The organism is Chryseobacterium sp. PvR013 (genome assembly GCF_017833095.1).
Classification (GTDB): domain Bacteria; phylum Bacteroidota; class Bacteroidia; order Flavobacteriales; family Weeksellaceae; genus Chryseobacterium; species Chryseobacterium culicis_A.
This window is the reverse complement of record NZ_JAFIBT010000001.1, coordinates 4,431,023-4,488,693: the sequence shown is the minus strand read 5'-3', so window position 1 is coordinate 4,488,693 and position 57,671 is coordinate 4,431,023. Positions and strand designations below refer to the sequence as shown.

Annotated in this window: 66 protein-coding genes and 1 riboswitch (2 of these 67 running past the window's edge); of the genes, 53 read left to right on the top strand and 13 right to left on the bottom strand. The window is 34.9% G+C overall.

Features of this window, described 5'->3' with window-relative positions; translation table 11 throughout:
• Positions 1–2,288: the 5' portion of a S8/S53 family peptidase gene (locus JOE44_RS20540; RefSeq protein ID WP_209787074.1), read on the bottom strand. It extends 931 nt beyond the left edge of the window; the window shows 2,288 of its 3,219 coding nt (coding positions 1–2,288); it begins with the start codon at positions 2,286–2,288; its stop codon lies beyond the left edge, outside the window.
• Between the two features lie 151 nt (positions 2,289–2,439).
• Between JOE44_RS20540 and JOE44_RS20535 the strand changes: the two genes are divergently transcribed.
• The 5 genes from JOE44_RS20535 to JOE44_RS25285 all read left to right on the top strand — a co-directional run bounded on the left by JOE44_RS20535 (position 2,440) and on the right by JOE44_RS25285 (position 6,942).
• Positions 2,440–3,018, top strand: coding sequence for a HupE/UreJ family protein (locus JOE44_RS20535; protein ID WP_209787072.1), 579 nt, complete (start codon positions 2,440–2,442; stop codon positions 3,016–3,018).
• Positions 3,019–3,085: 67 nt separating this feature from the next.
• On the top strand, positions 3,086–5,473 hold the full coding sequence (locus JOE44_RS20530) for a M1 family metallopeptidase (protein WP_209787070.1): 2,388 nt from the start codon (positions 3,086–3,088) through the stop codon (positions 5,471–5,473).
• Positions 5,474–5,529: 56 nt separating this feature from the next.
• Positions 5,530–6,252, top strand: coding sequence for a hypothetical protein (locus tag JOE44_RS20525; protein ID WP_209787069.1), 723 nt, complete (start codon positions 5,530–5,532; stop codon positions 6,250–6,252).
• 155 nt (positions 6,253–6,407) lie between these two features.
• Entirely contained in the window at positions 6,408–6,545 is a 138-nt protein-coding gene (locus JOE44_RS20520) for a hypothetical protein (protein ID WP_209787066.1), read from the top strand.
• A gap of 262 nt (positions 6,546–6,807) precedes the next feature.
• Positions 6,808–6,942: a hypothetical protein gene (locus JOE44_RS25285; RefSeq protein ID WP_262497574.1), complete on the top strand. Its 135-nt coding sequence runs from the start codon at positions 6,808–6,810 to the stop codon at positions 6,940–6,942.
• Between the two features lie 72 nt (positions 6,943–7,014).
• Here the strand turns inward: JOE44_RS25285 and JOE44_RS20515 are convergent, their stop codons facing one another.
• Positions 7,015–7,713, bottom strand: coding sequence for a LytTR family DNA-binding domain-containing protein (locus tag JOE44_RS20515; protein WP_209787064.1), 699 nt, complete (start codon positions 7,711–7,713; stop codon positions 7,015–7,017).
• A complete protein-coding gene (locus JOE44_RS20510) occupies positions 7,706–8,674 on the bottom strand; it encodes a histidine kinase (protein ID WP_245169829.1) in 969 nt (322 codons plus the stop codon). The genes JOE44_RS20515 and JOE44_RS20510 overlap by 8 nt, the downstream gene beginning before the upstream one ends.
• Positions 8,675–8,969: 295 nt before the next feature.
• Between JOE44_RS20510 and JOE44_RS20505 the strand changes: the two genes are divergently transcribed.
• The 8 genes from JOE44_RS20505 to JOE44_RS20470 all read left to right on the top strand — a co-directional run bounded on the left by JOE44_RS20505 (position 8,970) and on the right by JOE44_RS20470 (position 17,274).
• On the top strand, positions 8,970–9,665 hold the full coding sequence (locus JOE44_RS20505; RefSeq protein WP_209787060.1) for a DUF2490 domain-containing protein: 696 nt from the start codon (positions 8,970–8,972) through the stop codon (positions 9,663–9,665).
• 23 nt (positions 9,666–9,688) lie between these two features.
• Positions 9,689–10,975: a citrate:proton symporter gene (locus tag JOE44_RS20500; protein WP_209787058.1), complete on the top strand. Its 1,287-nt coding sequence runs from the start codon at positions 9,689–9,691 to the stop codon at positions 10,973–10,975.
• Between the two features lie 41 nt (positions 10,976–11,016).
• Positions 11,017–12,228: a cation:dicarboxylase symporter family transporter gene (locus tag JOE44_RS20495; RefSeq protein WP_245169828.1), complete on the top strand. Its 1,212-nt coding sequence runs from the start codon at positions 11,017–11,019 to the stop codon at positions 12,226–12,228.
• Complete coding sequence (locus JOE44_RS20490; RefSeq protein WP_209787056.1) at positions 12,215–13,006, top strand: TerC family protein; 792 nt, start codon at positions 12,215–12,217, stop codon at positions 13,004–13,006. The genes JOE44_RS20495 and JOE44_RS20490 overlap by 14 nt, the downstream gene beginning before the upstream one ends.
• Positions 13,007–13,121: 115 nt before the next feature.
• The gene (locus JOE44_RS20485) at positions 13,122–13,400 is read left to right on the top strand and encodes a co-chaperone GroES (RefSeq protein ID WP_034696138.1); all 279 of its coding nucleotides are present in this window, start codon (positions 13,122–13,124) and stop codon (positions 13,398–13,400) included.
• Positions 13,401–13,518: 118 nt separating this feature from the next.
• Positions 13,519–15,144 carry a chaperonin GroEL gene (groL, locus tag JOE44_RS20480; RefSeq protein ID WP_142719596.1) on the top strand — a complete coding sequence of 542 codons (1,626 nt, stop codon included), beginning with the start codon at positions 13,519–13,521 and terminating at the stop codon, positions 15,142–15,144.
• Between the two features lie 190 nt (positions 15,145–15,334).
• Complete coding sequence (locus JOE44_RS20475; RefSeq protein WP_209787054.1) at positions 15,335–16,096, top strand: Abi-alpha family protein; 762 nt, start codon at positions 15,335–15,337, stop codon at positions 16,094–16,096.
• A gap of 206 nt (positions 16,097–16,302) precedes the next feature.
• Positions 16,303–17,274: a hypothetical protein gene (locus JOE44_RS20470; RefSeq protein WP_209787052.1), complete on the top strand. Its 972-nt coding sequence runs from the start codon at positions 16,303–16,305 to the stop codon at positions 17,272–17,274.
• A gap of 366 nt (positions 17,275–17,640) precedes the next feature.
• On the opposite strand, the gene JOE44_RS20465 is transcribed toward JOE44_RS20470, so the two are convergent.
• From JOE44_RS20465 to JOE44_RS20455, 3 genes are all read right to left on the bottom strand, one after another.
• A complete protein-coding gene (locus JOE44_RS20465) occupies positions 17,641–18,495 on the bottom strand; it encodes a reverse transcriptase family protein (RefSeq protein ID WP_209787050.1) in 855 nt (284 codons plus the stop codon).
• The gene (locus JOE44_RS20460) at positions 18,476–18,766 is read right to left on the bottom strand and encodes a helix-turn-helix transcriptional regulator (RefSeq protein ID WP_209787048.1); all 291 of its coding nucleotides are present in this window, start codon (positions 18,764–18,766) and stop codon (positions 18,476–18,478) included. Before JOE44_RS20460 ends, JOE44_RS20465 begins: the two co-directional genes overlap by 20 nt.
• A 73-nt stretch (positions 18,767–18,839) precedes the next feature.
• Complete coding sequence (locus JOE44_RS20455; protein WP_209787046.1) at positions 18,840–19,064, bottom strand: hypothetical protein; 225 nt, start codon at positions 19,062–19,064, stop codon at positions 18,840–18,842.
• A 732-nt stretch (positions 19,065–19,796) separates the two neighbouring features.
• Between JOE44_RS20455 and JOE44_RS20450 the strand changes: the two genes are divergently transcribed.
• From JOE44_RS20450 to JOE44_RS20315, 28 genes are all read left to right on the top strand, one after another.
• Positions 19,797–20,204 carry a helix-turn-helix transcriptional regulator gene (locus tag JOE44_RS20450; RefSeq protein ID WP_209787044.1) on the top strand — a complete coding sequence of 136 codons (408 nt, stop codon included), beginning with the start codon at positions 19,797–19,799 and terminating at the stop codon, positions 20,202–20,204.
• Positions 20,205–20,248: 44 nt separating this feature from the next.
• Positions 20,249–20,791, top strand: a complete 543-nt coding sequence (locus JOE44_RS20445) for a hypothetical protein (RefSeq protein ID WP_209787042.1) — start codon at positions 20,249–20,251, stop codon at positions 20,789–20,791.
• 25 nt (positions 20,792–20,816) lie between these two features.
• Complete coding sequence (locus JOE44_RS20440) at positions 20,817–21,266, top strand: hypothetical protein (RefSeq protein WP_209787040.1); 450 nt, start codon at positions 20,817–20,819, stop codon at positions 21,264–21,266.
• Positions 21,267–21,324: 58 nt separating this feature from the next.
• Positions 21,325–21,894 (top strand): hypothetical protein, encoded by a 570-nt coding sequence (locus tag JOE44_RS20435; protein WP_209787038.1) that lies wholly within the window; start codon positions 21,325–21,327, stop codon positions 21,892–21,894.
• 335 nt (positions 21,895–22,229) lie between these two features.
• Positions 22,230–22,856 (top strand): hypothetical protein, encoded by a 627-nt coding sequence (locus tag JOE44_RS20430; RefSeq protein ID WP_209787036.1) that lies wholly within the window; start codon positions 22,230–22,232, stop codon positions 22,854–22,856.
• Positions 22,857–22,944: 88 nt separating this feature from the next.
• The gene (locus JOE44_RS20425; protein WP_209787034.1) at positions 22,945–23,586 is read left to right on the top strand and encodes a hypothetical protein; all 642 of its coding nucleotides are present in this window, start codon (positions 22,945–22,947) and stop codon (positions 23,584–23,586) included.
• Positions 23,587–23,769: 183 nt separating this feature from the next.
• Positions 23,770–24,315: a hypothetical protein gene (locus tag JOE44_RS20420; protein WP_209787032.1), complete on the top strand. Its 546-nt coding sequence runs from the start codon at positions 23,770–23,772 to the stop codon at positions 24,313–24,315.
• A gap of 59 nt (positions 24,316–24,374) precedes the next feature.
• Positions 24,375–25,550 (top strand): kelch repeat-containing protein, encoded by a 1,176-nt coding sequence (locus tag JOE44_RS20415; RefSeq protein WP_209787023.1) that lies wholly within the window; start codon positions 24,375–24,377, stop codon positions 25,548–25,550.
• 41 nt (positions 25,551–25,591) lie between these two features.
• Positions 25,592–26,035: a hypothetical protein gene (locus JOE44_RS20410; RefSeq protein ID WP_209787021.1), complete on the top strand. Its 444-nt coding sequence runs from the start codon at positions 25,592–25,594 to the stop codon at positions 26,033–26,035.
• A 95-nt stretch (positions 26,036–26,130) separates the two neighbouring features.
• Positions 26,131–26,373 carry an ecotin family protein gene (locus JOE44_RS20405; protein ID WP_209787019.1) on the top strand — a complete coding sequence of 81 codons (243 nt, stop codon included), beginning with the start codon at positions 26,131–26,133 and terminating at the stop codon, positions 26,371–26,373.
• Positions 26,374–26,580: 207 nt separating this feature from the next.
• A complete protein-coding gene (locus tag JOE44_RS20400; RefSeq protein WP_209787017.1) occupies positions 26,581–27,675 on the top strand; it encodes a hypothetical protein in 1,095 nt (364 codons plus the stop codon).
• Between the two features lie 71 nt (positions 27,676–27,746).
• Positions 27,747–28,406: a DUF2461 domain-containing protein gene (locus tag JOE44_RS20395; protein WP_209787015.1), complete on the top strand. Its 660-nt coding sequence runs from the start codon at positions 27,747–27,749 to the stop codon at positions 28,404–28,406.
• Between the two features lie 400 nt (positions 28,407–28,806).
• Positions 28,807–29,775 (top strand): hypothetical protein, encoded by a 969-nt coding sequence (locus tag JOE44_RS20390; RefSeq protein ID WP_209787013.1) that lies wholly within the window; start codon positions 28,807–28,809, stop codon positions 29,773–29,775.
• A gap of 65 nt (positions 29,776–29,840) precedes the next feature.
• Positions 29,841–30,482, top strand: a complete 642-nt coding sequence (locus JOE44_RS20385; RefSeq protein ID WP_209787011.1) for a hypothetical protein — start codon at positions 29,841–29,843, stop codon at positions 30,480–30,482.
• 73 nt (positions 30,483–30,555) lie between these two features.
• Complete coding sequence (locus tag JOE44_RS20380) at positions 30,556–31,314, top strand: hypothetical protein (RefSeq protein ID WP_209787009.1); 759 nt, start codon at positions 30,556–30,558, stop codon at positions 31,312–31,314.
• Positions 31,315–31,343: 29 nt separating this feature from the next.
• Positions 31,344–32,000, top strand: a complete 657-nt coding sequence (locus JOE44_RS20375) for a hypothetical protein (RefSeq protein ID WP_209787007.1) — start codon at positions 31,344–31,346, stop codon at positions 31,998–32,000.
• 93 nt (positions 32,001–32,093) lie between these two features.
• On the top strand, positions 32,094–32,558 hold the full coding sequence (locus JOE44_RS20370; RefSeq protein WP_209787005.1) for a DUF2628 domain-containing protein: 465 nt from the start codon (positions 32,094–32,096) through the stop codon (positions 32,556–32,558).
• Between the two features lie 112 nt (positions 32,559–32,670).
• Positions 32,671–33,222: a dihydrofolate reductase family protein gene (locus tag JOE44_RS20365; RefSeq protein ID WP_209787004.1), complete on the top strand. Its 552-nt coding sequence runs from the start codon at positions 32,671–32,673 to the stop codon at positions 33,220–33,222.
• 6 nt (positions 33,223–33,228) lie between these two features.
• Entirely contained in the window at positions 33,229–33,603 is a 375-nt protein-coding gene (locus tag JOE44_RS20360) for a hypothetical protein (RefSeq protein WP_209787002.1), read from the top strand.
• A 122-nt stretch (positions 33,604–33,725) separates the two neighbouring features.
• The gene (locus tag JOE44_RS20355; RefSeq protein ID WP_209787000.1) at positions 33,726–34,244 is read left to right on the top strand and encodes a hypothetical protein; all 519 of its coding nucleotides are present in this window, start codon (positions 33,726–33,728) and stop codon (positions 34,242–34,244) included.
• A 48-nt stretch (positions 34,245–34,292) separates the two neighbouring features.
• Complete coding sequence (locus JOE44_RS20350; protein ID WP_209786998.1) at positions 34,293–34,730, top strand: hypothetical protein; 438 nt, start codon at positions 34,293–34,295, stop codon at positions 34,728–34,730.
• A gap of 87 nt (positions 34,731–34,817) precedes the next feature.
• Positions 34,818–36,428, top strand: a complete 1,611-nt coding sequence (locus JOE44_RS20345; protein WP_209786996.1) for a serine hydrolase — start codon at positions 34,818–34,820, stop codon at positions 36,426–36,428.
• Positions 36,429–36,560: 132 nt separating this feature from the next.
• Positions 36,561–36,944 carry a 5-carboxymethyl-2-hydroxymuconate Delta-isomerase gene (locus JOE44_RS20340; protein WP_209786995.1) on the top strand — a complete coding sequence of 128 codons (384 nt, stop codon included), beginning with the start codon at positions 36,561–36,563 and terminating at the stop codon, positions 36,942–36,944.
• A gap of 33 nt (positions 36,945–36,977) precedes the next feature.
• Entirely contained in the window at positions 36,978–37,478 is a 501-nt protein-coding gene (locus tag JOE44_RS20335) for a DinB family protein (protein WP_209786993.1), read from the top strand.
• Positions 37,479–37,884: 406 nt separating this feature from the next.
• Positions 37,885–38,661: an alpha/beta hydrolase gene (locus tag JOE44_RS20330; RefSeq protein WP_209786991.1), complete on the top strand. Its 777-nt coding sequence runs from the start codon at positions 37,885–37,887 to the stop codon at positions 38,659–38,661.
• 8 nt (positions 38,662–38,669) lie between these two features.
• Positions 38,670–39,023 carry a DUF2200 domain-containing protein gene (locus JOE44_RS20325; protein WP_209786989.1) on the top strand — a complete coding sequence of 118 codons (354 nt, stop codon included), beginning with the start codon at positions 38,670–38,672 and terminating at the stop codon, positions 39,021–39,023.
• A gap of 142 nt (positions 39,024–39,165) precedes the next feature.
• Positions 39,166–39,291: riboswitch (FMN riboswitch) on the top strand.
• A gap of 92 nt (positions 39,292–39,383) precedes the next feature.
• Positions 39,384–40,031, top strand: a complete 648-nt coding sequence (ribB, locus tag JOE44_RS20320; protein WP_209786987.1) for a 3,4-dihydroxy-2-butanone-4-phosphate synthase — start codon at positions 39,384–39,386, stop codon at positions 40,029–40,031.
• A gap of 133 nt (positions 40,032–40,164) precedes the next feature.
• Entirely contained in the window at positions 40,165–41,163 is a 999-nt protein-coding gene (locus JOE44_RS20315; protein WP_209786985.1) for a T9SS type A sorting domain-containing protein, read from the top strand.
• Positions 41,164–41,225: 62 nt separating this feature from the next.
• Here JOE44_RS20315 and JOE44_RS20310 read toward each other — a convergent pair whose 3' ends face one another.
• Positions 41,226–43,310 carry a TonB-dependent receptor gene (locus JOE44_RS20310; RefSeq protein WP_209786983.1) on the bottom strand — a complete coding sequence of 695 codons (2,085 nt, stop codon included), beginning with the start codon at positions 43,308–43,310 and terminating at the stop codon, positions 41,226–41,228.
• Positions 43,311–43,479: 169 nt separating this feature from the next.
• Here JOE44_RS20310 and JOE44_RS20305 point away from each other — a divergent pair, with 169 nt between their 5' ends.
• Positions 43,480–44,232 carry a DUF3575 domain-containing protein gene (locus JOE44_RS20305; protein WP_245169827.1) on the top strand — a complete coding sequence of 251 codons (753 nt, stop codon included), beginning with the start codon at positions 43,480–43,482 and terminating at the stop codon, positions 44,230–44,232.
• 108 nt (positions 44,233–44,340) lie between these two features.
• The gene (locus JOE44_RS20300; RefSeq protein ID WP_245169826.1) at positions 44,341–45,636 is read left to right on the top strand and encodes an MFS transporter; all 1,296 of its coding nucleotides are present in this window, start codon (positions 44,341–44,343) and stop codon (positions 45,634–45,636) included.
• A 60-nt stretch (positions 45,637–45,696) separates the two neighbouring features.
• On the opposite strand, the gene JOE44_RS20295 is transcribed toward JOE44_RS20300, so the two are convergent.
• The gene (locus tag JOE44_RS20295; protein WP_034696179.1) at positions 45,697–45,912 is read right to left on the bottom strand and encodes a hypothetical protein; all 216 of its coding nucleotides are present in this window, start codon (positions 45,910–45,912) and stop codon (positions 45,697–45,699) included.
• A gap of 218 nt (positions 45,913–46,130) precedes the next feature.
• On the opposite strand from JOE44_RS20295, the gene JOE44_RS20290 reads away from it, so the two are divergent.
• The 5 genes from JOE44_RS20290 to JOE44_RS20270 all read left to right on the top strand — a co-directional run bounded on the left by JOE44_RS20290 (position 46,131) and on the right by JOE44_RS20270 (position 49,512).
• The gene (locus tag JOE44_RS20290) at positions 46,131–46,805 is read left to right on the top strand and encodes a DUF4919 domain-containing protein (RefSeq protein WP_209786979.1); all 675 of its coding nucleotides are present in this window, start codon (positions 46,131–46,133) and stop codon (positions 46,803–46,805) included.
• 221 nt (positions 46,806–47,026) lie between these two features.
• On the top strand, positions 47,027–47,848 hold the full coding sequence (locus tag JOE44_RS20285; RefSeq protein WP_245169825.1) for an alpha/beta hydrolase: 822 nt from the start codon (positions 47,027–47,029) through the stop codon (positions 47,846–47,848).
• Entirely contained in the window at positions 47,848–48,318 is a 471-nt protein-coding gene (locus JOE44_RS20280) for a sigma-70 family RNA polymerase sigma factor (protein ID WP_209786975.1), read from the top strand. Before JOE44_RS20285 ends, JOE44_RS20280 begins: the two co-directional genes overlap by 1 nt.
• Complete coding sequence (locus JOE44_RS20275) at positions 48,308–48,901, top strand: hypothetical protein (RefSeq protein ID WP_209786974.1); 594 nt, start codon at positions 48,308–48,310, stop codon at positions 48,899–48,901. Before JOE44_RS20280 ends, JOE44_RS20275 begins: the two co-directional genes overlap by 11 nt.
• A complete protein-coding gene (locus JOE44_RS20270) occupies positions 48,898–49,512 on the top strand; it encodes a class I SAM-dependent methyltransferase (protein ID WP_209786973.1) in 615 nt (204 codons plus the stop codon). Before JOE44_RS20275 ends, JOE44_RS20270 begins: the two co-directional genes overlap by 4 nt.
• A gap of 61 nt (positions 49,513–49,573) precedes the next feature.
• Here the strand turns inward: JOE44_RS20270 and JOE44_RS20265 are convergent, their stop codons facing one another.
• From JOE44_RS20265 to truA, 5 genes are all read right to left on the bottom strand, one after another.
• On the bottom strand, positions 49,574–51,331 hold the full coding sequence (locus JOE44_RS20265; RefSeq protein WP_209786972.1) for an ABC transporter ATP-binding protein: 1,758 nt from the start codon (positions 51,329–51,331) through the stop codon (positions 49,574–49,576).
• 131 nt (positions 51,332–51,462) lie between these two features.
• Complete coding sequence (locus tag JOE44_RS20260) at positions 51,463–52,233, bottom strand: alpha/beta hydrolase (protein ID WP_209786971.1); 771 nt, start codon at positions 52,231–52,233, stop codon at positions 51,463–51,465.
• An 86-nt stretch (positions 52,234–52,319) separates the two neighbouring features.
• Positions 52,320–52,907 (bottom strand): Crp/Fnr family transcriptional regulator, encoded by a 588-nt coding sequence (locus JOE44_RS20255; protein ID WP_209786970.1) that lies wholly within the window; start codon positions 52,905–52,907, stop codon positions 52,320–52,322.
• A 69-nt stretch (positions 52,908–52,976) separates the two neighbouring features.
• Positions 52,977–53,318 (bottom strand): hypothetical protein, encoded by a 342-nt coding sequence (locus tag JOE44_RS20250; RefSeq protein ID WP_209786969.1) that lies wholly within the window; start codon positions 53,316–53,318, stop codon positions 52,977–52,979.
• A gap of 23 nt (positions 53,319–53,341) precedes the next feature.
• Positions 53,342–54,076 carry a tRNA pseudouridine(38-40) synthase TruA gene (gene truA, locus JOE44_RS20245; RefSeq protein WP_105681583.1) on the bottom strand — a complete coding sequence of 245 codons (735 nt, stop codon included), beginning with the start codon at positions 54,074–54,076 and terminating at the stop codon, positions 53,342–53,344.
• Positions 54,077–54,185: 109 nt separating this feature from the next.
• Between truA and lpxK the strand changes: the two genes are divergently transcribed.
• From lpxK to dinB, 5 genes are all read left to right on the top strand, one after another.
• A complete protein-coding gene (gene lpxK, locus JOE44_RS20240) occupies positions 54,186–55,211 on the top strand; it encodes a tetraacyldisaccharide 4'-kinase (RefSeq protein ID WP_079243242.1) in 1,026 nt (341 codons plus the stop codon).
• Positions 55,195–56,010, top strand: coding sequence for a purine-nucleoside phosphorylase (locus tag JOE44_RS20235; protein ID WP_209786968.1), 816 nt, complete (start codon positions 55,195–55,197; stop codon positions 56,008–56,010). Before lpxK ends, JOE44_RS20235 begins: the two co-directional genes overlap by 17 nt.
• Before the next feature lie 195 nt (positions 56,011–56,205).
• The gene (locus tag JOE44_RS20230; RefSeq protein WP_209786967.1) at positions 56,206–56,721 is read left to right on the top strand and encodes a thioredoxin-like domain-containing protein; all 516 of its coding nucleotides are present in this window, start codon (positions 56,206–56,208) and stop codon (positions 56,719–56,721) included.
• Positions 56,722–56,809: 88 nt separating this feature from the next.
• Complete coding sequence (locus JOE44_RS20225) at positions 56,810–57,265, top strand: GNAT family N-acetyltransferase (protein WP_209786966.1); 456 nt, start codon at positions 56,810–56,812, stop codon at positions 57,263–57,265.
• Between the two features lie 168 nt (positions 57,266–57,433).
• A protein-coding gene (gene dinB, locus JOE44_RS20220) for a DNA polymerase IV (protein ID WP_209786965.1) crosses the window boundary here: on the top strand, positions 57,434–57,671 show its 5' portion. The gene runs 860 nt beyond the window's last position; only the first 238 of its 1,098 coding nucleotides appear in the window; its start codon is at positions 57,434–57,436; its stop codon lies beyond the right edge, outside the window.

The following is a 57,671-nucleotide window of genomic DNA, read 5'->3' as shown; positions in this document are numbered from 1 at the left end:
TTTCCGGTAACCATCTGTATATTCAGATCGGAAAGACTCACATAGTTCCAGGTAAACCTCTGTGTATTATTAAGCCACGAAGTAATCGTTTTAGTAGCTATAATATCCCCGGGATTTCCATTGGCATCCACTTTTCTGATTTGAATATCCACCGGAATATCAGAAGGAAGTGAAGTTCCCGTTAAAAACGAAAATCCTCCCAGTTTCCCTGTTAATGTTGGGGTATATCTGACAGCAAGAGCTATATTATCAAAATAATAATTTGATTCTGTATTGGCAATGATATAAGGTTCATCATACCCTACTGTTTCAAAATTAGATTTCACACATCCCAGTTCATCGGTAACGGCTTTATAAATATCTAATTTACCATATCCCCATCTCATATTCGGAACAGTACCGGTTGCCCCATCCATTCTTGCGTTAGCTGTAAGACGGGCTTTCACCTGTGCTGCTGTTAATGTGGGATTGGCCTGAAGCAATAATCCTACTGCGCCCGCTACTCCTGGCGAAGACATACTTGTTCCCTGGTTTTTCACATAATAGTTGGTTCCTGCAATAATATCTGTAGCTCCGGGAGAAGAATCAGCTGATCTGGTTGAAATCACATTCTGGCCGGAAGCCGCAATCTCCGGCTTTTGAACCCCATCTACTCTTGGCCCTTGCGCACTGAATGATGATATGGATTCCTGTGGAGTAAGGGTATAATAACCGCTCGTTCCGCTGTACCAGCTTGTTCTTCCTAAATATGAAGCCACGGTAATGGCATTAGAAGCATTCCCGGGAGACCCTACAATATATTCATTATCGCCATTTTGCAAAGTTGTACTCACTCCCTGACTGTACAACCAGCCATGTGTAGTAATCTGCTGGGTTCCGTTATTGGTAATTTCTAAGGTATAATTTCCCTGAACGTTTGTAGTTCCGGAAGTTCTGGTTATCACCATCTGAACATACCGCTTGTTGTTATCATTCCCCCAGTAGTTATACATTGTTGCTGTAAGCCCTCCTCCCAATATACTGTGAGCAGTAGTTGTGCTTATATTCTGTGTATACTGTTGTCCGTCCGGAGTAGTTAGTTTTGCTGTAACAGGAGTATTATCATTGGCATACATAATAAATGAAAATACTGAAGTTGCAGAAGTATTGCTTGAAACAGTAAAGGTATACGTCTGTGCCGCACCAGCCGCAATATCAAATTTTCTATGAAGATTGGCTCCATAATCATTACCTGCAGAAATAACCACTACTCTACCAGGTCCTGAAGTGGTAAAATTGTTCACCGCTACCTCATGGCTGGAAGTTCCGTCATGAGCAGTTCCCTGTCCGCCAATACTCATATTGACAACAATAGGTTTATTAAGCGCTGTTGCTACGTTTTTAAAATAGGTTAAAGCATTAATGGTATTTGTTGTAGGAAAGGATCCGTTACCACCTTTTACAAAAACAATATCTGCATCAGATGAAAATCCTTTATGTCTTTTATCCGTAAATGCAGAGCCATTGCCGGCTGCCGTCCCGGAAACGTGGGTTCCGTGTCCGTTTGTATCATTTTCACGCACAAATCCTGTTGGTGTTCCATCCAACTCATCTTCAATCTGTGCTCTTGTATACTCTACACCTGTTGAAAATCCTGTAGGGGTTGTCTCTCCTGCTTGTGCTGTGAGTGTCTGATCCCAGATGGAAACAATTCTGCTTTTGGTCTGATCATTGGCTTTTCTGAAGTCCGGATGTTTCCAGTCTATTCCACTGTCATAAATTCCGACTAAAACACCTGTTCCGTTATAAGCTGTGTTATTGAAAACTCCATCCTGCAAAAGGCTTGCTCCGGACTGAGCTCTGCTCACATCATTATGAAGTTCGTCAAACTCAGGAGCCATTACTGAAGTTACATAAGGAAGTTTCTTAAGCCGTTCAAGATCATCCATGGAGACCAGAGCAGTAGAAAATGTTGGCAGCTGACTTTGGATCAGGAAACCATCAGCCTTCAGTTTTTCAGGCTCTTTCGTATAGATAATACATGAATACATAGTCTGAGCTCCCTTTGAAGTCACTACCAGATGCTGGTCAAGTTTCATATCGGGACGTTCCAACTCTTTTACTGCTCTACCATTGGTAATATTTTCTTTATTTTTCAATAAAATATCAAACCGGGAGTCCAATTTCTGTACCTGACCGTAAAAAGCGTAGGAATATAATCCCAAAAAGGCTGCTGTAGCATTTCTAAGAAGCTTCGCTCCTCCAGGTGAAATGTTTACATTTGTAGAAAATAATTTTTTAATATCCATATTTCATTTTTATGCAATACAATTATACAATTTTTATTCAATACATAAATAATATAAGACATTAATAAAAATCAAGCATAAAAATTAAACCAAACAATAAAACCAACCCCACTTTAACAATATATTCAAAACATAAAATTTTTTAATCAAAATGCAGGATTTCCTTTTTTATTTAAACCTTGGATGGGAACATATTATTTCTCTGGATGCTCTGGATCATCAGCTTTTTGTACTGGCATTGATCGCTGTTTATTCCTACAGTGACTGGAAAAAAATCCTAATTCTGGTGACTGCATTTACAATAGGACATTCCATTACATTAGCTTTGAGTATTCTGGATGTCTTCAGAGTTCCTTCTGACTGGGTTGAGTTTTTAATTCCTTTAACCATTGTTCTGACTTCTTTGGATAATATTATCATGAAAAATCAGAAACAGACCTTGATGCGGGCCAATTACTACCTCGCATTAATCTTTGGACTTGTTCACGGAATGGGATTCGCCAATACGGCAAGAGTAATGATTGCAAAAAGTCAAGGTATTGCTTTACCGCTATTGGGTTTCAATATAGGTCTTGAGCTTGGCCAGATTGTAATTGTTGCTGCGATTTTAATCATCCTGTTTATTTCACTCAATCTTTTTAAAGTGAATAAAAAAGACTGGATTCTGTTTGTTTCTTCCGGGGTATTTGCTTTATCCCTGAAAATGACTCTGGAAAGAATTCCGTTTTAAAAGTTAAATATTTTTATTATTTCAGCAGCTAATTCCTATCTTTGATCATTAATAAATCATTTCGGTTATGAAACTAAAAGTTGTTATACTTTCACTTTCTGTATTTGCATATACAGGTTTCACCGCACAAAATATTCAGAATAACCCAGGCAGCAACCATGGCAACAAGTTTGAGCAGCTGGGAACGATTCTACCAACACCCAATATTTACAGAACAGCTTCAGGAGCTCCCGGACACGGATACTGGCAAAACAGAGCCGACTATAACATTTCTGCTTATCTGGATGAGGATAAAAGAAATCTGAAAGGTTCGGAAACAGTTACGTACTACAACAATTCTCCGGATGAGCTGGATTATATATGGTTGCAGCTTGATGAAAACGAACACTCAAATATCAGAAATGCCGGATATGACGCTTCATCTGTTCTTCGTCCTTCCACTACAGACCAGCAGCTTAAAATTTCTGAGCTTCCTGTGAAAGATAATGGCTATGGAGTAAATCTTGAAAAAGTGACTGATGCTTCAGGGAATCCTTTGAAGTATACCGTTAACAAAACCATGATGCGGATTGACCTTCCCAAAGTTTTGAAAAAGGGAGAAAAATTCGTTTTCAAAGTAGACTGGAATTACAATATCTCTAACAGAATAAAGATGGGAGGCCGAGGCGGTTACGAAAACTTCCCCGAGGATGGTAATGATCTGTATACGATAACACAATGGTATCCAAGAATGTGCGTGTATAGCGACTTTCAGGGATGGCAGAACCACCAGTTTACCGGAAGAGGTGAATTTGCATTGGTTTTCGGAGATTTTAAAGTTTCTATGAATGTTCCTGCCGATCATATTGTAGGAGGAACCGGAGAATGTAAAAACTACGATCAGGTATTAACAGCTGATCAGTTATCAAGATACAGAAAATCTGAAAATGCAGCGGAACCCATCGAAATTGTAACATTGGATGAAGCTAAAAAAGCAGAGAAAAATCATTCAAAACAAAGAAAAACATGGGTTTTTGAAGCAAAGGATGTTCGTGATTTTGCATGGACTTCTTCCAGAAAATTTGTCTGGGACGGAATGCGTGTAACGATCCCTGAAAACAATAACAAGGTAATGGCAATGAGTTTTTATCCAAAAGAATCTTATGGCCTTTACAGAAAGTTTTCAACAAAAGCTGTAGCGCACACCATTAAAACCTATTCAGAATTTACCATTCCTTATCCATATCCTGTAGCACAGTCTGTAGAAGCTTCTAATGGAATGGAATATCCGATGATCTGTTTCAATTTCGGGAGAACTGAGAAAGACGGAACGTATTCTGAAGGAACAAAAAATGGGATGATTGGAGTAATTATCCATGAGGTTGGTCACAACTTTTTCCCGATGATCATCAATTCTGATGAAAGACAGTGGGCATGGATGGACGAAGGTTTGAATACATTTACTGAATATCTTACAGAAGAGAAGTGGGATAACAAATTCCCATCTAAAAGAGGGCCGGCATGGACGATTGTAGATTACATGAAACTCCCGAAAGATCAGCTGGAGCCTATCATGAGTAATTCAGAAAATATTGTTCAGTATGGACCGAATGCCTATTCAAAACCTGCTACAGGACTGAATATTCTTCGTGAAACAATCATGGGAAGAGAGCTTTTCGACAAAGCATTTAAAACGTATGCTAAAAGATGGGCATTCAAACATCCTGAACCTGCAGATTTATTCCGCACCATGGAAGATGCCAGCGGTGAAGACCTTGACTGGTTCTGGAGAGGCTGGTTCTACGGTACAGATCCTGTAGATATCGCTATTGATAAGGTAACGGTAGCTGTTCCTAATCTTGAATCTGATCCAAAAGCAGCTGCAGAAGTAAAATATCAGGTTGAAAAACCTTTGGTTAACAGTTTCGAAGACCTTTCAAAAATCAGAAACAGAGAGGATAAGAATATCAAATTCTATGTAGACGGAGATAAAGATCTTCAGGACTTCTATTACAGATACGACAGAGGCCAGGAAAAGGTAGATAATAATAAGGAATACACTGTAAAACCAGCAGCCAATCTTCCTTTAGATGCTAAGGACAAAGAGAAATTCAAAAATATTACAGGCTATCAGATAGACTTTGTGAATAAAGGCGGACTGGTAATGCCGATCATCCTTGAATTCACTTTTGAAGACGGATCAAAATTATATGATAAATCTTCGGCTCAGATCTGGAGATTGAATGAGCAAAAGATTTCCAAGACGTATTATTTCGACAAAAAATTAAAATCTATTCAGCTTGATCCAATGAGAGAAACGGCTGATATTGATACCACTAATAATGTTTGGAGCAGTACCGGATCTGGCAGTGAAACTTCAAAATTCCAACTCTTTAAACAAAAACAGGAAGGAGGAACTGTAAGAGGAGGCTCAACCGGAAAGGTTAATCCAATGCAGGCTTCAGGAAAGAGTTAAAAAACAAAACGTTGTAACTTTTAACAAATACAGCACTACTTATTATTAAAAAGATCATGAGAACTATTCTTTTCCTTTTAATACTAAGTAGTGCTAATTTTTTTTCTCAAAAACTGCTTACGCCTGAAAATGCTGGAATCAATCCAAAATTAATACAAGATGAAACTTCCGAAGCTCTATGGTTTGCAGAAAATGCAGGAACAAAAATAGAAATAGGACGCATTACCACCGAGACAAAAAAACTGAACAAAACAGATCTTCTGATCAGAACAACTGTACAAATGAAACAGGCTCCTGATGCAAAATGGACAGATTCTACCCTTGTGAAAATATCGAACTTCGGTCCTATTTATCATTCTTCTTACAATATAAACAGAGATACGGTTCTCAAGTCTGGGAAACATAAAGTCACCGGATATTATCTGGATAAAAAATCTCAGAAAAAAGATATCATTGAAATCCCTGCTGTACATTATTTTGATAGCAGCAGCTATGCAATGCTGATACGCTATCTTCCTTTGAAAGAAAATTACACTGCTGAGATTTCTATTTTCGATTACAATCCAAAATCTGAGAAAAAAGGATTAATGAAAGCCTATATTCTGGATACTCAAAAAGCAGAATATAAAGGAAAACCAGTTTGGGTAGTCAAAACAAATGATGATATCAGCAACAAAACAGCTACCACAACCTATTATATTGATCCTGCAACAAGAAAAATTGTAAAACAGGATATGGATATGGCAGGAAGAAAAATGTCTTTGGAAATAACTCAGTAAATTATTGAAAACCAAACACCAACACCTTTTTTTCGTCTATAAAAAATATAACAATCCGGCTTAAAAAGTTTTATATTTGAATCACCATAAACACCAGATGTCAAAAGCCTGATTGACTTTAAATGCTCAGGAACGTACAAATCAAAATATTACTTATGAAAAATGCCAGATTACTAAGCAGAGATGCTCAAAAAAAAATCCATGGCGGAATTGCTGCCAGATTGGTATGTTGCGAACGCGACGATAATGGAAAATGTACTTTATGGATCGGGCCTGGACAAAACTGTCCTTAGTTCTATCATCTCATAACAATTTTGAAGAAAGCCGGAAGTTTCCGGCTTTCTCTGTTTACATTCTCAACCTGAAGTATATCTATTACCATTGAAGAAAAACCATTAACAACTGATAATCAAAATTTTATTAAAAAAAATATCAATAAAATATATCACATCATAAGGAAAAGTACTATCTTTGATTCTCTTATTTTACACCAAGTGTCAAAATCCTGATTGACTTTAAATGTTCAGGAACGTACAAATCAAAATATTAATAACTATGAAAAATGCTAAATTATTGAGCAGAGACGCTCAGAAATCGATCAATGGTGGAGCAGCAGGACGCGTTTGCTGTGAGTACAATTACAAAGGACAGTGTATTCTTTGGATTGGACCTGGACAATATTGCCCATAGTTCTATCATCAGATAACAGTTTAAAAAAAGATTGTTTCAAAAGTCAATAACTTGACTTTTGAAACAATCTTTTTAGTTTAAATGCGCTTTCACATTCTTTTTATAGGTTCTTCCCAACGGAAGCTCTTCTCCGTTTTTCAGAAAAACATGACTGGAATTATACGAATTAATATGTTCTAACAATACAATATAAGACTTGTGAATTCTGATGAAACCGAAATGCTGAAATTTCTCTTCAAAATTTGACATTCTCTCCAGAATCATATACTTTTTCAACGGCGTCATCAGCACAATATACTCTCCGAATCCCTGTATCCAGAGAATATCTTTGAGAAAAACCTTATTCATCACATAATTGGATTTGAACATAATATAGTCTTCCTGATGGTGATTATTTGCCGAGTTTTTAAACTGAACAAAATCTCTTGCTTTATTGACCGCTTTTCTAAAAGTATCAAAATCCACAGGCTTTATAAGATAATGAACAACATCCAGTTCAAATGCTTTCACTGCATATTTTGTTTCCAGCGTCAGAAAAATACACAGCGGAGGATCGGGAAGCTGCTGTAAAAGCTCTACCCCATTGATTCCAGGCATATTGATATCGAAAACCACCAGATCCACTTTGTTGGTTTTCAGAAAAGCCAGCGCTTCTTCCGGTTTTTGAAAGGAAGCCAGCAATTCAACATCTTCAAGCTGATCACAATATTGTTTTACAAGCTGCAATGCAGGATATTCATCATCTACATTAACGATAGTCAGGTTAGCCATTGATAGTAATTGTTAAAGCAATTTTATATTGATCATGTTCTTTCGGTCCGGAATAAAATTCATACTGATCAGGATAAAATTTTTCCAAGATATGAATAATTGCCTCATTACCCAATCCGTGATAATTAGATTCAGCTGCATGAATTCTATCTTTCCCTACAGAATTTATAATTTCAAAATACAATTCAGAGCGCTCAATATTACAGAATAATTTTATAAAACCATGAGCATCCTCTCCTATTGCTGAGTGTTTTAAAGCATTTTCAAATAAAGTAAGAAGTATAGCAGACGGGATTTCAGCAACGTCAAATTCTTCCTGCTCTTCAATATCCATGACAATATCAAGCTGGTTATTATATTTAAGCTGGTACAACGCAGCAAGAGCTTTCAGGGAAGAAAATTCCTGGGAAACCGTTACTTTTTCTTTTCCGCTGTCATAAATAATATACTTCAGAAGTTTACTCAACTGCAAAATAGAATCTGAGGTCTTCTCGGAATGGGTAAAACTGTTTGCGTATATATTATTAAGGGTATTCAGCAAAAAATGAGGATTCAGTTTAGACTTCAGCAAATCAAGATACAGCTGATCTTTCTCCTCTCCAAGGCTGATCACATCCTGTTCTATTAAAAATTTGTCTTTGGTAATTCCCAAAAAAGATCCCACCAGAATGATGATTCCCTGTGAAATGTACACATTGTACAGAAACCCAACGTGAAAGCCCTTTCCACTGAAATCCATCTGAAAAACAGCAGGCTCCCACAGAATCCTGAAAAGGCTGGAAACCAAAAAGCAGATTAAAGCATAGAGAATAAACTCCGGATACTTATTGGATAAATAAAACCGGGGAACCAGATAATAGTACACCAGATAATAAATTCCCACATTGAAAATTGTATTCAAAATAATGCTTATCACCAACTGAGTTGAATCCAGGAAGTAGTTTTCGGTGAAATAAGTCATCAAAATGAAGATAAAAAGGAAAAAAATATGCTGAAACCTCAACAAAAATTTCCAACGGTACTTCATAAGGCTTTCCAGAATCTTACCACTAAATAAAATTCTGATAATCAATAATATAATAATAAAATTAATGATTAAAAACATAGTCCATACCTTATTTTGAAACGCATCAAATATAATATCTTTTTGTCTCAAAATGCAGTTCGTTGAGAAAAACTGTCATTGATTGAAAAAATCCGGGTCCGCTCTTCCGAATAAATATATTTGAGAAACCGCAATATTAATCAAATATTTCATGAAACTTAATATAAAATTAACGCTTATATTATCATTTTGTCTGACAAATGGTCTTTTATACAGTCAGAGCAAAGACAATTATAATATGTGGTTTCAGTACCTGATGTCTGCAAAGATTACTGATAAAAGTACTTTAACTGCCCTTACCCAATACCGTTCCTTTGACCTGGCTTACGACACAAGACTTTTCCTTGTGAATGCTTATGTAGACTATGAAGTGGCAGAAAATATAAGACCTGCCGCAGGAGCGATGTTTTTGATTCTTGAATCTTATAATGCTGACGATTCTAAAAAGATTCGCTACGAAAAAAGGCCATTTCAACAGGTAACCGCTGATTACTACATTGGCAGAACCTCAATATCCAACCGCCTTAGAGTGGAAGAACGCTTTATCAGTAACCCTGATGAATTCGAGGTAAGAATCCGATACCTCATCTCTGTCAGAATTCCTTTCAATAAAAAAGGAGAAAAAGAAAAACTCTATGGTATTCTTAAAAATGAAATAAGAATGAATATTGATAAAACAGAGCCTTTCGACAGCAATCGTATTACTGCAGGCCTGGGAATAAAAGTAGGGAAAAATTCTGCGCTGGAGCTTGCCTTTATTAATCAGATGGAAACCGGAAAAACAAGCAATTACGGGTTCATAGGCTTCAGAAACAGCTTTGACTGGAGAAAAAAGAAACAACAATAACCTCATTAACATTATACTACATTATGCTTACATTTCTTGGTTTTTTAATGATTTTCATCTTCATGATCCTCATCATGAACAAAAAGATGACCCCGCTTACGGCTTTAGTCCTTGTACCTGTACTTATAGCTGTGGTGGCAGGATTCGGGCCTGACCTGGGGAAAATGATGAAAGATGGAGTAAAAGAAATAGCACTTACGGGGGTTATGCTGATTTTTGCCATCCTGTATTTCAGTCTGATGATTGATACCGGGCTTTTTGAACCTCTTGTGAATGCCATACTAAAGGCTGTAGGAGATAATCCGGTAAAAACAACCATCGGGACTGCCCTTCTCACCACACTTGTTTCTTTAGACGGAGATGGCTCTTCCACTTACATTATTGTGGTGGCAGCATTACTCCCGCTTTATAAAAAACAGGGCATGAACCCTTTAGTTCTGACCTGTATCATCATGCTAGCCGGTGGAATTATGAATATTTTACCATGGGGAGGACCAACTGCCAGAGTAATGAGTTCTCTAAAACTGGGACATACTGAAATTTTTGTTCCTATGATTCCGGTAATGCTGATCGGGCTGGTATGGGTATTCTTTGTTGCCTATATTTTAGGAGTCAGAGAGAAAAAAAGAATCAGCAAACATGGTAAATACACCAAATACAGCGGACAGGATATTGCTGGCGAAAATGATCCCGCATTAAGACGTCCAAAACTTATCATTGTCAATTTAATCCTGACCATTATTTTGCTTTGTGTGATGATTCTTGACATTATTCCTTTGGGAGTTGCTTTTATGATTGCTTTCTGTATTGCTTCCGTGATCAATTATCCTAAACTGAAAGACCAGCAGAAGATTATTTCAAAACATGCCGGAAATGCTTTATCTGTGGCGGGAATGATCTTCGGTGCAGGTATTTTCACCGGTATTCTGAATGGTACCGGAATTATGAGTTCTATGGGAAATAGTATCATCAGTATCGTTCCAAAAACCTGGGGTGGCTATCTGAACATTATCACCGCCATATTCAGTGTACCGCTTACCTTTTTCCTTACCAATGATGCTTATTATTTTGGAATCCTTCCAGTTATTACAGCTACAGGCAGCCAGCTGAATATTCCACCTGATATTTTGGGACGTGCCAGCCTTGTAGGACAGGCTTCTCATTTATTAAGTCCTCTGGTTCCTTCCACTTATCTGCTGGTTTCACTGGCAGGTGTTGAATTCTCCGACCACTTGAAATTTACCTTAAAGTGGGCTATAGGATCATCAATCGTAATGTTGCTGGGTGCTTTGGTTCTTGGTATTATATAAGGTTATATCTTTGAATTCTGTAATCTTATCCTAAAACGAGAATGATGAAAACTGCCAAGCAAAAAACATTTACAGACTCTTATTTAAGAAATCTTACGCTTTATGTGTTCACAGCGATCATCTGTGGAGCATTAACCGGTTATTATTTTCCGGAAATCAGTAAGCATCTGGAAACGGTAAGCAGTTACTTTTTCATGCTTCTTGAGGTTTTGATTATTCCGGTAATTTTTATTGCTGTAACGTATGGAGTAAGCTATATTTTCAGCACCAAAAATGCTTTTAAAATTGTAAGTCAGATGGTTCTGTATTTTATAATCATCACTTCCATCAGTATTGTATTGGGGATCGGATCAGGTCTTCTTTTAAAACCGGGAGCGAATACGGGGATTATTCTTTCTTCACACAAGGCGTTACCCGAAAGGTTTCTAACCAGGACTACGAATCCTTTACATATCAGCAACTATGTATTTTTTCTTTTACTCTCCATATCTGCGGGAGTTGTAATTGGTCTTTCAAAGAAAAAAAATAACATTCTTAAAGCTATAGATGTAGGAAGGAACTTGTTTTTCAAACTCATCAAGTATGTGTACCTGTTTCTCCCGATAGTCATTTTCTCTAATATCGCTTACGGAATTTCTGTATACGGAATTAATACTTTGCTCCCATTAAGTAAGATTGTTGCCACAGTATATCTTACCTGTGTATTTTTCATCTTCGGGATATTAGGGGTTGTAACAGCTTATTTTAAAATTAACCTTTGGGATTTTTTAATCAGCATCAAAGAAGAAATCATTCTTGTTATAGCAACGTCTTCATCAAAGACCGCCTTCCCAATGATCTTTGATAAAATGGAATCACAGGGTTATGACCGGAAGATTCTCCGCCTTATTATTCCTCTAGGATACAATTTTAATCTGGCCGGAGCTTGTATCTACCTTTCAATTTCATGTATTTTCCTTATCCAGTTTTATAATATTCCTCTTACCATAAAAGATTATTTCTGGCTTTTTATCACCATTTCCATTGCTTCAAAAACTGCTTCAGGGGTACCGGGATCCGGTTTTCTTGCCCTGATGTTTACCTTAAGCCGTTTTGGAAAAATCCCCACCACAGATCTTGCCCTTTTATACAGCGTAGACCGCTTTATGAATGAAGCCAGATCAGTTACCAATTTCATAGGCATTTCAGTTTCTGCAGCCATTATTTCAAAACTTAATCAACATTCTATTCCCTTAAAAAATGATATTTCCTGATTTTACCCTCCTTTTCAATGACATCTTACAAAACCCTGCAAAATCTTTAGCCATTATCGGCAATCTCATCCTGATTGAAAGTCTCCTTTCTGTGGACAACGCCGCAGTATTGGCCACCATCGTAATGGATCTGCCCGAACATCAAAGAAAAAGAGCTTTGAAATATGGAATCCTGGGTGCTTATCTATTTCGGGGACTTGCTCTTATTTTTGCTTCTGTTCTGATTTCCGTTTGGTGGCTGAAACCACTGGGAGGATTATACCTGATCTATATTTCTCTGGACTGGCTGATCAAAAAGATGAAAAATAAAAACGATGAAGAAAGTGCAGACGAAAGTCCTGACAAGGAATCCAGCTGGCTGTATAAAAATTCCATCGGGCTGCTGGGACAATTCTGGGCAACCGTTGCTATTGTGGAAGTAATGGACCTTGCTTTTTCTATAGATAATGTTTTTGCGGCAGTTGCTTTCTCTGATAATTTACTTCTGATTACCCTCGGCGTATTTATAGGGATTTTAGCGATGAGATTTATAGCGCAGTGGTTTGTCCGCCTTATGCAGATATTTCCTTTCCTGGAAACTGCCGCGTTTATTGTGATTGCTATTTTAGGAATTAAACTAAGTTTATCTTTATTTGAGCACTTCTACCCTGCCACCGCATTCGCTCAATTTCTAGGCAGCCATACCATGGAAATTTTAGTTTCCGCCATTACCGTTCTTTTATTTGTAATTCCTGTAGTGACCAGTTATCTTGTTGGATTTCCAACCCGTAAAAAATAATTTTTCTGCCAAATTTTCACATTCGGAAACAAAAGTCTGCCATTTCAGCCACCATGGTCTCATGGCATACATTTAGAGAATTACAACACAGAAATAATTAAAAAATAAACATATTATGTCAGTAAACTTTAAACCATTGGCAGACAGAGTTCTGGTAGAGCCAATCGCAGCAGAAACTAAAACAGCTTCAGGTATTATCATCCCGGACACTGCAAAGGAAAAGCCGCAAGAAGGTACTGTAGTGGCAGTAGGCCCTGGTAAGAAAGATGAGCCTACAACAGTTCAGGTAGGTGACAAAGTTCTTTATGGAAAATATTCAGGAGCTGAATTGAAGCTGGAAGGTAAAGATTATTTAATCGTAAGAGAAGCTGATTTATTAGGAATCATCGGGTAAATCTGTGCGTTGTACAATGTAAAACGTACAATGTATTCATGACTGATAAAAAATCAAACATTAAAAAGTAAATCTCGTACAATGGTACATTATACATTGTACTTTAATACAACTAAACATGGCAAAAGAAATAAAATTCGATATTGAATCAAGAGACGCTCTAAAGAGAGGGGTAGATGCATTGGCTAATGCAGTAAAGGTAACTTTAGGTCCTAAAGGGAGAAACGTAGTGATCGAAAAATCTTTCGGTGCTCCACACGTAACTAAGGATGGTGTGTCTGTTGCAAAAGAAATCGAACTTGAAGACAGAGTAGAAAATATGGGAGCTCAAATGGTAAAAGAAGTAGCTTCCAAAACTAATGATATCGCAGGAGACGGTACTACTACCGCTACTGTATTGGCACAGGCTATCGTAAGAGAAGGTCTTAAGAACGTAGCTGCAGGTGCTAATCCAATGGATCTTAAAAGAGGGATCGACAAAGCTGTAACTGCAGTTGTTGAAAACCTTAAAGCGCAGTCTCAGGCTGTTGGAGATTCTACAGATAAAGTAAAGCAAGTTGCTTCTGTATCAGCTAACAATGATGAGACTATCGGTGCATTAATCGCTGAAGCTTTCGGAAAAGTTGGAAAAGAAGGTGTAATCACTGTAGAAGAAGCTAAAGGTATCGATACAACAGTTGACGTTGTAGAAGGTATGCAGTTTGACAGAGGATACCAGTCACCATACTTCGTGACTAACCCTGAGAAAATGTTAGCTGAACTAGAAAACCCATATATCCTTTTAGTAGAGAAGAAAATCTCTTCAATGAAAGAATTGTTACCGGTTCTTGAGCCAATTGCACAAGGTGGTAAGTCTCTATTGATCATCTCTGAAGAAGTTGAAGGTGAAGCTTTAGCTACTTTGGTAGTAAACAAACTAAGAGGTTCTCTTAAAATTGCTGCTGTAAAAGCTCCAGGATTCGGAGACAGAAGAAAAGCAATGTTAGAAGATATTGCAATCCTTACAGGTGGACAGGTGATCTCTGAAGAGCAAGGTTTCACAATGGAAAACATCTCTTTGGATATGCTTGGAACTGCTGAGAAAGTAACGATCGACAAAGACAACACTACTGTTGTAAACGGTGGTGGTGACGAAGCGAAAATCAAAGGAAGAGTAGCTCAGATCAAAGCTCAGATGGAAACTACAACTTCTGACTACGACAGAGAAAAACTTCAGGAAAGATTAGCTAAGTTAGCTGGTGGTGTTGCTGTTCTTTATGTAGGTGCTGCTTCTGAAGTAGAAATGAAAGAGAAAAAAGACAGAGTAGATGATGCATTACACGCTACAAGAGCGGCTGTAGAAGAAGGTATCGTTGCAGGTGGTGGTGTTGCTTTAGTAAGAGCAATCTCTGCTTTAGAAAACCTTACAGGAATCAATTCTGATGAAACTACAGGGATCAAAATCGTGAAAAGAGCAATCGAAGAGCCATTAAGACAAATCGTTGCTAACGCAGGTGGTGAAGGTTCTGTAATTGTTGCTAAAGTAGCAGAAGGAACAGGTGACTTCGGATACAACGCGAAAACTGACGAGTATGTTCACATGCTTGAAGCAGGAATCATTGACCCAACTAAAGTAACAAGAGTTGCCCTTGAAAATGCAGCTTCTGTATCTGGAATGCTTCTTACTACTGAATGTGTAATCACTGAAGTAAAGAGCGCTGAACCAGCTATGCCAATGGGTGGTGGAATGCCAGGAATGATGTAACAACGTGTCGTTGAGACAAATTTAATATACTAACCGCTCTGCTTTGTAGAGCGGTTTTTTGTTTTATGGTTTCCCATAAGGAAATATTATATTTATATTTTAAATTTAATGATTAACAAATAGGTAACTAAAGCCAAAACAATTGGCACAATAATGTATGTATGATATTTTACGAAACACATTACAATAAATGAAAGAAATTATTGAAGGGTTAAATTTACCCAAACAGATATTAGATAAAACCAGTGCATTTTTAAACAAATTATTTGGTCCATCAATTGATGAATTTGGAGAATTGTTTGCTGATAAAGTAAAATTTACACGATTAAAAAACCAAATAAAAATTTTTAATAAATCAAGAGAATTACTTGAAAAAAATGGATTGGAGCCTAGAGAATTAAATCTTAAAACATTAGTTCCATTAATTGAGAAATCGTCAGTAGAAGATGATGAACAACTGCAAGATAAATGGGCAAATTTAATTTCAAATATTTCTACTTCACCTGAAACGGGATTAGAACCTAGATTAATTAATACTCTATCATCTCTTTCATCTTTAGAAGCAAAAATTTTAGATTTTATATTTGAAGAATTCTGCATAAAAAGAGACCTTCGACTTGCATACTTAATGAAAAGTTCTTTGATAGAAAAGAATTATACAGAAAAGGACATTAATTTAGATGATATAATTATTACATTTAAATCAATCAAAAAAAATTTTAATTTGAATAATGAGTTCACAAAAATTTATATAGACAATTTAGAATCATTAGGTTTATTAAGATACGAGGAACCTGAAATAGAAATAGATAGCGGTTCAACTTCGGCAAACTTGAATGAAGATGACATTGATCTTGATTGGGACATTTCGGCAAACTATAATAGTTCAGATGATTTTCATATTACTACTTTCGGGAATTATTTCATCAATCAATGTAAAACTCAGAAATAAAAACTTCACCTAAAAAGATATTGACAAAATGCGGGATTAAGTACAAGGTTGACTAATCGTTTTCTTTAGCCGTCAATCTTTTCCAATTCTACATTCTTTCTTAATTTAGTTACATTAAAAAAGTGCCGCATTAAACTTTCAGTCAATTTCACACCGCATTTTCATAAATCCGTTTTCCATTAGTTACAATTTTAAAACAATAAGAAATGAATTATAAAAAGTATGGACTTTTCACCCCTTCAAGTATAAATTTATATACTGAAACAAATATTGACAATCCAGATAATTTTTTAAAAAGAAATGCCATTTTATTCGAAAACTTAGTAATTATTCCAATTGGCATTGGAAAACTTGACGGATCAATGTTTTTTACTAAAGAATCATATTTAAATGCATTTTCGAGAGAAAAAATTAGTAATAAAAAAGATTTTTCTGATATATTAATAAGTATTGAAGAATTTGTTGATGATGAAAAAATTCAAGAGCACTTATATATGCCTAGAAATACTAATAATTCAATGTGGCAAGGAGAAAATTCATCTTTATATGTTAACTTCGTCATGGAATATGTTCAAAAGAAGAATGGATATAATAAGCCTGATATTCAAAGTCGAGAACATAAACAAGAGTTGGAATATTATGTAGGAACAATTTCAGGTGATTTTCAAACATTAACAGAAACATCATTAATGTTTCCAGAACTAACTGGGCTATATTCGGAATTGCATGAGCAAGCTTTTAAAGCAACATACAGTACAGAAATAAATGCTACCAAAGAAAAAAAAATAATTAGTAATATTGAATCAATTAACCATTTTGATTTTGGAGCTTTATCTTGGAACGAAATAATAGAATTAAGAAATTCTCATTTTGCAAAGGATTTTAGGAAAAAAATCTTTGAATGGACTAGTGAATTTAGTAATGGGGTTAATAGTAGTGAAGTCGAGAGAAAAATTGAAAAGTTTATTGATGATGCAAAATTTGATTTTATAGATAAAAGAAAGCCAAATTTATTAAAGTCAACAATAACAGGAATTTTAGGAAATATACCTTCTAGTTTTTTGTTTAACCCTGTGAGTGTAATTTCATCTATCGAACAAATATTCAAGGATAAAAAAACTAATGATGAATTTGGTTGGTTAATGTTTATTCAAAAAGCAAGAAAAAGCTGCAGTTAACATTGTAATGGCAAAACGTGGGACTAAACTTTGAATTGAAAGGCCCTTAGCTGTGCAAAGTCTCCCCACCTGGTGCAAAAAAAACATCTGAAGCCAAGAGGCTTCAGATAGCGAAGCTGCCCTTGAAAATGCAGCTTCTGTATCTGGAATCCTTCTTACAACTAAATGTGTATCACTGAGGTAAAAAGCGCCGAACCAGCTATGCCAATGGGTGGTGGAATGCCAAGAATGATGTAGTAGCGTAAGCTAAGACAAATTAATATACTAACCGCTCTGCTTTTGTAGAGCGGTTTTATATTTATAAATTGTTGGAAAATAGAAAATTCAGATACTTTACAGTAGAAGATTATACTATTTAAAATATTATTAAGAACGTTTTCTATTAGTTTTTAATATTTGTTCTCTATATCGTGTTAAATATTTTGGCATTCCATCTGGAAGTTGTTTCTCTATTTCAACTTTTTCAATAATTTTATCAGGAGCATCAATTTTATGGTTGAAAACTTTTACTCCAGTAATAGTTTGGTTACCAGAGTAATTAGTTTTTCTCATACTTAGCCTAAAACCACAACTTTTTACAATCTCTAAAATATCAGAAATAACATGTTGAAAATCTTGCTGAGAAGAAAAAGTTAAATCATCAACGAATCTTGTATAGGTAATATTATGTTGTTCGCAAAATGATATTAATTGATTATCAATTTTAAGAAACACAATATTTGCAATATGTGTACTAGTCGGTGTCCCTTGTGGCAACTCTCCTTTCCAAGTAACAAATCTTGTAATATAAAATGCAAATTGTTTATTAAATCCTAAATCTATAAATGTTTGATATACCATAGGAGATTTAACTGAAGGAAAAAACTCTTGTAAATCCGTTGTAAGAACATACTTCTTTCCTTGATGTTTTTTAGCATTAGTGATATTATTCCTTTTTTTTACCCCGCCATGAACATTACTTGGAAGTGGAATTTTCTCAAGAATATTATTTTTTATATTACTTTGTAAAGCTTTTAATTTTAATAAAGATGGCCTAATATATCTTTTTTTAACAGTCCCGTCTTTATAAGTTTTTGGAAGTCCAGTAGCTTTATCATTTTTAATAATTTCCCATTCAGCATAATAGTTATCCAAAAAAACTATCAATTCTTTAAGCTCTTTTTCCGGGATTCTTACTATAGAAGGAAAGTGTAAACAAATTTTAGACTTTGAAGAATTCATTTACCAGAGATTTAACTGATGGATTGATTAGATTAAAAGCATCACGTTTTTCTGGTTTAACATCTTCATTGCTTAATGAAAGAAAAAATAAAATAGGTAAAGGTATATCTAAACAGCTACTAATTTCTTTTAGTTTTGATAGATTAGGCTCCTTAGAATTTGATTCGATTTGAGATAAATAAGTTTGTGTAATACCACAAGAAGTAGCAAACTCCTTTTGAGTCTGCCCTCTTTGTTTTCTGATATTCCGTATTGTAGTACCTAAATCCATGATCAATATATTAAAAAAGTTTAAAGAAGTGTCGAAGATTAATAAATATTTGTATTGAATTCATAATATTAAATTATTTTGTTAAAAAATTATAGATTAACTCTAAAATATCAGATATTTCAATCTGATAATGCTTATCAGTTAACCCTTTTTTACCTCTTAATATTGTTAACTTAGCAATTGCATCGTTTAACAAATTCAATTCAACCTCCGAAAGAGAACACTGGCTCTTTGAAATGATAGTTTGTAAATTTTCGATCAAACTATCAATGCTTTTAAGTCTTTTTAATCTAGACATAATATTCATTTTTTAAATTATTGGGGCACTATTGCTCCCTGCTAATTTTTAACAATATATAGCCAATAACTGAATACGTAAGCAATGTTCTCTATGCACTCTTTAACTTCCCTGCTCCCATAAAATAGATGAAAGCATAAATCAAACTAAAATCATTTCTACCTAATTCTCAATTAAATCTTATCCGATTATCAAATAGGTTAACCTAGGGGTTAATAATCAAATAATTGATAAGCCTATTCCCTGATTATTGTTGCAGAGGGTTGAGAGGGTGAAAAGGTTTGGTCTGAAAAGCCTCAATTGTGAGGTATTTAATTCGCATTAAATAAAAATAAACTCTATTCAGTTACTAACTTTAAAAACATTTTCAAAGAACTTCTGATGCAAATATATAAAAAAATTACTCACAGTTAATATAATTTATACATATATTTTTAAAAAACACACAAATAACTGATAATCAATAATTAAAATTTATAAAAAATCAGTATCCGAAGTCGATCTCATACCGTTCTGTATATCATCCAACTTTAAACTATTATAATTCCCCCTGCTACCACACGATTGTATTCTTTGGCTTTGGCTTTTAGATTATACTATTAAAATGTTTAAACAAAATCCGAAGTCTCCCACTTCGGATTCTTTATATCCCAACCCCATCTAAAATACCCCCACTCTCCCATTTCCTATCCCCAACTTTTACTTATATTTGTTTCTATAACGTACACAAATATGCAAAACAAAAAAATACATCAGGGGAGAAATATCAAACGTTTTCGTGAGATGTTAGGTATCAAGCAGGAGTCTTTGGCTTTTGATCTTGGGGAAGACTGGAACCAGAAGAAGGTTTCGCTTTTGGAGCAGAAAGAAACTATTGAAGATCCTTTACTGAAAAGGATTTCTGAGGTATTGAAAATTCCTGTAGAAGCTTTTCAGAATTTTGATGAGGAAGAAGCTGTAAATGTCATTGCCAATACTTTTGGAGATCATAGTATTGGTTATCAGAAAAATGACAATCCTATTTTCAATCCTATTGAGCAGGTACTAAAACTACACGAAGAAAAAATTGCGCTGTACGAAAGAATGCTGAAGGAAAAAGATGAGATGATGTCCAGACTGGAGCAGTTGATTCAGAAATAAAAAACAAAACTAATAACCAATAGTTCAAGAAACTTATACTCAAAATGAAATTAAACATTAAACTTTTCTCCCTCTTTATTCTTCTTCTGGCTTCCACCTTTTCATTTGCCCAAAAGAAGACTCCTTTTCAGATCAATGGAGAGTTATTTGAAATTCCTGGAAAATGGGAATATAAAAATCAACTGAAATCATCCGGACAATTTCACCTAAGCAATAAAGACGAAAAAATAAATTTGCTGATTTCAGTAAGAAAACCTGAGAAATTTGAGTTTTATAAAGAAGGTATAACGGAAAAAGAATTGCTGAATGCATTTTACCAATGGGAATATGATTACTGGGCATCTTCCAATGGAGTGAAAGCTGAAGTCTCTGAAGTAAAGCGAAACGAAGAAAAAAATTATATCATCTGGAAAATTATCATAAAAGATAAATCTCAGGATGTTAGTAAAGACCTTACTTCCTATTTACTGTATGCCGTTAGAAACAACAATCTGATTTCATTCAATCTAACCAATAATACAGATAAGAAGAATCCCTTAACTGAAACGGAATCGGTTAAACTTCTTGAACAGACTTATTTGAAATAAAAACAACACTAATAACCAATCCTTCATGAAACTCTATACTTTAATAGCAGTACTCTTCTTGCTATCCTTCAGTTGTACAAAAAAAGACCCATACAGAGTCGGCCAGCAATGGAATTACAAAACCCGTTCTACGGAAAAAAGCTCAATCCTTACCATTCTAAAGATTGAAGAATATCCTGAAACCGGAAAAGTGATTCATATTTCTATCAGCGGTTTGAAAATGAAAAACCCTGCCAGCCCTAGCGGTTATGCAGAAACCCTCACCCATATTCCCATATCAGAAGAGGCATTAGACAAGAGTGTCACCAGTCTGAAAAATGAAACCGGCAAAAAACCAGATTCCCTTGAAATGAACGGATATTCTTACTGGAAGAAAGAGTTTGATAATGGCAATGCCGGGATATTTACGATTACTGTTTCGGAGATTGTAAGTACAATGGAAAAATCTATTGTTGCAGGGGATTATACCAAATAAAATTCAACACTTCCCCGACGCTTTTTTCAGTTATACGATCATAACAATATAAATTCTCATGAAATCAAGAATTCTCTTTCTTCTTATTATTTTAATTTCTTATAGTTGCTCACTAAATAAATATAGTAACGTTCCTGTTCAAAATGAAATTGATCTTTCCTTTAAAAGCTTCAGTGAAATTAAAAAAGAAGAAATGGATAAAGAATCAAAAGATATTACTCTCGGATATTTTTGGGGAATTGGAGAAGATATCTATCCCGCTTTTCAAAAATATAAGTTTGAAATTCCCAGATCATATCAAAGAAACGAAAACAATTTCATCCTTAAAGTAGATTATTTTTTCACAAAAGATGAGCAAATCAAATTCAAGTCTTATGAATGGAATGAAAATGAAAAAATTGAAACTTCGAATGAAATGTTTAACGAAAAATTCCACGAAATAAAAAATTATATAACTGAAAATCTTGGAAAACCATCCCTTGAAGTATATGAAGATTTAGAAAAATCTAAAGAGCAAATGGTAAGGGATGATATAAAATGGCAAAGTAAAAATTTGAACGCCTACTTATTTCGTTTCAGAGGAAAAGGTGGATTTGATCAAATACGTTTGGCAATTTATTGTGATTAAGAATATTGTTATAAACAGAATAACATTAATAAAATTGTTCTCTGTTTCAATTTCTTTTCACATTAAAGCTCAGGATTTTCCACAGAAATTTGAAAAAGACAGTATAGATTATATTCAGAAATGGATTTGAAAAGGATAAATTGATCATTTCATTACAAACTCTATTGCGGGAAACAAAACAGCATCCTGGTTTCTTTCCCGCAACTTGTATAAGACTTCTGGAGGCCTCGGGAGATTACAAACAAAGTTGTTTTTAACTTCTGGAGAATTCGTTTGATGACAAACATAAACGTTTGAGACTTCCGGAGAACTCACTTAATGAAAAACAGAATTGTATGTATTCTGATTTTAAAATCATCTATGTATATTTGAATACCATGAAAAACTTCACACTGTTATTATTTTGTCTTATAATTTTATTCTCCTGTAATAAGAAAAATAATGATCACAAAACTGAAAAACCGAAACCTGTTCTGATCAAAATAGGATACTACCCTACGTTTCATCTTCCTGCTGAAACCATCTTAAATTTTAATGAAAAATATTTGATTTTTTACAGCCCTGTTTCTTATAACCCACCACCTCCGCCTCCATCAAAGGAAAATGGAGAAAAATGGAGTGCCGAAGAAGAGAAAGAACATTTGGAATACCTTAATGAAAGGCCGCAACTGCAACCTTTTAAAATTACACTCTCACAAAATGATATCGATCGTATTCAACGAATATCAGGTTCCTTCACTTCAGAAGATTTTAATGATAAAGATTTAAAACCTGCAATGGATGGGATGTCAACAAACATTATCATTGTATACTCCAATGGAAAATTAGTTCAAATCAACCCTATGAACGCTCCCAATGAAAAACAAAGGGCGTTATATGGAGAGATTTTAGATCTCCTCATAGAAAAGAATACGAATAAGAATGATGCTGTTATTTTACAGAAAATAAAAGGATATCACTGATTGACAGCTATTTTTCCAGTTCTATCTCTATAGATACTCTCTGATGTTAATTTAATATCTAAATTTGGATGTTTGTAACAAATTAAGAATGAAAATTAATTGCAACAAATGTAAAAATGAAGTGATTACTCTAAACTTTTCTGAAGAACAAAAGCTTGATCTTTATATTTTGATGCAAAACGATTTAAAAGTATTTACTGAAAAAAAATTAATTGATGAATTCAATGTAGATAAAAAGGAAGCAAAAATTATTATTCAACATTTAAACAATAGAAATGGCAGATGTGCAGAATGTGAGTTTGAAGAATTGAATGGAGAATACGTTGAATGTCCCAATTGTGGTGCTTTTAATTATAATCTTAATGAACCCGTGTTTAATTTAGAATTTTGCAGTCATTTAGAATGGTCTCTGGATTTTAACAACATTGAAAATGAAAAGATAAAATATTATGCTAAGAATTTTTGGTGTGATGGTATAAGTCATTTACCAGAAGACTCGAAATCTTTACTTTATCATACTATTGAAAACAGCAAGCAAATCATAACAAAAGCCTGGATTGGATATGGTGGTGATGAAATTTATGAAATGAAAATCAAGTTTGGGAAAAAAGCTATAGAAAATTATAAAAATAATAAAAGTTTAATCGAATGTATTCCGAAAAATAATGAAAATCCGAATTGGATAAAATTATTTATGGAAGATAAAAAGATTGAAATTCAATTAAAATAATAACTGTTGATAACATGAGTTTGCACCATTGCAGAAGGCAGTAACCTCGCTCTACAAAGTCTCCCTATTTTACAGAAATAAAATAAAATCCACCACCGCACTAATTTTTATCCTCAAACTTTCTCTTATCTTTGTTTCAATAACGATCTGATCAGTGCTGACGACGTAACACCAAAACAAAATATGGCAACAAAAGAAGAATTCTGGGACAGGAAAAAGAAATTAAATGATGATTTTTTCGTGATGGGCTCCGTGGCCAATCCTGCAACTGAAGAACAAATCAGAAAATATGAAGAAAGCACAGGATTTACCTTCAGTGAAGATGTTAAGGATTTTCTGACCTCATTCGGGTCCTTACTTTTTGAAGTGAAAGAAGAGATCTGGAAACGTCCTCAGGAATTTGATGTTCTTCCAAGCTGGAAATTCGGGTATGGATTTTTTGTGTACGGACTTTCGCAGGATGAAGAAATGCCTTCCTGGATGGGATTTGAAGAAAAACATCAGGAAGCCCTTGAGTATAAAGAAAAACCATTGGGACAACTGTTTTTCAAGCGCAGTGGAAATCTCTACAGGGCATATACCGACAACGGAATCATAAAAATTGAGTATGACAAATACGACGAGAAAGATCATGAAGTATTTGAAGGAAATATTTATGATTTTTTAATTGAAGAAATTAATAATTTAGAACAGGATTATCTGGAATACATTAATGAAGGAAAATCCTGATGTATTCACAACCTTATAACTCTTGACTTTACACCTATAAAACACTAAACTTTATACCATTGAAAACAAAATTATTATTCCTTTCATTTTTAGGATCAATACTAGCCCATACACAAACCCTTCATTTTAAGAACCTTAAAGATATGTCTACAGGCAGAGGGGCCACAGCCAGTGTAATTGTGGATGATAATATCTATGTGAGCAACGGATATCAGGACAAGGGAGCTAACGCCAATTATATTGAGAAATATAATATTACGGATAACAAATGGAGTGTTCTCAATACTACTCTGCTTTCTAAAAAATTTGCTAATTCGGAGACTTACCATAATAAAATTTATATTTTTAACGGTTGGGGAAACAGCCATCTTGAAATTCTGGATCTTGCAACCAATACCATAACGAAGGGAGCTGTTAATCGTTTCTACACAGGAAATGCAGGTTCTGCCATTCATAACGGCAAAATATATGTGTTTGGGGGCAGCGGACTCAACGGAGCGAAAACCACTGTATTTTCTAACAGATTCCAGTATTATGATATTGCTTCCGATACATGGCATCCATTACCCGATATGCCCACAGCCAGAGAAACAAAGGGCAAAATTGTGAATGACAAGCTTTATGTCATTGGTGGTTTTAACGGTACCTCATCCCGCCTGATCAATGTTTACGACCTCAACACGAATCTCTGGACCGATCAATATACGATGCCCGCCGGGATATCGGGACACTCATTAGCCGTGTCCGGTAATAAGATTTTTATTGCAGGAGGTTATAATAATCAGACTTTTCTGGCCTATTTTGATACCACCACCAATAAATTCCATCCGCTATCCTCCAACATGATCCCCAGAAGACACGCTGCAGCGGAAATATATAACGATAAACTATACATCATCGGAGGAAGTACAACTTCTCTCACCAGCTCAGCAATTAAAAGCATACAGGTGGCAGATATCAGCGAAAACGTACTCTCTGAAACCACAGCAAATGATAATAGTACATTGGAGAAAAAGGTGTATACCAATGCCACCAGAGACGGTTTTGTCATCAGTAATAAAAATAACAGCAACCAATTTGAATACGCCGTTTATTCCATCGACGGGAATCAAGTCCACAAAGGGTTTGCCTATTATAATAAAACGATAGATTTATCAAAAGTACAGCGCGGAGCTTATATTTTCAGTTATAAAGATGAGAAAGGAGTTTTGCAGCAGATTAAAATTTTCAGATAATCATACCTTACAATCATCCATTAAAAAATACAATGATTACAATGAATTTAAATTTTAGCAGTGCTGAAATAGATGAGGTAGTTAGAAAGAACTCAAAAAGAAGCTCAATGATACTGGATTTAGCCAACACAGCATCGTTGGCCACTGATGGAAAATTATTCTATGGCAGGGAATTTAAAAATAGAATTGAGATTGCTAGAATAAAAACTCCTATCACATCAATCCTTCCTATTCTCATTATTGTTTTTAAAAAGAATGACCTTCAACATCCTAAATTAAGACTAAGCTTTTTGGGGTACTTTTGGTTTTCAATTCTCACCTTACTATTTTTATGGGCTATCATAAAAAAAATTATTGATCCCGATTTCCCGGGGGATCTTGAATTGGCTATATTTTCAGTTCTATTTTTTTACTCATTATTCGCAATAGAATTTTACTTCACAAAAAAGGTTTTTGAGAGACTAAAACTAAGAATTAGAGCGTAGATTTAAGATATCATCGAGTAAAATGACAGATAATACACTATAAAAAACGACTATGAAAAATTTAATTTTATTCTTTTCTATTTTATACTCATTAAATGTATTCACAAGAAAAACCCAATTATCCGGAGCCTGAAAAAGGAATGAAAAGAGTTGATCTTAAACTTCCAAAAATTGAGAATAACAAAGAATACAAAGTTGAAATAAGATTTGGAATTGAAATGGATGTTTCTGAATGCTCAGATACTAATGATTTTAGTTTTAATCGTAAGAATTTAGAAGAAAGGTATGCCATATCTCCTTCTAGATTCCCTTATTATTACCAAAAGAAATACCTGTAGAGGTTCTTACCTTTAACAAGCCTAATTGCATTGAAACTAAGAAAGTAAAAAAGAAAGTTTTAAGTTCTCAAAATATTTTCAGAGAATATAATGGATATTATGCAATTCCATTTTATATTCCTGAAAAACAGACTGTTGAATACAGATTATGGAAAGTAAATAGTGAGTTTAAAAATGTAGAAAAATAACAATACTTGTAAACTACAAATGGAAGGTATCTTTAAAAGCTACGAAGAAACAATAACCAGAAAGCACAGCATTGGTTTTACTCCCAAATACAAAGAAGAATTCAGAACATTTGTCAACGAAACACTTTTTGTTGCCATCGCAGAAAAAACAGTTGAAAAACTGGGCTGGGATCTGGTTTATAAAGATGACCACAGCATTGAAGCAAAACGTAAAGATGCAGGCTGGATGAATGAGCGCTGGACAGAAATTATCACTGCAAGCTATAAAAATGGTGAGGTTACGGTAAAAAGCGAATCTTTAGGTAACGAAATATGGGATAACGGGAAAAACTCTAAAAGAGTCAAACTATTTATTTATGCTTATCAGGAAACCTTAAAAACATTCAATCTACAAGCACTTAAGGATCTCGAAAAGGAAATAGAAAGAAAAAATAACTGGGATGATTATATAATTCCTGAAACCTTACCACAACCCAGATCAATAAGAACTCCGAATATAGCAATACCGATTATTGGAGGTATATGTATTGCTTTAATCATGGGCTTTCTGGTAGCATTGCTTTCGCTAAAAGGACTATACTTTATTGGCCTTTTTGAATTCCTTGTAGCAACAGCTCTTGTTTTTGTAATGAAATATTTAATTAAATTTTCAAATTATACTGACATTAAAAAACTGCTATACCTGTTGGGAGGAATGGTTGTGTTAACCTATATTTCAAATGAATATTTTCAATATGAAATAATTTTGAATTCAAACCATCTGGAAAGAATTGGATTTTGGAATTTTTTAAAAATAAGATTTTTACATGGCTTTACAATTAACAAAATAGATTTAGGATGGGTTGGATGGATCATTCTATGGATTGCACAACTCGGGCTCACAGGTATTTTTGTTTACTTTAGGCTGGTCTCTGCGCTTACAAAATATGTCATTGAAAGAGTACCGGCTGAAGTTGTTGATTTTGCATTTTATTATGCCGTTAAAGATAAATCCGAGGAAGAGATCAGAGCTGAGCTTGCCCAAAAAGGATGGTCAGATGTACAATCTCAGAATGAAGTTTTTGATGCTATTGGAGGGCATCAAAATGTAGTAACACTGAGTAGAATTAAATAAGTTCTTTTGTAAATAAAAAAAGAAAATATCATCGTTGACTTAGCAGGTCAACTACACTTAATAAAAGATATATGAAAAAAGCATTTGAATTCCTTACCCATTTAAAAGAAAACAATAATCGTGAATGGTTTGCTCAACACAAATCCGAATACGACACCATTGTAAAAGAAAACAAAGTTTTTTTTACCCACATTTATAATACCCTTCAGGAGCATGATCAGCTCAAGAGAATCCATATTTTCAGGATTTATAATGACGTTCGTTTTTCCAAAGACAAGACGCCGTATAAACCCTATTTCGGAGTGGGATATTCCCGTTCAAAACCTATGCTGAGAGGCGGATATTACATTCAGCTGGAACCGGGTAACAGTTTTGTAGGCGGCGGTTTTTGGGGTCCGGAAGCCAAAGATTTACTTCGTATCCGTAAAGAATTTGAAATCAGCAGTACAGAAATTGAAAAAATTATCTCTGACAAAACTTTTATACAATATTTTGGAGAACTTAAAGGTGACACTGTAAAAACAGCCCCACGAGGTTTTGATAAAAATCATCCGGCTATAGATTTAATCAGAAAAAAGCAGTTTCTGGTGATGCGGAAGTTTACCGATAAGGAAGTTTTATCAGACAATTTTCAAAAAGAAGCCCTGCAAACCTTACTTGCCATGCGTCCTTTTTTTGATTATATGAGTGAAGTGCTGACCACGGATTTGAACGGGGAACCTTTGTTTTAAAATTCAGTTATCATACATTTTATATGATCTTAGGATAATGAACAATATTTTTATAGAACCTGCCGAACCTTTTGTCTTTTTCAGCTATTCTGATTTTCTAATTATAACAGTTATTAATCTCATTTTATACATTTTAAGCAAAAATCAACTGCTTAAAGCAAATAGAATAAGCAAAATAATAATTGGAATATTTTTTTTCATTATTGTTCCCATTATTTCTACTCAAATTGAATTAAGGAATGTTAATAATAAATTTGAAATTGTCGATGGATTTAATGTTTTATATATTATTTTTAAAATTCCTATCTGGTGGATCATTGGAATCTTAAATATTTATATAATTAAAATAAAACTAATGAGCCGCTGATAAACGGTAATCTATCCACCTAAAAAACAACCCATGAAAATAAAAATTCTTCTACTCCTTTTATTCATTGTCAATGCTGTCAAGGCACAAATCACAGAGAAAATCACCATTCCTTCCGGTGTGGCTTATCACTATGCTGATGATAAAACAAATGAGAAAGCAAAAAAAATGCTTACTGAGAGCCTTACCAATACACTCAATAATGATCTATTGGGAAAAAACTTAATTATAGGTCCAACTCTTTGGAAAAGATTTAAAAATATTGAAAGCTTAAAAACGATACCTGACAGTTTGATTTTCCACATAGATGATATGGAAATTGAAGGGAAAATGGCAAAAAAACTGGATGACTCAAAAAAGATATGGAATGAATTTAAAAAAGAAGTTTCTGGAAATTATAAGATCAGAAAAGCCAATGAAGATGAATTAAAATATTATTGGTCCACCATTTCGTTTGACATCCAGGAGCCTTTATTCATTCTGCAAACCGAAAATCATGATTACATAGTAAATTTCCTGAAAGAAAAGCTGAAATTATTCTGGCTTGATGAGTTTCCCAATCAAAATGCTTACAACAATCCCATTGATAACGGAACTTATACAACGGAGGGAACTTTCAAAAAGTATAGAAATGGTAATGAAGTGTACATGACCGATAAGGGAAACAAGGAAACAAAACTTGAAAAAGTACTCTTCTTAAGCAGTGAGCCTGAAATACAGGCCAATTTTTCCATTGAGGATATTCAGGCTATTATAGAAAAGACCAACGGAATCTTTGAGAACCTGTTCAAAAACTCTAAGAAAGAAGGAAAAATAATGGTTCAATTCGAATTAGGAAAAAAGAAGAATGACATCCAATATGCGGTTAAAGATGATCTGGATCTGGAAATTATGAAAGAATTCGAAAAACAGGTCAATGAAGAAAAATATCCCAATTCCAAGAAAAATACAGTGAAATTTCAGCTGATTTATAAGGTCAATTCTTATAATGATACAGAATAAACAATCTTTTATTCTATTTCCCTATTCACTTATTTGTAATTTAGTCCCTCAGAAAAAACAAAACCATGAAACTGTTTATTTTATTTTCTCTTCTTTTTATTTCCGGCATAGTAACCGGACAAGAGAAAGAATATCCATCCATCAAAAAAGGAGATTTTCCGGAAGGCGTTTATATGACACTGGAAGATGTTTTAAATAAAAAACCTTCTTCCACCGAAGAAGTATACTTCAAAGTTTGTGAAAAATGTGATTCTCTTGCTCTGCCGGAAAAGGCTCTTTTTTACTTTAAGCAAAAGAATAAAAGGGTTAAATTTCCGCTAGCCGTTTCGCATAAAGGGGAAATGTATTTTCAGACCTATAGAAAATATACCAACAGGGACGATAAAGGATATGATCCTGACCAATATTCAAGATTTTGTAAAGTCCTGAATTATGGAAGATTCATTTATTTTGAAGAAAATATGAAAGGCTTATGGTCTAAAGCATTCTTAGGCGCATTAAGTCCTCTTGCCTATTCTATCAATGGAAAAACCAAAGGAATTGTTTTAGATCTAGACAATAAAGAATTTAATATTCTTCAAAATTGTGATGATTTGAATGATTTCCTATCAGCCCATAATATTCCGCAAATCCAGTGTAACCCGGAAGCGTATACCATTGGAGATTTGAGAGCAAAAATTGAAGAAATTAATCTGCCTTACCGCTAAGCTGATGTTGACAATATATTGAAAGCCGTTCCGTTTTAAGAACGGCTTTATTCCTTTATAAAACTTTTAACCGATGAAAAAATATATCACAGTGTATCTAATTCTTTTCTCCTGCCTGCTATGGTCACAGGAAATAATTTATCCTAAATATATTTACGAAAAAGATTTAAATAACATTACCATAGAACAAACGGAAGACATCAATCTTTTTAGATATAAACAAATACAGTACATCGGACAGCCTGAAAAAAAAATCACACTCAGCTATACGGGTATTGAATGGTATAGTGAAATTTTAAAAAAAAATTATCGGAACAAGGATTTTATTGCTCTTAATCAAGAATTTAATAAACGTCAGTATAAGAGTCTCCGAATTTTTGTGGATACATCTCAAAAAACACCCTTAATTAAAACATATACTGATACTAAAAAAATATCAAATCTAGACTATGATATCAAAATGGATAGTTTAGCTGCTGGTTTAAAATTATCAAAAGAGATTCCATTCATTATAACGTATTACGATGGATTTCCTGTTACCATTTATAATATGGAAGAAAGAGAGCGCATAATCGGTTTTGGCAATAATGTGATACTAGAACTTGAAGGTTTAGATAAAAATCATCAATGGAAAAAAATAGATGGCTTCAGAAAATATACTTGCGGCGTAGGTATTAAGTTTTTCGTTTTAAAATCCAAAGAAATTGCAACTGTATTTGAGCCTCGTTTAACGGGTAATTTTAAAACAAAATTCAGATATAGATTAGGGAATATCCTTTCTAATGAATTTGACGGAAGCATCAATGACAAATATTTTGAACAAATAGACTAATTTCTTCAATCAAGAAAAAAACAAACCCCATGAAATTCAAAGTTTTTTTACTCTTCCTTTTATTATTTTCCCTAAAAGTTTTAGCCTGCAAATGTAATGGAGAACCCACTTTAAAATCTTCGTTCGAAAATGCTGACTTTGTATTGATTGGTGAAGTATATGATATCTCAGAAGTGTCTTCAGGATTCAAAACTGTACAAAACATTCTAAGCAAAGTCAAAATAAATAAAGTCTACAAATCAAATGATTATGGAGAATTCTATCAGCAGACTGCTACCCTTTTCGGATCTCCGCTGCATTCATGTAATGTTCTTTTTACCCAAAAAGGAAAATATCTGATTTTCGCCTATGAGGAAAAAGATACCGGATTGCTCCTCTCCGATCATTGTTTTGTACAAAAAAGATTAGACGAACTTTCTTCTGCAGAATTACAAGAAATGGAATCTCTAAGTTCTCAGTATAAAAAATTATCTGAAAATTCCGATACATCCAATCATGCCGAACTTACAGATTTGATTGTAGACGGCTCCAATCAATCCGATAGAAAGGTCAATGAGCAAAAAAAAGAAATATCATCACTTAACCAACAAAATAATAAATATAAAGTTATTATTTACATAGCCACTTTTGTGATTATTATGCTTCTGATAGCACTAATTTTGTTACGCAGAAGAACTCGACATTGACATGAATGACAGGAGATTGTTTGTTGCGAAAATCATGTGAAAACCAATTTACCTATATTATTTCAACCAACATAAAATTTTATGAACTCAACTATGAACCCAATTCAACAATATGAAAATTTCTTTCAGGAAAGTAGTCCATATTATCTTGAAAAATTAAATCTTTTTGAAAAAGGAAAAAAATTCACCTTTAACTATGCTGCTTTTTTCTTTGGCGTATTCTGGTTTCTCTATAGAAGAATGTATCTGGAAGCCGTACTCATTTACTCATTCTTCTTTATTGAAGGCTGCTTTGAAAAATTTTTCTTAGCCCCAATAATTGGAGTGGAGCAAACCAAACTGGTTGGCTATATTATTACAATTTTCATGCTTATTATTGTAGGTTTTTGGGGAAATCTTCTTTACCTCAACAAAGCAAAGAAAACTATAGAAAAAGCAGAGGAAAAATTTCCGGAATATGAACAGCAAAAAAAATATTTGAGCAAAAAAGGAGGAACAAGCTTTCTGTACGTAAGTATTTTATTGATTATAATAATTGCCTCAATGGCTTTGAGTTAAATATTTATTTAAGTGTTGAAAATCAAAGAATAATACAAACCTTATTTTTAGTAAAAAAAAGCAAAACATTCCTATCTTTATCGTTATTTCCAACTCATACCTATCTTAAAAAATGAAAAAAATAATACTAGACCTTGCCACTACATTAGACGGCTTTATTGAAGGACCCAACGGAGAAACCGATTGGTGTATCATGGATGATGATATGGATTTTAATGGATTTCTTTCCGGAATAGACACTATTTTTTACGGAAGGGTAAGCTATGATGCCTGGGGAAATTATCAGCCGGAAGAGAATACAGATCCGGAAGAACAAAAAGTTTGGGAAGCGGTTCATTCAAAAAATAAATTTGTCTTTTCCAGTCAAAACAGAGAAGATGAAAATGCTGTTTTTATCAGTTCTGACATTGCAGAAAAAGTTTCAGAAATAAAAAATCAGGGCGGAAAAGATATCTGGCTGTATGGAGGAGCAAGTCTTATTAAAACTTTTATTCAGAACAACCTTATTGACACCTATAGAATATCCGTTCATCCGGTCGCTCTGGGGAAAGGAAAACCTCTTTTTGAAGATTTGAAGGAAAGATTAAATTTAAAATTAATTAAAACCAATGTATTCAGATCTGGCGTAGTACAGCTTATTTACGAACCACAGACTCAAAATTAATACAAGATGAATGCTCGCTTTAGTACCATTATTCTGTATGTAAAAAATGTTTCGTTGCTCGCCCATTTTTATGTAGAAAATTTTAATCTGAAAGTGATAGAAGAAGATCCAATATGGGTTTTGCTTGATGCTGGTGGTGTTTATATCGGGTTACACAAAATCGGAGATCAGTATCTTGATCAAATAGAAGAAGGCCATGTGTTTAACAACAATACTAAAATTGTTTTTGAAATTGATGTTGATATAGAATCAGCAAGAAATGAGTTGGTCTCAAAAAACATCCGCATGAGAGAAATTAAAACCTTTGAGAATTATCCTTTCCTGCTTTGTGACGGAACAGATCCTGAAGGAAATGTATTTCAGTTAAAAAGTAAAAAATAAAACTAATCAATATGATGCTAAAAAGAAAATCATCAGTATCCCATTAATTCGGGATGATTCCAGAGTTACAGATAAAAGAATTCGATATCAGTTCAAAGGGAAGTACTTTGAAAAATTATAATATGAAAAAGATCATCGCAGCCACCTGTTTCATTCTCATTCTCACTTTGTTTTACTATCCCGTTTTTGACGACAAAAAAATTTCATTTGTCATTATCTTTCTGTGTTTTGTTGTGCTTATATTTTCAGTAGCCAAACTCTATTCCCCTGACGAAGAAAAAGATTATGATTCATTTGAAAAAGAAATGGACAGACTGCATAAAGATGATGGAATATTTCAATATACAAATGATGGCTTCTATTTTAAACAAAATAGCCTAACAGAGTATATAAAATGGGATGAAATTGTTTCCGTACATTCCTTCAGTATTCCCTCTCCATTTGGTAAAAGGCAGTCTGGATTGGAAATTACCACTAATGAAAAAAACTATGAATTTGATCATGCGGTAACACCCGGAATAGTAAAATTAACTGATCAGCTTTATGATAATCTGCCAAATTGTGAAGAGGATTCGCCGACAATAAGAATTAATAATTTCGGACTTAAGAAGGCAAAATTGTATGAAAGAAAAGTACTATAATAAACATTCTTACTTATGCCAGTCATCTTTAAAATTAAAACAAGAGTTATGATAAAAAAGACCGATCAATCCAAGCACCGTATCTGTATTTCAAAAATAAAAAGAAGTACCATTAAACCTTACGACGCCTTTCAATGGACAAAATTTCATGAAGACAACCAATCATTTTTCAATACATATCCTGACCTATATGTAGAAATTAATGATGAAGAACTTCTAATTTGTTCTACCATCATTGACTCCAATAATTATAGTATTCTGACAACACAAAAACTCATCACATCCGAAAACGGAGTCTTAGAATCCGGTCTCATTATGCATGCAAAAAATGAGCTGTACGGAAATTTTAAAGGACACGGAAATGAGAAACTCACTTTTGGAAAAATTATTGTTGAGCATGGAAAAATCATAAAATATTTTATTGAAACGGGAAAAGCATCCATGATTATGATTTATGGGGTTAAAACATTAATTCAAATTAAGTAGAATCCTCTTTAGATAAGTACTAATAAAATAGTTTTCAAATTCCATGTAATATTATCACACTTAAAAGTGTCTTATTTAAAAAATTACATGAGATCTATTTTAACCTGTATAGCTTTATTACTTGCAGTACATCCCCTTTTTTCGCAGAAATCTAAAAAACTGGAAAACCTATTCTCAACGTATGAAAAGGCAGGATTGTTCAATGGTTCTGTTCTGATTGCTGAAAAAGGAAAAATCATTTTTGAAAAAAGCTATGGCTACAGAAATGCTAGTAAAAAAGAGAAAAATACCAATAATAGCCTCTACAGGGTTTTCTCCACCACAAAAATGTTCACCGCAACAGTTATTTTTCAACTGGAAGAACAGGGAAAATTATCTCTGAATGACAAGCTGTCCAAATATTACCCTGACTTTCCTAAGGGCGACAGTATTACTATTGCCAATCTGTTATCTCATACTTCAGGAATTCCCAATGATACCAACTCTGAATATACTGTAGATGAAGAAACATTTTTACAATATATTTCTGCAAAACCACTGAATTTCTCCCCTGGTAAGGATTGGGATTACTCCAATTCCGGATATTATATTCTTGGCTATATTATTAAAAAAGTGACCGGTCTGAATTATGATAAAGTCATAGAAAATAATATCCTGAAACCTCTGAAAATGAATCACAGCGGATTTCATTTCAACAACGTTACCGATGAAAATAAAGCATTCGGATATGAATTCTTATCTGAGAACCTGTCTAACGAAGCATTACGTTTTAAAACAGATCACCCTTTTGGCGCAGGAGCAATGTATTCTACCGTAGAAGATTTGTTCAAATTCAATGAAGCACTCAAGAACTACACCCTCCTGAAAAAAGAAACCTTAGAAAAAGCTTTCACACCCTATCTTAAGGATCATTATGGTTTAGGTTTCCAGATTTCAACTGTTTTTGACAAAAAAAGAGTGGGTCATGATGGCGGCGGACCTGGCTACAGAAGCAGATACTATAGAGTCCTTGAAGATGATATTTGTCTGATTGTTATCTCAAATTCAGAACTGTCACACACCGATTTTATTCTTCCTTTGGTAGAAAAAATACTGTACAATAAACCTTATCGCATTCCAGCCATTGCAAAAGTGAGTGCAGAGGATTTAAAAAAGCTGGAAGGTGTTTATTCTACAGAAAACTCAAACTTCTACATAAAAAGTTCTGATGGACGACTGGTTTTCAAAGAAGGCAGTTACCCAAGAAATGGGCTGTTACCAAAAAGTAAAACATTATTTCAGCTTGATGAAAAATTCACCTGTACATTCCAGCCGGATCAAAATGGAAAAATAGAGACTCTTGTTATTCATTTTTGGGATGGAACAGTGAAAACAGCCAAAAGGAATACCCATAATCTTACCTGGGGAATTATAGGAAATGCGACTCCTAACGGCTGGGACGGAAAAGACATTCCGCTACAGACTGATCTTAAAAACCCCAATATTTATTTTCTGAGAAATTATAAACTGAATAAAGGTAATCTTAAATTCAGATTTAATAACGACTGGGGATACAGTTTGGGACTGAACAATGATGATAAAAGTATTGCCTTTGATGCCTATGATTTTCCCATCAAAGAAGAAGGAATGTATGATATTGTTCTCGACATGACCCATGCAGTGCAACCACAATACAGTATAAAAAAATCTGTTCAATAAAACCTGCATCCACAAAGTAAAAAATACATATTTTCAAACCGTTCTAAAAACAGAACGGTTTTTATTTTGGATATCCGTTGATATTTTTTATTACTTTTATCTTACACAAAATCAAACCACAAAATATAATCTATGCCTCATTTTATTATAGATTGTTCACAGGATATTATTCATCAGAAGACTCCTGATGAGTTAATGGATGCTATTTATGAAGTGGCCCATGCAACAGGCCTTTTTGCGCCCAACGATATTAAAGTCAGAATTCAACCCTATCAGTATTACAGCTTAGGCAATGGCAAAAAAAACTTTCTGCATGTGTTTGGATATATCATGCAGGGACGCAGTACGGAACAAAAAGCTGATCTCTCAAAACAAATCTGTACCCGACTTTCAGAATTACTGCCTGATATTTCTTTTCTTTCTGTAAATATCAGTGATTTTGAAGCGGCAACATACAGTAACAAAGCACTCATTAATCCTGAAAACACGGATAAAAACAGACATTTCGGTTTATAACATTCACCTTTACACCAACTAAACATTAATCATATGAGCCTAAAAACATTAGTCAGCAAAAGTGCACAGTACAACAATTGGGTAGTCAATAAATACATCGACTGGTTATCCACAAAGTCTGATGAACAACTCAACCAGGAAACAATTTCAAGCTTCCCGACTATTTTAAAAACACTACACCATATCTGGCAAACACAGGAATACTGGTGGAGCCATATTTCTGAAAACAATGATTTTGATTTTACAAAAACAACAGAAACCACCAGCAAAGAAGATGTTTTCAATGCCATTAAAAACAATTCACAAAAGCTGGTAGATTATGTGGAAAGTCTGTCTGAAGAAGATCTTTCAAAAAATGTAAAGATAGAATCCCAATGGTTTCAGTGTGATTTTTCCAAATACGAATATATCCAGCATGCCATTCTCCACGGAACATACCATAGAGGGCAAATTGTAACGATGGGAAGAAATGTCGGAATAACAGACGCTCCCATGACCGATTTCAATTTTTGGAATATTTATAAAGATCAGTAATAAAATCAACGGTTTTGTGGATAAGTCTGAGATAAAATATCAGCACCATCACAGAAATACAATTAAACAACTGATTTCAAACAATTTACATTAAAAATATTTAGTTATCCACATCTTAAAATATTTGTGGATAACTTTACATGTATCTATTTACTCCTGTGGATAAACTATGGATAACTTTTCCCACTATTGAAAAAACACACCGTAATTAACTGTATTTCTTTAATTTACAGTAAATATAAATTTTCGTGAAATTTCTACAATAGAAAATCATGTTGATAAGTTCTGTGGATAACTTATCAACATTTTTTAACAAGGATCTTGATTTATCCACTAATCTCATTCATATAGGATCACTGTGATTTTGTAAATTTGGTTTATAATACACCAATACTTACAATTATATATGGAAAAATTTGCAATATCATCAGACGGTCAGAAAATTCATTATAAAGAATCCGGAAAAGGGAATACAACATTGATCTTCATCCACGGATGGCTGGGCAATACCGAATGGTGGGAAGACCAGCAGAAATATTTTAGCAGCCAGTATCATATTGTACAAATGGATCTTGCAGGACATGGAAAATCTGATTCTTCCAGACAGGAATGGACAATCACAAGATATGCCGATGACATTAAATCGGTTGCTGATGCTGTTCATTCAAATGAAATTATACTTGTAGGACATTCTATGTCCGGAGCTTATGTGCTTGAGGCTTCATTGAAAATCCCACAGGTAAAAGCGTTAATTCTGATTGATACCCTGAAAAATTTAGATGAATCTTATACGGAAGAACAGACTGAAGAAGTTTTATCACAGTACAGAACCGATTTTAAATATACTGTGGAAAACATCCTGCCGCAATATCTGTTTGCCAAACAAACTCCTTCTGACGTAAAGGAAAGACTCCAGCACGAATTTCTTCAGAATGCCCCTGAACTGGCAATCAATGTCCTCAGACCGCTATACAAAGCTGATGTGAATACAATTGCAAAGCAGGTTCAGGTACCAGTGATCGCCATCAATTCGGATGCTTCTCCTACCGATGCGGAAACCAATCGAAAATATCTGAAAAACTATGACTACGTGACCATTGAAGGAGTTGGACATTATCCTATGTTGGAAAAACCAACTGAATTCAATACTATTCTTGATAACGTTATCAAAAAACTAATCTAATATTTATCATGCAAAATACCAGAATTTTCGCAACAGCATTCTCCAGCGTTTACCCGCATTATATTCAAAAAGCCGAAAAAAAGGGACGCACCAAAGAAGAGGTACATGAAATCATATTCTGGCTGACGGGATATGACGAAAAAAAACTGCAGGAAATACTGGATCATAAAACTGACTTCAAAACATTTTTTGAACAGGCTCCACAGCTGAATCCCAATGTTTCATTAATTAAAGGAGTCATCTGTGGATATCGTGTGGAAGAAATTGAAGATGAGCTGATGAGAAATATCCGGTATCTGGACAAACTGATTGATGAACTGGCGAAAGGAAAGAAGATGGAAAAAATATTAAGAGCTGTTTAAAAATAAATACTCCTTTACAAATTTATAAATCTGAAAAATATCTTCTCCAATTCAAAAAACTTCCCGAAATTAGCGGTCTGTGCGTTAAAACTATTCAATGAAATAAAAATTTAAATTACAACATACAGCAAAACTTAGTATAAGTTTTCTTCGGGGCAGGGTGAAATTCCCTACCGGCGGTTACAGTCCGCGACTCCTTTCTTTTGAAGGGACTGATCTGGTGAAATTCCGGAACCGACAGTTAAAGTCTGGATGGGAGAAGAAAATGAGATGATCAATAAGATTCCTTATGGACTCTTGTTGTGTCGTATTTCATTTCCATGTACCGAAGACTATTTTAACTTTTAAAAGTAAAATAACATGGAAAAATTATTAGAACAATTCGGAGCTACCTCCAGAGAACGTGTAGAAAAAGCACTTCAAACATTACAAAAGGGAAAAGGTATTCTATTAGTAGATGATGAAAACCGCGAAAACGAAGGCGATATCATCTTTCCCGCTTCCACTATTACAGAACAGGATATGGCACTTTTGATCCGCGAATGCAGCGGCATTGTCTGCTTATGTATTTCTGAGGAAAAAAGCCGCCACCTCAACCTTCGTCCAATGGTGGAAAACAACAATTCAAAAAATCAAACTGCATTCACGATTTCCATTGAAGCCAGAGAAGGTGTGGAATCAGGTGTTTCAGCAAGAGACCGTGTAACAACAATCAGAACCGCTGTAGCAGCAAATGCTCAGGCTGAACATATCGCAAGCCCGGGACACGTCTTTCCTCTGATTGCCAGAGAAGGTGGTGTATTTGAAAGACGTGGACATACCGAAGGTAGCGTAGATCTTGTAAAAATGGCCAACCTGGGTGACGATGCCGTACTTTGTGAACTGACCAACGAAGATGGTTCTATGGCAAGACTTCCTGAAATTGTGAACTTTGCACTCAAAAAAGGAATGAGTGTAGTGACCATCGAAGATATTTATGCTTATCGCAAAATGGTAATAAGCAATTAAACTTAACATTTTTAACGCACAGACCGCCTGTTGATCCGATCAACAGGCGTTTTTATTAAAAATATAATTAAAAAGAGAAAAAATTAACATTTGAATACTATTTTTTAATTATTTTTAACAAAAAATTCTGACTATGAAAAAATCTTTACTCCTTTTATTAGGAGCGTCTGCCATGATGTCTGCGCAGATCACGCTTACAAAAGCATCCAATGATCCTATTTCCGGAAACGTTATCAATTATAACAATACAGCCGGTACCGTAAACAACTCTGCAACAGGACCAAACGCAACATTTTCAAATGGAGGACTTACGATGGGAGCTGCGTCACAAACAACCTATTCCACTCCTACTTCTACTGAAATAGCGACGTTCCCGGGTTCTACTCTTAAAATGGTAGATGGAGGAACAACCGTTTATTACAAAGCGTCAACTACTAAACTGGAAATTACAGGAATTGTCAATACACAGGCAACTTTAAATTTTAGTGTGGATAATGGTACTCATATTAATTATCCAACAACGTACGGACCAACACAGAACGATACCGCGAAAGGTACTTTTTCCTCATCTTCTGCCAGCGGATTATTCAGTGGTACAATGACTGCTATTTCTGATGCATATGGAACTTTAATTATAGGAAATCAAACATACAATAATGTTCTGAGAGTAAAATTCACACAGAATTTCAATCTCTATTCAGCTCTGGATGTTACTTATTCTAACCCTATCGGAACAATTACCAATATAGCATATTCTTATTACGATGCTTCTCACAGATATGCACTGCTTAATTCTACAAGCGGAAATATCAGCATTCCATTGTTGAGTATCAATCAGAATGTAAAAACTACATTTGCATTAAGTGAAACATTCCTTGCCGTAAACAATGCTGCGAAAAAAGAAAGCTTAGTAGTTTATCCAAACCCTGCACAGGACTTTATCGGTTTCAAGGGAAATACAGGTAATTACTCTAAAGCCAATATTTACAGTCTGGATGGAAAACTGGTTAAAACTTCAGAGGTAAAATCTGGAAACATACAGATTTCAGACCTTCCGCCAGCATCTTATTTCATTGAGGTCAGTGGAAAAAATGCTGCAGAAACAAAGAATACAAAATTCATCAAGAAATAATAAAACAAAATCCCCGCTCCTACCAATGAGCGGGGATTTCTTATTAACATTCAAACTTGCATTTAAAAGGTTGCAGCAGGAGCAGTTTCATTATTAAGCTTTCGCTGAATCTCTGTTTTTTTCCCTTTAGAGAAATCATAGCTTAATCCTAACACAAACATGGATTTGTTGTTCATAATCTGTGTATGAATTTTATAATCAACCAAACTTTCCGGTAAACTTTTCGTTTTGTATTCCGAAGGCATTCCTATCCAGTACATTCCTGTGGAAAACGTCCAGTTCTGATGTTTATAGCTTACAAAAACATTATTCTGGTTTTCATTTGTATTCAAGAAAGCTCCATTAAGGCTATATACCGGAATATTGAACTGATACTGCACTGAGAAAGATTTATATTCTGATGAAAGCGAAAAATAATTTCCTAAATAATCATTTTTGATCAAAGCACCTGTACTTGTCCTTACGGTTTCAGAAGTTGGGGTGATTACAGCTTTTACAACAAGTAAGCTGTTCCCAAAGGGTTTATAAGATCCTGTCAGCTGTATTCCGTATCGCTGTCCGTTCTTCCCGTTTTCATAAGTCAGTGCATATCCTCCCAATATATCATCCTGAACATAATACTGATTAATCACACGGTTGGTATACCTGTAAAACAAACCTGCATTAAAATCAAAATATTTATTATTAAAAGAATAGGTCAGATTATTAGAAAAAACCTGTTGTGATTCTAAAAAAGGGTTTCCTCTCTGAACGATATTAGGAGCCAGCTGTACTACATTACTACTCAAAGCATTACTCCATGGACTCACTGGATTGTAGCTTGCGGTAAAACGAAGATTCTGATTACCTTTAACCTGATAGGCTAAAATCACCTTCGGAGTAAAAGTCCATTCATCAAAAGTATTCTCTGCACTTTTGTTATGAATATTCGTAAGACCGGCTCCGATGCGGTAACTGAATTGATTCACTTTTCCTGCAAATTCGGTATAAAAATACTGTTCCAGATAAGTGACACTGTATTGAGAATATCCGGCAAGGTTATTCAGATCATTGGAAATAGAAGACCTTGAAATACGATATCCGGATGAAAGTTTTCCTGCTTTGAAATCGTGTGTATGAGCAAGCTCTCCCACCATACTCGTCTGTTTGGCTTTCAGCATCATATCATTGTCATACACAGACAATCCCGAACCTACCACCCATTCTTTGGCTGTTTCTGTAGTATTTGTAGTATAATAAGAACCCACCACATTAATACTCAACTCATCTTTTTCACTGATTTTTTTTGAATAATAAAGGTCCAACTTCGGAATTACATAGTCTGAGCCATTATTTTTAAACATACTGTGCTCTTCCCTCAGGTTATCTTCAGTAAAGACACTCTGCCCCACACCTTTTGAAAACCTGTTGAAAATATCCATATTAAGTTTAGCCTGAAAAGCATAATCATCGGGAACAAGTCTTGTATAACGCAAAGCAATATTCTGGAAAGTATATCCGAAATGATCTGTTCTGTTTTCATCAGAACGGTAATGCTTTCCGTTCAGCTGATAGTCGTAGATACTGTTTACCCTTCTGTCATTATAATCTCTCAGATTCAAAGAATATTCCAGTCCGAAATTATTTTTTCCTTTTGTATAATTCGCATAGGCCGAGCTATTCACAAACCCGGTATTTAAAGCAGTAGAAATATCAGCTCCGAAAACATATCCTGTTTCTGTAGATTTTGTAAGAATATTAACTACCGTATCTGCTCTCGTTGCCCATCTTGCAGGCGGAATGTCATAATACTCTACCTTTACCACCTCATTGGGTGCAACACTCCGGATCTGCATATCTGTAGCTTCAATACCGTTAATAAGGAACAGTGTAGTTCCTCCTTTCGTACTGGTAATGGTATTTGCTACCGGATCCAGCTGCAATTCCGGAAGTGTACGAAGAAGATCTTTTGCGTATCGGGCTTTTTCCAGAGCTTCTTTGTCAAAAGTATAAACAGCTTTGTCTGCAAACAGCTTTTTACGTTGTGATTTCAAAATAACTTCCTGAATTTCTTTGGTGCCCACAGCATCAGCCGTATCATTTTTCGTTTCCTGTGAAAACATAAAAGTGCCGCAAAGAAAAAAGAGGGTATATATAGTTTTTATCATGTCTGAAGATGAATTATACCATTAAAACAATCAATCCCTCATGTTTGTTACATTTATAATGGCAGATCAATTAAAAAGCAATGAATAAGTTTTCTTCAAAATTTTAGTTATTATGTTAAATCCAGCCCGTTTTTTGCTGGTATTTTTTTACATCACAAAATATAGAATCATGAAAAAAGTATTCATATTAATTCCGTGCTTCCTGTTTTCTGTGTTGGGGGCTCAGGAAATTCAGAACAGTTCAGCAGAGAAGATGAATATCATCAAGACCAATGTCACGGCTTATGCATTCCGAAATATCAACCTGTCTTATGAACGGGCAGTCAACCAATGGTTTTCCGTGAATATTGGTTTCGGAACTATGCCGGAAGGGAAAGTGCCTTTTATCAATGCCTTTCTGAAAGATGAAGATGAGAAAAGATTCCAGAATCTTAGTGTAAAAGCGACCAATTTCACTATTGAGCCGAGGTTTTATATCGGGAAAGGTTATGGAAAAGGATTTTATTTTGCTCCCTATTACCGCTATTCAAGTGTAACATCCAATGCTTTTGATTTTTATTATGATTATAACGGTCCGAATGGAGTCACTTATCAGGTACCACTTAAAGGACAGGGAGATACGAAAGGGAACAGTGGCGGAGTAATGGTCGGCGTACAATTCTTTCTAACCAGAAGCCAGAATCTTGTACTGGATTTTTGGATCGCGGGAGCTCATTATGGAAGTGGAAAAGGGGATTTTACCATGACTTCAGATTATGTACTGACTCCTGATATGCAGGCTCAGCTAAAAAAAGAAATTGAAAATCTGGATATTCCGTTTGTAAAATATACGGTAGAAACGAATGCCAATGGCGCCAGAATAAAAGTGGACGGCCCTTGGGCGGGTTTCCGAAGCGGACTTTCCATTGGGTATAGATTTTAAAAAATACAATCCTTTATGTATACCAACCGTTCTTTTTCAGAGCGGTTTATTTTTTTCTAAAATTTGTATCTTGGACGCTATAATTAACAAAAATTTCTGGAAAATATCATGATGAATTCGTCCACTATTACTACCGCTCAAAGAATTAAAGCCATCATAGGCGGATCTATCGGAAACCTTGTGGAATGGTATGACTGGTATGCGTATGCTGCCTTTGCCATTTATTTTTCCCATTCATTTTTTCCGGATTCTGACCTGAATGCCCAACTGATGAATACCGCAGGAATATTTGCTGTAGGCTTTCTTATGCGTCCTATCGGTGGATGGGTGTTCGGTAGCATTGCGGATAAGATCGGAAGAAAAAAAGCGATGACTCTTTCTGTTCTTCTTATGTCTTTTGGATCTTTATTGATAGCTCTTACACCTACTTATAAATCTATAGGTATTCTGGCTCCTTTATTACTTTTATTGGCAAGACTACTTCAGGGGTTGAGTGTTGGCGGTGAATACGGAGTCTCTGCAACCTACCTCAGCGAAATGGCAACACAGGACAGAAGAGGATTTTATTCCAGCTTTCAATATGTCACTCTGATTGGCGGACAGCTTATAGCACTGGGAATTCAGCTTATTTTACAAAAATTACTTCTGACTGAAGCTCAGCTTGAAGATTGGGGTTGGAGAATTCCTTTTGTAATCGGGGCTATGCTTTCTATCATTGCATTATACCTAAGAGCCAACCTTCATGAAACGGAAGCTTTTGAAAATAAAAAAGAAATCAGCGAAAAGAAAAAAGGAACTGTAAAAGAGCTTCTGAAGCATCCTAGAGCCCTACTTACCGTTGTAGGCCTTACTTTAGGAGGAACATTGGCATTTTATACCTACACCACCTATATGCAGAAATTCCTGGTGAATACAGTACATCTTACAAAGGAAGAGTCTACACTGGTTTCTTTTATTTCACTATTTATTTTCGCATGCCTTCAGCCTGTATTTGGAGGACTATCTGACAAGATTGGAAGAAGGCCGCTTCTTTTAGGATTTGGTATTCTGGGAACGCTGTGTACTGTTCCTCTTCTTACAGCATTGAGTACAACTACTTCAATATGGAGTGCATTTTTTCTGATTATGGCAGCATTAATTATTGTAAGTGGATACACCTCCATCAATGCAGTGGTAAAAGCAGAACTTTTTCCTTCCGAAATCAGGGCACTTGGTGTGGGTCTGCCTTATGCGATTACAGTGGCTATATTTGGGGGAACAGCAGAATATATTGCCCTTTGGTTTAAAAAGATTGGTTCAGAAGAATACTTTTACTGGTATATTACCGGATGTATTCTTTTTTCTCTGGTCGTTTATATAGGAATGAAAGATACTAAAAAGACTTCTACACTTGATCAGGATTAATATTCCAGTAATTTATAAAAAACGTTCGCCGCAGATTCTCTGCGGCGAACGTTCTATTTTTTAATGATAAGCCTGTTTAAATTTTTCAATCATACTGTCCAGATTATGGCGCTGGACATAGATGCTCTTTACCTCTTCATACCTCGGCGATTTGTAGAAAACCTCATGGAAATCCATACTCCCGTTTCCTACTTTTACAACTTTCTGTACTTCGATATTCAACTTTCTCAATTCGTCTTTGAAGACTTTAAATTCATCTTGGATACTACTGCTCATTAATATTTTTAGTTTTTTAGTTAAAAATTCCATTTACCCCTTCAAATGTTAGGGGTAACATCTCAAATTCCGAATAAAGTTAGTAAATTTATTAACACAAAGTAACACTTTGATAATATTTTATTATTTTTTTTACAAATAGTCAGTCGATATTAACCGATTGATACATATTCCGTATTTTTACGATCATAAAAAAATGTAACAACCTTATACAAACTATGAATATTAAAGCATTTTTCTCTTTATTCTTCTTTCTATTGCTTACTTTCCTGCATGGTCAAAAAATGGAATTCAAAGCACCGGATTATGCTGCCATTCAAAAAAATATTGAGGATAAAAATTCAGAGTTCTATTATCCGAAGCTTTTAAAAAGATTAAAACAGAACGATACCCTTCTTACCAGCAATCAATATCGTCATCTTTATTTCGGTTACACGTTTCAAAAAGGGTATGAACCCTATAAAACAGGCAAGAAGGCTGAAGAGGTTGCCAAATATTATCGTGGAGAAGGTATTTCGCAAAAAGATCTTTCTAAAGGAATCCAGCTATTTCTGGATGCTTTGGATGAAAATCCGTTGGATCTGCGCGCTATGAATTATCTTGCTTATCTGTATCATTTGAATAAAGATGATGTCACTGCTGAAAAAATTGCAGGAAATTTCCACGGACTATTAAACGCCATTCTAACTTCCGGTGACGGGCTGAAATGTGAGACAGGCTTTCATGTCATTTCCGTTACAGATGAGTATGTTCTTTTAAACAGATTTCAAATGGAAACAAAATCACAAAGTATAAAAGGGAAATGTGACTATCAGGAGTTTGAAAAAGACAAATATAAAATTCCAGGATTTTATTTTGATATCAGCCGATTCTATGGAAGAATATTGGAGTAATTAATTCCTATATTTTATAATTCAAAAATAGCAGCTATCAATTTTTTTAAATAAATTTCATATGATTTCGCCCTAATAATAAGGGTTCCGGAGAAGGAGAAATATTTTTCCAAAAAAATAAATAAATTTTGTGTAACATTTTTTGAAGGTTCGTCTCTAAAAGACAAATAAACTTTAAAACTTTAGAAATCATTAAAAAATTTACATTCCTTCTTATCATCATGTTATTTTTTTTAGCGGTATGCAACATATTCGGTCAGGAAACTACCTATCCGTTTGAAGTTAAAAAAACTGGAAAAGGGAATCAGTCATTAATTTTCATTCCGGGATTTGCCTCTTCAGGAGATGTATGGAACGAAACCACTGCAAGATTTGAAAAAAACTTCACCTGTTATACTTTAACAATGTCCGGATTTGCCGGAACTCAACCACAGGCAGACGCCAGTTTTAAAGATTGGGAAAAAGGAATTGCTGCTTATATCAGGAATAATAAAATTGACCAACCCATCATTATTGGGCATAGTATGGGAGGCGGCCTGGCTTTGGCGATTGCAGCTGATTATCCTGAGCTTGTAGGTAAAATTGTAATCGTAGACACCCTTCCCTGCCTGGCAGCAATGGCTGATCCTAATTTTATATCAAAAGAAAACAACGACTGTACTCCTGTCATTACTCAGTTAACCGCTATGAATGATGAACAGTTCCGTAAAATGCAGACTCAGGCTATGCCACGTCTTCTGGCAGATAGTTCTATGCAGGAAACTGTAATCAGCTGGAGTATGAAATCTGACCGAAAAACTTTTGCTAAAATGTATTGTGATTTTTCCAATACCGACCTCAGAGACAAAATAAAAAATATACAATGTCCTTCTCTTATTCTTTTGGAGTCTTTTTTTATCAATCTTAAGCCAACCATTGAAGGACAATACAAAAATTTAAAAAATGCCAATATGCAGTACGCTTCAAAAGGATTGCATTTCATTATGTATGATGATAAGGATTGGTATTTTAATCAGCTTACTCACTTTTTATCTGCGAAATAATGGTTTTTGAAGAGATATACGAACTCTACTGGCAAAGGATATTCCGTTTATGCATGGGATATGTGAACGACACCGACATTGCTCAGGATCTTGCCCAGGAAACATTTATCATTGTATGGCAGCAGCTCCCGAAATTCAGGAATGAATCCAGCATAGGAACATGGATCTTCAGAATTGCCTCTAATAACTGCCTCAGACAGATTGAAAGGGAAAAGAAGTTTACCAAAACTGATCTGCCCATTAATTTGGAAGAGAAAAAGCAGGAATCTATGGAACCTCAGATACAAATGCTGTATCAGTTTATTTCGGAGTTGCCTGAAACAGACAGAATTATTATTTCATTGGAACTGGAAGAGATAAAACAGGCTGAAATAGCTCATATCGTAGGACTTTCAGAATCCAACATCAGAGTAAAGATTCACAGGATAAAAGAAAAATTAACGCAAAAGTTTAAAGAAAATGGCTACTAATATTGATTTCAAAAATATATGGAAGCAGCAGACTTCCAACAAACCTAATCTAGAGGAGCTTCTTGGAAAGCTAAAAAAATTCAGAAACCAGAATCTGCGCCGGCTCATCTTTGCTAATATTGGATTAATCGCTACTTCATTAGTAATTCTTTTCATCTGGTATCGTTATCAGCCGGAAATGATCACAACAAAAATCGGAATGGTGCTTGTAGTTCTGGGTATGGCTATCTTTCTATTGGCCTATAACAAAATGTTTATGGTATTTTACAAAATTGATCAGACTCAATCTAACCATGAATATTTACAAAGTTTATATCTGGTAAAAAGCAAGCAAAAATTCATGCAGACTACCATACTCAACTTGTATTTTATCATGCTGTTTCTGGGAATATGCTTTTATATGTATGAATATACTTCAAAAATGACCATTGGTTCTGCTGTTTTGACTTATTCAGTAACCTCTTTATGGGTAGCCTTTAACTGGTTTTATTTAAGGCCCAGAACTATAAAGAAACAACAAGGGAAACTTGACGAATTAATTAATAAATTTGAAGAGATCAATAATCAATTAAAAGAATCATGATTTCTTCTGACAACAAAAACCACTGGGAAAATGTATATGAGACCAAAAATCCTAATCAGGTAAGCTGGACTCAGAAAAAACCTCACACCTCTCTTGATTTTATAAAATCTTCCGGATTGGGAAAAGATGCCCGCATCATTGATATCGGCGGCGGAGACAGCAACCTTGTTGATTTTCTTCTTGAGGAAGGCTATGAAAATATTACCGTGCTGGATATTTCCGCCAAAGCTCTGGAAAAAGCACAGGAAAGACTGGGAAATGCTGCCGGTAAAGTAAAGTGGATTGCTACAGACATTACCGATTTTGAACCCACTGAAGTTTATGATATCTGGCATGACAGGGCTGCTTTTCATTTCCTGACAACACCGGAAAAGGTTTCAAAATATGTAGATATTGCAGAAAAAAATGTGGATAACTTTATGATCATTGGAACTTTTTCTAAAAATGGCCCAACCAAATGCAGCGGATTGGATATTCAGCAGTATGATGAGGAATCATTAACAGAAAAATTTGAAAAAAGTTTTAAAAAGTTACAATGTATTACCGAAGATCACACAACCCCTTTTGAGACCGTTCAGAATTTTGTGTTCTGCTGTTTTAAAAAGCATTAATGAATTGTATATATTTTATTTAAATATAAAAAAGAGAGTCGGTAATGACTCTCTTTTTTGTTTATGATTCTTTTTCTTCTTCCACTTCCACTTCATGACGAAGCTGAGCTTTGTAAAGAGTGGCGTAATATCCGTTTCTATCCAGAAGCTCAAGGTGCTTTCCTTCTTCTACAATTTTACCGTGTTCCATTACAATGATCTTATCCGCTTTTTCAATGGTGGAAAGTCTGTGGGCAATAATAATGGATGTTCTGTTTTTAGTAATTTTTTCTGTAGCTCTCTGAATCAGCTTTTCACTTTCGTGATCAATGGAAGAGGTTGCTTCATCCAGAATTAAAATTTTCGGATCTGATAAATAAGCTCTCAGGAAAGACAACAGCTGTCTCTGCCCTAAAGAAATGGATGAACCTCTTTCACTCACTACATAATCATATCCGCCAGGAAGCTGCTGAATAAACTGATCCACCTCAATCTCTCTGGCACCAGCTTTTATTTTTTCAAGCGTGATACTGTCATCTCCAAAGGCAAGGTTTTCAAAAATACTTCCGTGGAAAAGGAAAACATCCTGCAATACCACTCCAATATGGCTTCTCAGGTTATAAAGCTCATAATCTTTTAAATCCACATCATCAATCAGAATATTCCCGGAATTGATATCATACAATCTTGTGATCAAGCTAATGATGGTAGATTTCCCGGCACCTGTTGCCCCAACGATAGCTACCGTTTCTCCAGGATTCACCTTAAAATCTATCCCTTTCAGTACTTCCTGTTTTTCATCATAGGCAAAATGTACTTTCCGGAATTCAATTTTTCCGGCAAAGTGGTCTTTCTTCACTGTTCCGTTATTCGGCATTGAGTTTTCTTCATCCATCAGTCCCAATACTCTTTCTGCTCCTACAATTCCTCGCTGGATATTATTAAAGCGGTCTGCAATCTGTCTCAAAGGGCGGATCAGCATTGAAATATACTGGATAAATGCAATTACTACTCCGGCACTGATGGTAATATAACCTCCATAAAAAAGGATAAATCCTATAAATAATGACGAAATAAGTTCTACTACCGGAAAGAACAATGAGAATATAAATACAGTTCTCAGTAATGCTCCTTTCAGGGTAATATTGATATCATCAAATTTCTTAAACTCAGATTCCTGTCTGTTGAATACCTGAATAATCGACATTCCGGCAAGCCTTTCCTGAACAAAAGAGTTCTGATTGGATGTCCAGTTTCTTTCATCCCCGAACGCTTTCTTAAGTCTTTTCTGAAAGAATCTTGTAATCATTACCATCAAAGGTAAAATAGCCAGTGTAATATAACTCAGATGAATATTGGTACTGAACATCATGACTAATACAAACAGAATTCTCAGAATATCCCCGAATACCATCAGGAAACCATCGGTATAGACAGTCGCAATAGTTTCCACATCTCCTACGGCACGCGTTACCAGCTGTCCGATAGGAGTTTTATCAAAAAATGAAGTCTTGAAATAGATCAGTTTAGCATAAAGTCGCTCTCTGATATCTCTGATTACATTCTGCGAGATAAAATTTGAAAAATAAACCAGGAAAAAGTTTAAAATAGTTTCTGCAAATACCAATCCTACAAGGATATAGATATGCTTCATCATCAAAGCCTTATCATGGAGCTTTGTAATGTCATTATCCACCACCTGCATTGTAAGATAAGGCCTGTAAGTAGAAACAATAGAAAGGAATATAGAAATTATAAGGGTAAGGATGAACCATGAACGAAATTTCATTCCGATAAAGAACAGCCTTTTTATAATTCCCCAGGTATCTTGTTTTTTCATTGTACGAATCGAAAGAAAGAATTAAAATAAAATTCTATGCAAAAATAAGACTTTATAACCGGACTGCCTTTACAACTTTTGGAAATCGTCATAGAAAATTTCAGATACCTACCATTTACAATATGAATATATTAAGCATTCTTTTGTATCCAGCCCAGAACATATTCTGCTACTTCTTCCCAATTTTTTTCTCCACAGATAAAGTGACTTCTGCCTGCAAATTCTTTAAAATCTACAATACTGTTGGAATCTTTATAAGCTCCCGCAATTTTTTTTGAAAATTTAGCAGGAAAAATTTTATCATTAGAGCCAGCAATAAACAACAGTGGCTGATGGGGTTTCTTCAGATCTAATTTAGCAGAAGCTTTGAGTAAAGGATCTCTTGCCAGTTTTCTACTTTCGGGAGCAGCTACCTTTTCATACAATGTATCACTTTCTTCTTTAGAATAATTATTAAAAAAAGCTTTGTGATACCAATCTTTCGTTCCTAAAAACGGACTGTTTCCTTTGAAAAAGTTAACTACCGGCCAAACAATTTTTACCGTAGAAAAAGGAGCCATCACATTTTTGGGAGGCGCACCATCTATACTCACTCCTGCTGCTGCTTTTCCCATATCAATCAGTTTCTGAACCATAAGTCCTCCAAATGAGTGTCCGATAACAATAGGTTTTTCAGGAAGGCTGTCAATCAGTTTTACAAGATTATTCACCGTATCATCAAAGCCCACATGTCTCAATTCCTGGGGAATATTGTTTTTTAAATTCACAGGATCTCCTTCATGTCCCGGATTGGAAGGTGTATGCACGGTATACCCCTGAGTTTCGAAATACGTTTTCCATTCTTTCCAGCTTGTATTATTCACAAATAATCCATGAATTAATACGATCGTTTTTGTTTTCATATTTTTTACTTTTTTGTATTGTTAAAATGATGAAACAAATTTCCGCAGATAAAATGACGAAAACTTTAACTCAGGTTAAAATCGTACTATTTACCTGAAATTCTTTTTCTTATCCTGCTCAGAGAAGGTCCCTGAATGCCCAGATAAGAAGAAATATGATACAGCGGAACATTGCTGAAAATATCAGGATGCTCTTTCATAAGATCCAGGTATCGTTCTTCAGGAGACTTTAATAAAAACCCCTCTACCCTTGTCATGGTAATATTAAATGCTGCCTGTGCCATAAGCCGTCCAAACTTTTCCCATTGATGCGACTGCTGATAAAGCGAAAGTAAATCAGCATGTCGGATAAAAATAATGGAGGCATCCGTAAGAGCCTGTGTAAAATAATCACATGGAATCTGATTCAGAAAACTTTTAAAAGGAACAACAAAGCCATTGGCAGAATACAGAAAAACATTCTTCTCTTCTCCGGTATCTCCATTAATAACGTAAGAACGGAAAACTCCATCAACGATAAACCCCAAATAAGAGCAGACATTTCCTTGAAGATTATAAAAATCTCCTTTTTTATATTCCTTAGGAAGCCAAAATTGTTCAGACAATCTGAAATCTTCTTCTGAAAGTCCGGCAAAATGATGTAATGCGAAGGCTAGTTTTTCAATTTCAGTCATGATTATTTTTTTAGTATCCCTTACATTATTTAAAAATAATCTTATTTTCTGATACTAAAAAGAGAAATATTACTGATCAATAGCCTTCCCTATTTCTTCAATTTCGATGGTTTTTGCCGGTCTTTCTTTTATAAACTTATTTTCAAGAAATTTATAAACTCCCCAAACAGCAAGAATAGAGATTAACCAGCCGACCATATTCACTCCCGAAAATCCTGTATAATTTACATTATCTACGGATTCAGGATCTGTTATTCCCAAATACACACCGTAACTCATCCCTAACACAATCTGGGTTCCCAGATAAATTCCAATAGCCAAAACACCGTATTGCCATTTTGTTTTTCCAAATCTTTCGGCTAATTGTGCATAATATCGGTAGGCACCAATAAGAATAAAAATTGATAACATGATTATTATTTTGTTTTTAGTTTTTATTTAAAATCGTATCCCACATCCACCAGATACAGTCCATGTCCCGGAGCTGAAGTACCTGCAGCATTGCGGTTTTTATCTTCAATTACTTTACGGAGATCTTCCGGTTTCAGCTTTCCTGTACCAATTTCCACCATCGTTCCGACAATAGCACGAACCATATTTCTAAGAAAACGGTTGGCAGAAACTGTGAATTTCAGCTCTGTTCCGTTCTGCTCCCATTCTGCTTTGTACATTTTACAGATATTAGTTTTGTTGTCGGTTTTTAATTTGGCAAAACTGGTAAAATCTTCATATTCAAAAAGAATCTTACAGGCTTCGTTCATTGCGACAATATCCAGAGATCTTTTCCAGTGCTGCCATGCAGATTCCTGGGTAAACGGATTTTTTTCCAGAGAGATATAATATTCGTAAGTTCTGTAAGTCGCATCAAAACGGGCATGAAAATCATCTTTTACCGGAAAAATCCTTTTAATGGAAATATCAGGCGGAAGAAAACTGTTCAGCCTGCGTGTAAGTTGGTCGTCCAGTTCTTTTTCAGTATCAAAATGGGCAAATATCTTTTTGGCATGAACCCCGGTATCAGTTCTTCCCGCTCCTGTTGTTTTAATCTCTTCGCGCAAAATTGTAGACAGCGCTTTTTCCAGTTCTTCCTGCACAGAAATGGCATCCGGCTGTATCTGATAGCCGAAATAATTCTTCCCGTTGTAAGAAAATTCAATAAAGTATCTCAATGTATTGTAATAACTCCACAAAAATACTTTAATTTAACGAAATATTTGTTGAAAAGTCTTTGAGAATGTTGCACCAAATGCTTACGAAAATTCCTATTTTTGCAATCGTATGAAAAGATGGTACCTTTATCCTTTTTCCCTTGGTTATCATTTGGTAACGGGTATCCGGAACACAATGTATGATCTGGGAATTTTTAAGTCGACAAAATTCAAAACCCCGATAATCAATGTCGGAAACCTTTCTGTGGGCGGAAGCGGGAAGTCACCTATGGTGATGTATCTTGCTCAGTTTCTATCCAAACATTACAGAACCGGTGTGCTTTCAAGAGGCTATGGAAGGCTGACCAAAGGCTACGAAGTAACCAATTACGAAAGCAACTATAAAATGGTGGGTGATGAAGCCATGCAGCTTTTTGAGCGTTTTAAAAACCGTTTTGTTATTGCCGTTTCCGAAGAACGTGTTCCCGGAGCTAAAAAAGTAATTGATGATATGGATCTTCAGGTTCTTGTATTGGATGATGCCATGCAGCACAGAGCTATTAAGGCTGGATTCAATATTCTGATGACTGATTTTAACGATCCTTTTTTTAAAGATTATGTGCTTCCTGCCGGAGACCTCAGAGAATCGAGAGCTGGATATAAAAGAGCCAATATCATCATGGTCAGTAAATGTCCTGATGAACTGACAGAGGAAACAAAAAGGTATTATATTTCAAGAATAAGACCTTCTTATGGGCAGAAAGTCTTCTTTTCATCCATTGGTTATGACGAAAATGTATACGGAAAAGATAAAATGCTTCCGGATAACAACCTGAATTATTATGATATTTTACTGATTACCGGAATTGCCAATCCAAAACCACTTCTGGAACATCTGGCAAAATTCTCAAAAAGGGTGAAGCATTTAAAATTCAGGGATCATCATAATTTCACCGATGATGATATAAAAAAAATCCTTGCCGAATACAAAAAACTAGGAGAATATAAACTGATATTAACCACAGAGAAAGATTACGTACGTCTGAAAACTTTTGACTATCTTAGAGAAATTGTTTACTACTGGCCTATCAATGTACTTATTGATAAGAAAGAAGAATTCAATCAAATCATCTTGGATTATGTTAGAAAAAATTAAAGAGACCGCGGATTTTATTAAAAATATTATTCAGGAAACTCCTGATTTTGCGGTTGTTTTAGGATCCGGACTGGGAAAATTACAAAATGAAGTAGAACCAATCCATATTTTAGAGTACAAGGACATTCCTCATTTTCCACAAACTACAGTGGCCGGACACACCGGAAAACTGATTTATGGAATATTGGAAGGGAAAAAAGTACTGATGATGAGCGGCCGTTTCCATTATTATGAAGGACATTCAATGGAAACCGTTACTTTCCCGATAAGAGTTTTTCATCTGCTGGGAATTCAAAATCTTATTCTTTCCAATGCCTGTGGCGGAGTAAATCCTGCTTACAGCGTTGCTGATATTGTCATTCTGAAAGATCACATCAATATGATGCCTGAGCATCCTCTTCGCGGAAAAAATATAGATGAACTTGGACCACGTTTTGTGGACATGAGTGAGCCTTACAACAAAAAAATGATTGCTGTGGCTGAACAGGCAGCAGCAGAACATGACATTAAAATTCATCGGGGAGTTTACGTTGCCCTACAAGGACCTACTTTTGAAACTCCGGCTGAATACGGAATGATTAAAGCTATTGGTGGGGATATGGTAGGAATGAGCACGGTACCCGAAGTCATCGTTGCCAGACATATGGAAATGGATGTTTTCTGTATTTCCGTAATTACAGATCTTGGCGGTCCTGATGTAGCGTTTGCCGTTTCTCACGAAGAAGTTTTGAATGCCGCCAACAAAGCAATGCCGAATGTAATTTCCGTTGTCAAAGGATTGATTAAAAACTACCAGTAAAATAGCATAACTCAATATTACAACTCAAGACGCAATATTACCTTCCTGTGGAGGGGTGGCAAAAATTTAAATAATTTTTGACGGGGTGGTTTATCCCATAGAATCCATCAATATTATAAATTTTTCCTAATTCCCCAGAAATCAATCTCAGATTGCAATTCATTGTTTAGATTTGTACAAATGAAATTGTTCAAGATGAGAAAGTGGATATTAATTTTTATGATGGGTATTTTTGGGATAAGCTATTCGCAAAAAGTCCCTGCTGTCCTTAAAACAGGATTCTCAAAAGAAGCTTTACAGCAAAAACTGGAAGATGAAGAAGGAAAAGCCATTACCATTCAGCAGATTCTAAATCAGCATAAAGGAAAAGTTTTAGTCATTGATTTTTGGGCAGGATGGTGCAGAGATTGTTTAAATGCCCTTCCAAAAGCTAAGGAATTAGAAGAAAATAACAAGAATATTGATTTTGTATTTCTATCATTAGACCGTTCAAAAGAAGGGTTTGAAAAAAGTCTTGAAAGATTTGATATGAAAAACAAAGAAAATTATTGGTTTTCTACAGGCTGGAAAAATGATTTTAACAATTATGTGGATCTTAACTGGATTCCCAGATATATGGTTATTGATCAGAAATCTTCTATTGCAAAATATTATGCAATTTCCCCCGAAGACCCAGAACTTCAGCAAACCATTGACAAGCTTTTAAAATAATTGTCATTTATTTTAATCTGAAAAAACATAAAAACTCATTGAAAATCATAGGTTTCAATGAGTTTTAAAATTTTATTTATTTAACACCATGATCACAAGAGAAGCTACAGAAAAGGATTTAGAAATTCTTTTAGAATTTGAACAGGGAGTGATTACTGCTGAAAGACCTTTCAACAGTACACTTATTGAAGGAGAGATCCATTATTATGATTTAAAATTTCTGATCCAATCTCCTGACGCAACTGTCATTGTTGCTGAAGAGAATAATGAAGTCATTGCATCCGGATATGCTCTGATTAAAAAGTCAGAAAAATATTACAACCAATTTGAAAAGTATTCTTATCTGGGTTTTATGTATGTAAAGCCGGAGCATAGAGGGAAAGGAATCAATAAAGTGATTACCGATGAACTCATTTCCTGGTCAAAATCAAGGGAAATCAGTGAGGTAAGACTTGATGTATATGCTCAAAATGAATCTGCCATCAAAGCTTATGAAAAGGCAGGTTTTGAACCTCATATTCTCACCATGAGACTGAAGGATTGATGATGGAAGGCGGGAGCTGGAAGCTGGAAGTTATTGACGCGTTATTAATTACTACTTCGTTTTTTATTATTTAGTGAGCAGTTCTTTAATTTCCTTATCGAGTAATATTACTTCCCTCTTCCAGCTTCTAGCTTACTTCTATAAATAAAGGAATCCATATCTTTGTATATGGATTTTTCTTTGCCGCTTCGTAAAATTATTCATGTGGATATGGATGCATTCTATGCTTCTGTGGAGCAGCATGATAATCCTACATTGAAAGGCAAGCCGATTGCTGTAGGAGGTCAGCATCGCGGGGTCGTTGCAGCAGCAAGCTATGAAGCCAGAAAATATGGTGTTCGCTCTGCAATGCCTAGTAAAACAGCCAAAGAAAAATGTCCTCAGCTTATTTTTGTTCCTCCCCGAT

Coding starts and splice junctions, on each gene's coding strand:
- JOE44_RS20275 (WP_209786974.1), top strand. CDS start 48,308: ATGGCTACTAATATTGATTTCAAAAATATATGGAAGCAGCAGACTTCC.
- JOE44_RS20450 (WP_209787044.1), top strand. CDS start 19,797: ATGCAAAACAAAAAAATACATCAGGGGAGAAATATCAAACGTTTTCGT.
- JOE44_RS20490 (WP_209787056.1), top strand. CDS start 12,215: ATGATATTTCCTGATTTTACCCTCCTTTTCAATGACATCTTACAAAAC.
- JOE44_RS20520 (WP_209787066.1), top strand. CDS start 6,408: ATGAAAAATGCCAGATTACTAAGCAGAGATGCTCAAAAAAAAATCCAT.
- JOE44_RS20335 (WP_209786993.1), top strand. CDS start 36,978: ATGAGCCTAAAAACATTAGTCAGCAAAAGTGCACAGTACAACAATTGG.
- JOE44_RS20305 (WP_245169827.1), top strand. CDS start 43,480: ATGAAAAAAGTATTCATATTAATTCCGTGCTTCCTGTTTTCTGTGTTG.
- ribB (WP_209786987.1), top strand. CDS start 39,384: ATGGAAAAATTATTAGAACAATTCGGAGCTACCTCCAGAGAACGTGTA.
- JOE44_RS20385 (WP_209787011.1), top strand. CDS start 29,841: ATGAAACTGTTTATTTTATTTTCTCTTCTTTTTATTTCCGGCATAGTA.
- JOE44_RS20260 (WP_209786971.1), bottom strand. CDS start 52,233: ATGAAAACAAAAACGATCGTATTAATTCATGGATTATTTGTGAATAAT.
- JOE44_RS20515 (WP_209787064.1), bottom strand. CDS start 7,713: ATGGCTAACCTGACTATCGTTAATGTAGATGATGAATATCCTGCATTG.
- JOE44_RS20440 (WP_209787040.1), top strand. CDS start 20,817: ATGAAACTCTATACTTTAATAGCAGTACTCTTCTTGCTATCCTTCAGT.
- JOE44_RS25285 (WP_262497574.1), top strand. CDS start 6,808: ATGAAAAATGCTAAATTATTGAGCAGAGACGCTCAGAAATCGATCAAT.
- JOE44_RS20355 (WP_209787000.1), top strand. CDS start 33,726: ATGAAAAAGATCATCGCAGCCACCTGTTTCATTCTCATTCTCACTTTG.
- JOE44_RS20510 (WP_245169829.1), bottom strand. CDS start 8,674: ATGACTTATTTCACCGAAAACTACTTCCTGGATTCAACTCAGTTGGTG.
- JOE44_RS20235 (WP_209786968.1), top strand. CDS start 55,195: ATGTTAGAAAAAATTAAAGAGACCGCGGATTTTATTAAAAATATTATT.
- JOE44_RS20340 (WP_209786995.1), top strand. CDS start 36,561: ATGCCTCATTTTATTATAGATTGTTCACAGGATATTATTCATCAGAAG.
- JOE44_RS20330 (WP_209786991.1), top strand. CDS start 37,885: ATGGAAAAATTTGCAATATCATCAGACGGTCAGAAAATTCATTATAAA.
- JOE44_RS20250 (WP_209786969.1), bottom strand. CDS start 53,318: ATGTTATCAATTTTTATTCTTATTGGTGCCTACCGATATTATGCACAA.
- JOE44_RS20500 (WP_209787058.1), top strand. CDS start 9,689: ATGCTTACATTTCTTGGTTTTTTAATGATTTTCATCTTCATGATCCTC.
- JOE44_RS20325 (WP_209786989.1), top strand. CDS start 38,670: ATGCAAAATACCAGAATTTTCGCAACAGCATTCTCCAGCGTTTACCCG.
- JOE44_RS20255 (WP_209786970.1), bottom strand. CDS start 52,907: ATGACTGAAATTGAAAAACTAGCCTTCGCATTACATCATTTTGCCGGA.
- JOE44_RS20380 (WP_209787009.1), top strand. CDS start 30,556: ATGAAAAAATATATCACAGTGTATCTAATTCTTTTCTCCTGCCTGCTA.
- JOE44_RS20230 (WP_209786967.1), top strand. CDS start 56,206: ATGAGAAAGTGGATATTAATTTTTATGATGGGTATTTTTGGGATAAGC.
- JOE44_RS20435 (WP_209787038.1), top strand. CDS start 21,325: ATGAAATCAAGAATTCTCTTTCTTCTTATTATTTTAATTTCTTATAGT.
- JOE44_RS20505 (WP_209787060.1), top strand. CDS start 8,970: ATGAAACTTAATATAAAATTAACGCTTATATTATCATTTTGTCTGACA.
- groL (WP_142719596.1), top strand. CDS start 13,519: ATGGCAAAAGAAATAAAATTCGATATTGAATCAAGAGACGCTCTAAAG.
- JOE44_RS20390 (WP_209787013.1), top strand. CDS start 28,807: ATGAAAATAAAAATTCTTCTACTCCTTTTATTCATTGTCAATGCTGTC.
- JOE44_RS20295 (WP_034696179.1), bottom strand. CDS start 45,912: ATGAGCAGTAGTATCCAAGATGAATTTAAAGTCTTCAAAGACGAATTG.
- JOE44_RS20365 (WP_209787004.1), top strand. CDS start 32,671: ATGAAAAAAATAATACTAGACCTTGCCACTACATTAGACGGCTTTATT.
- JOE44_RS20455 (WP_209787046.1), bottom strand. CDS start 19,064: ATGTCTAGATTAAAAAGACTTAAAAGCATTGATAGTTTGATCGAAAAT.
- JOE44_RS20525 (WP_209787069.1), top strand. CDS start 5,530: ATGAGAACTATTCTTTTCCTTTTAATACTAAGTAGTGCTAATTTTTTT.
- JOE44_RS20375 (WP_209787007.1), top strand. CDS start 31,344: ATGAAATTCAAAGTTTTTTTACTCTTCCTTTTATTATTTTCCCTAAAA.
- JOE44_RS20350 (WP_209786998.1), top strand. CDS start 34,293: ATGATAAAAAAGACCGATCAATCCAAGCACCGTATCTGTATTTCAAAA.
- JOE44_RS20285 (WP_245169825.1), top strand. CDS start 47,027: ATGTTATTTTTTTTAGCGGTATGCAACATATTCGGTCAGGAAACTACC.
- JOE44_RS20445 (WP_209787042.1), top strand. CDS start 20,249: ATGAAATTAAACATTAAACTTTTCTCCCTCTTTATTCTTCTTCTGGCT.
- JOE44_RS20315 (WP_209786985.1), top strand. CDS start 40,165: ATGAAAAAATCTTTACTCCTTTTATTAGGAGCGTCTGCCATGATGTCT.
- JOE44_RS20535 (WP_209787072.1), top strand. CDS start 2,440: ATGCAGGATTTCCTTTTTTATTTAAACCTTGGATGGGAACATATTATT.
- JOE44_RS20430 (WP_209787036.1), top strand. CDS start 22,230: ATGTATTCTGATTTTAAAATCATCTATGTATATTTGAATACCATGAAA.
- JOE44_RS20310 (WP_209786983.1), bottom strand. CDS start 43,310: ATGATAAAAACTATATATACCCTCTTTTTTCTTTGCGGCACTTTTATG.
- JOE44_RS20470 (WP_209787052.1), top strand. CDS start 16,303: ATGAATTATAAAAAGTATGGACTTTTCACCCCTTCAAGTATAAATTTA.
- JOE44_RS20485 (WP_034696138.1), top strand. CDS start 13,122: ATGTCAGTAAACTTTAAACCATTGGCAGACAGAGTTCTGGTAGAGCCA.
- JOE44_RS20460 (WP_209787048.1), bottom strand. CDS start 18,766: ATGGATTTAGGTACTACAATACGGAATATCAGAAAACAAAGAGGGCAG.
- JOE44_RS20465 (WP_209787050.1), bottom strand. CDS start 18,495: ATGAATTCTTCAAAGTCTAAAATTTGTTTACACTTTCCTTCTATAGTA.
- JOE44_RS20410 (WP_209787021.1), top strand. CDS start 25,592: ATGAATTTAAATTTTAGCAGTGCTGAAATAGATGAGGTAGTTAGAAAG.
- JOE44_RS20300 (WP_245169826.1), top strand. CDS start 44,341: ATGATGAATTCGTCCACTATTACTACCGCTCAAAGAATTAAAGCCATC.
- lpxK (WP_079243242.1), top strand. CDS start 54,186: ATGAAAAGATGGTACCTTTATCCTTTTTCCCTTGGTTATCATTTGGTA.
- JOE44_RS20265 (WP_209786972.1), bottom strand. CDS start 51,331: ATGAAAAAACAAGATACCTGGGGAATTATAAAAAGGCTGTTCTTTATC.
- JOE44_RS20345 (WP_209786996.1), top strand. CDS start 34,818: ATGAGATCTATTTTAACCTGTATAGCTTTATTACTTGCAGTACATCCC.
- JOE44_RS20425 (WP_209787034.1), top strand. CDS start 22,945: ATGAAAATTAATTGCAACAAATGTAAAAATGAAGTGATTACTCTAAAC.
- JOE44_RS20270 (WP_209786973.1), top strand. CDS start 48,898: ATGATTTCTTCTGACAACAAAAACCACTGGGAAAATGTATATGAGACC.
- JOE44_RS20280 (WP_209786975.1), top strand. CDS start 47,848: ATGGTTTTTGAAGAGATATACGAACTCTACTGGCAAAGGATATTCCGT.
- JOE44_RS20530 (WP_209787070.1), top strand. CDS start 3,086: ATGAAACTAAAAGTTGTTATACTTTCACTTTCTGTATTTGCATATACA.
- JOE44_RS20405 (WP_209787019.1), top strand. CDS start 26,131: ATGTATTCACAAGAAAAACCCAATTATCCGGAGCCTGAAAAAGGAATG.
- JOE44_RS20290 (WP_209786979.1), top strand. CDS start 46,131: ATGAATATTAAAGCATTTTTCTCTTTATTCTTCTTTCTATTGCTTACT.
- JOE44_RS20360 (WP_209787002.1), top strand. CDS start 33,229: ATGAATGCTCGCTTTAGTACCATTATTCTGTATGTAAAAAATGTTTCG.
- JOE44_RS20420 (WP_209787032.1), top strand. CDS start 23,770: ATGGCAACAAAAGAAGAATTCTGGGACAGGAAAAAGAAATTAAATGAT.
- JOE44_RS20400 (WP_209787017.1), top strand. CDS start 26,581: ATGGAAGGTATCTTTAAAAGCTACGAAGAAACAATAACCAGAAAGCAC.
- JOE44_RS20475 (WP_209787054.1), top strand. CDS start 15,335: ATGAAAGAAATTATTGAAGGGTTAAATTTACCCAAACAGATATTAGAT.
- JOE44_RS20225 (WP_209786966.1), top strand. CDS start 56,810: ATGATCACAAGAGAAGCTACAGAAAAGGATTTAGAAATTCTTTTAGAA.
- JOE44_RS20395 (WP_209787015.1), top strand. CDS start 27,747: ATGAAAAAAGCATTTGAATTCCTTACCCATTTAAAAGAAAACAATAAT.
- JOE44_RS20495 (WP_245169828.1), top strand. CDS start 11,017: ATGATGAAAACTGCCAAGCAAAAAACATTTACAGACTCTTATTTAAGA.
- JOE44_RS20370 (WP_209787005.1), top strand. CDS start 32,094: ATGAACCCAATTCAACAATATGAAAATTTCTTTCAGGAAAGTAGTCCA.